Source organism: Paracoccus sp. (in: a-proteobacteria), assembly GCF_046289755.1.
Lineage (GTDB): Bacteria > Pseudomonadota > Alphaproteobacteria > Rhodobacterales > Rhodobacteraceae > Paracoccus.
In genome coordinates, this window is record NZ_JBKBVD010000008.1 from 1 (window position 1) to 55,386 (window position 55,386).

A 55,386-nucleotide genomic window follows, 5' to 3' on the forward strand; every position below is an offset into this window, starting at 1 on the left:
CCGGTCGCGGCCAAAGCCGATCGCGGCCTTGGCGGCATCCGAGGCGCCCGCATTCGAGGTCATGATCAGGATCACATTGCGGAAATCGACCTGGCGGCCGTTATGGTCGGTCAGGCGGCCCGCATCCATGATCTGCAGCAGGATGTTGTAGACATCGGGATGCGCCTTTTCGATCTCGTCCAGCAGCAGCACGCAATGCGGGTGCTGGTCGACGCCATCGGTCAGCAGCCCGCCCTGATCAAAGCCGACATAGCCCGGAGGCGCGCCGATCAGCCGGCTGACCGCGTGTTTCTCCATGTATTCCGACATGTCAAAGCGCAGCAGCTCGACCCCCAGCGTGGTCGCCAGCTGTTTGGCGACCTCGGTCTTGCCGACGCCGGTCGGGCCCGCGAACAGATAGTTGCCGATGGGCTTTTCCGGCTCGCGCAGACCCGCACGCGCCAGCTTGATGGCCGAGGACAGCGCGTCGATCGCATTGTCCTGACCGAACACCACCCGCTTGAGCGAGGCCTCAAGATCGCGCAGCACCTCGGCATCGTTCTTGCTGACATTCTTGGGCGGAATGCGGGCGATCTTGGCCACGACGGCCTCGATCTCCTTGGGGCTGATGGTCTTGCGGCGCTTGCTTTCGGCGACCAGATGCTGGGCCGCGCCCGCCTCGTCGATCACGTCGATGGCGCTGTCGGGCAGCTTGCGGTCGTTGATATAGCGGCTGGCCAGTTCCACCGCCGATTTGATCGCGTCATTGGTATAGCGCAGGTCGTGATGCGCCTCGAAATGCGGCTTCAGCCCCATCAGGATCTTGATCGTGTCGGGGACCGAAGGCTCGTTCACGTCGATCTTCTGGAACCGGCGCGACAAGGCGCGGTCCTTTTCGAAATGCTGGCGGTATTCCTTGTAGGTCGTGGACCCCATGCAGCGCAGCTTGCCACCCGCCAGCGCCGGTTTCAGCAGGTTGGAGGCATCCATCGCCCCGCCCGAGGTCGCGCCCGCGCCGATCACGGTGTGGATCTCGTCGATGAACATGATCGCGTCGGGATGGGCCTCAAGTTCCTTGACGACCGCCTTCAGCCGTTCCTCGAAATCGCCGCGATAGCGGGTGCCGGCCAGCAGCGCCCCCATATCCAGCGAAAAGATCGTCGCACCGGCCAGCACCTCGGGCGTCTCGCCCCGCGTGATCTTCAGCGCCAGACCTTCCGCGATGGCGGTCTTGCCCACGCCGGGATCGCCGACCAGCAGCGGGTTGTTCTTGCGGCGGCGGCACAGGACCTGGATCGCGCGCTCGACCTCGGATTCGCGGCCGATCAGCGGGTCGACATCGCCCTTGCGGGATTTCGCGTTCAGATCGACGCAATATTTGCCAAGCGCGGTTTCCTCTTTGGGCTCCTGCGCAGGCTCTGCCTGTTTCTGCTCGACCGGTTCCTCGGCGCCCACGACCTTGCGGGGCTCGTTGAAGGACGGGTTCTTGGCCACGCCATGGGCGATGTAATTCACCGCGTCATAGCGGGTCATGTCCATTTCCTGCAGGAAATAGGCCGCGTTCGATTCGCGTTCGGCAAAGATCGCGACCAGCACATTGGCGCCGGTCACCTCCTGCCGCCCCGAGCTCTGGACATGGATGGCTGCGCGCTGGATCACGCGCTGGAAGGCCGCCGTCGGCACCGCCTCCGAGCCTTCGACATCGGTGATCAGGGTGGACAGGTCATCTTCGATGAAATCGACCAGCGTGCTGCGCAGCTCATCCAGATCCACATTGCAGGCGCGCATGACCTTGACCGCCTCGGGTTCCTCGGTCAGCGCCAGCAGCAGATGCTCCAGCGTTGCAAGTTCGTGTCGATGTTCGTTCGCCAGCGCAAGCGCCTGGTGAATGGCCTGTTCCAGAGAGGTCGAGAAACTTGGCACGGTCGTCTCCTGTCAGTCGGCTGGCGGTATGGGCTGCGTGGACCCACCTGCCCAGACTGTCATGATGTCTTTAAGATTTGGTGGATTTCGTCCGGCATCAAGAGGGAATTGCCCTTGCACCGCCGTTTTTCCCACGGATGAGGCAGATGTGATGCGCAGGCGGGCGTCTTTCAACCCCCCGGCGGGGTGGGGGCGATTTCACTTGGCTCATCCCTGAAAGCTGTCCTTCATGGCGCGCAGCCGCGCAAACACCGTGCTGGCGGGCGCATCAGACAGCTCCAGCTGGTCGCGCAGCGCCTCGATGCGCAGGAACGGGTTGGTGGCGCGCTCGACAGCCAATGTGGCGGGGGCGCAGGGCTCGCGCGCCTCGGCGATCGCCTCCAGCCGGTCGCGCAGGGCGGCATTGTCCGGATCGACCGACAGGGCAAAGGCGCCGTTGGCGGTGCAATAGTCATGGCCCGAACAGATCAGCGTCTCGTCGGGCAGGGCGGTCAGCCGCGACAGGCTGCCCCACATCATCGCGGCGTCCCCCTCGAACAGGCGCCCGCAGCCCAAGGCCATCAGGCTGTCGGCGGTAAAGGCATAGCCCGATTGCGCAAAGTGATAGGCCAGATGGCCGATCGTGTGGCCGGGCACGTCGATGATGCCGACCGGCTCGCCCAGCACCTCCAGCGGCTCACCGGGCATGACGCGCAGGTCCAGCGGCGGCAGGCGGTGGGCATCCGCCGCAGCCCCGATCACCCGCGCGCCGAACGCCGCCACCAGGTCCGGCACGCCCGCGATGTGATCATCATGGTGATGGGTCAGCAGGATCGCGTCCAGCCCCCAGCCGCGCGCCTCCAGCTCGGTCTGGATCGGGGCGGCCTCGGGGGCGTCGATCAGCACCGTCCCCGCCGGTCCATGCAGCAGATAGGCGTAATTGTCGCGCAGACAGCGCAGCGTGACCAGCTCCAGAGGGCGCGCATCCGGCCCGGCATCCTGCTGCGGCGCATCCTGCTGCGGCCCCTCATGCACTGGCATTGGCAAATCCCTCTCCTTGTGGTCTCGTGACCCTGTCAAATACCGGGCCGGGGCGCAATGCATCACGATATCGACCAGCTTCGACGGTTCTACTACCAGCGCGCCCTTGGCCGCGTGGTCCAGCGCATCCTGCGCGACCGGCTGACGCAGCGTTGGGCGCCTGCGGGCTGCACCGGCATGACGGTGGCGGGGTTCGGCTTTGCCGCGCCGATGCTGCGGCCCTATCTGCCCCATGCGCGGCGGGTGACGGCGCTGATGCCGGGCCAGCAGGGGGTGATGTCCTGGCCTGCGGGCCTGCCCAACCACTCGGTCCTGTGCGACGAGACCGCCTGGCCCATCGAGACTGGCAGCATCGACCGTCTCATCATGCTGCACGGCATCGAGACCAGCGAGCATCCGCGCGAATTGCTGGCCGAGGCCTGGCGCTGTCTGGGTCCGGGGGGGCGGGCGATGGTGATGGTGCCCAACCGCGCGGGCCTCTGGGCCGCGTCCGAGCAGACGCCCTTCGGCTATGGCCGCGCCTATACGGCAGGCCAGATCGAGGCGCAGATGCGGCGCGAGGGGTTTCAGCCCGAATGGCATGGCTCGGCGGTCTATATCCCGCCCTCGGACCGCCGCTTCTGGCTGCGCAGCGCCCAGTTCTGGGAGCGCACGGGCCTGCGCATCAGCCGGGTGCTGATCGCGGGGGTGGTGCTGGTCGAGCTGTCCAAGCAGACCCGCGCGCCGGTGGGGCCTGCGGTCAAGATCCGCGTGCCCAGCCCGCTGGAGATCCTGGACGGCGTCACCCGCCCGCAACCGGGCCGCGCCGCCACCTCACGCTGTCGCAGCGAGCGGTGAGGGGCAGGGTGCGGGAGCGGGTGGGCGCGGAACGAAAGCTCTGGCGCGTCCGGGGTGGCAGGCGCGAAGAGCCCAAAGTTGCTTTATTCGGAAGGGTGTTTAAGTTGGCTGAATGACGCGTTGAGAACGAGAAGAGAGCCAAAGACTATGGAAATAGTACTGGGTTCTCTCATCGAATGGATAGAGAAACGCTTCAAGAAACATAAGATTTTGAAACACTGCTTGGTGTTGTTGGTTTTTTCATTTGGATGCTGGTTGGCCTACATTGAGTGGGTAGCTCGGTGACCCCATTTAACTGCAGCTTCGTCCGCAAAGCTGCCCCTCGGCACTGCCCGCCTGCCCGACAATAGCCCAAGCGAAAACGCCCTCAAATCTGCCCGTCCGGAAACGACAGACGCGCAATCATCGGTCACGCCGAAAGCAGGCGGACCGCCAGCCAGCCCCCACATCCAGCAGGCGCCCCGACACCCGCGATGAATCACCGCCCCGACTCGCCTCCATCCGCCCCCGGACGCCGCCGTCCGGCGCCCCCTGCGACAGCCTGTCGCAGGGCGGAACCGCCGCACCAAGCCCTTGTCCGGCGCTATCATCCGCAGCTTTGCGGCATCATTGCCGGGCAGGCACGACCTTTGGCGCAAACGCTCGCATCTGCGTGTGCATGACGGTTGCCGGGCGCGGAAACTGCTGCTAGAGACGCCCTGAATTCTGGACGGCCCTCCAAAAGCCGTGCGACCGCGACCCGCACCCCGCGACTGACCAGGCAGCAGCCCGGCCCGCCAGTGGGGTTTGCGCAAACCGTAAAGGATGACCGTGGCCAACTCTGTTTCCATGTCCCACAGCATCGCCGGGCGTTATGCGCAGGCCGTCTTTGATATCGCGAGGGAAGAGGGTCAGATCGACACGCTTGCCCGCGAGACCGACGAACTGGCCGCCGCGCTGGACGACAGCCCCGAGCTGCGCGAGCTGATCTCCAGCCCGAAATACGCCCGCGACGATCAGGCCCGTGCCATCGGCGCGATTGCCGCCAGGATGGGCCTGTCGCCGGTGATGGCGAACACGCTGCAGCTGATGGCCCGCAACCGCCGCCTGTTCGTGCTGCCGCAGCTGGCCGCGCGTCTGGCCGAACTGATCGCGGTCGAACGCGGCGAGGTCACCGCCGATGTCACCAGCGCCATCGCGCTGACCGACGAACAGCAGGACCGCCTGAAGACCACGCTGGCCGAGAAATCCGGCAAGACCGTCAAACTGAACACGCGCGTCGATGAAACCCTCATCGGCGGCATGATTGTCAAGCTGGGCTCGCAGATGATCGACAGTTCGGTCCGCTCGAAGCTCAGCTCCCTCCAGAATGTCATGAAAGAGGTCGGATAATGGGAATCCAGGCTGCCGAAATTTCGGCGATCCTCAAGGAGCAGATCAAGAACTTCGGCCAGGACGCCGAAGTTGCCGAAGTTGGTCAGGTCCTGTCCGTCGGTGACGGCATCGCCCGCGTCTATGGTCTGGACAAGGTGCAGGCCGGCGAGATGGTCGAATTCCCCGGCGGAATTCGCGGCATGGTGCTGAACCTCGAAACCGACAACGTCGGTATCGTGATCTTCGGCGACGACCGCTCGATCAAGGAAGGCGACACCGTCAAGCGCACGCGCTCGATCGTGGACGTTCCGGTGGGCAAGGCCCTGCTGGGCCGCGTCGTGGACGGTCTCGGCAATCCGATCGACGGCAAAGGCCCCATCGAGACGACCGAGCGTCGCATCGCCGACATGAAGGCCCCCGGCATCATGCCGCGCAAATCGGTGCACGAGCCGATGGCGACCGGCCTGAAATCCGTCGACGCCATGATCCCGGTTGGCCGTGGCCAGCGCGAACTGATCATCGGTGACCGTCAGACCGGCAAGACCGCCATCGCGATGGACACGATCCTGAACCAGATGAGCTATAACGGCCGCGAGGCCGAGGGCATGAAGACCCTGCACTGCATCTATGTCGCGGTGGGTCAGAAACGCTCGACCGTGGCGCAGCTGGTCAAGAAGCTGGAAGAGACCGGCGCCATGGCCTATACGACCATCGTCGCCGCGACCGCCTCGGACCCGGCACCGATGCAGTTCCTGGCACCCTATTCCGGCACCGCAATCGGCGAATATTTCCGCGACAACGGCATGGACGCGCTGATCATCTATGACGATCTGTCCAAACAGGCCGTGGCCTATCGCCAGATGTCGCTGCTGCTGCGCCGCCCGCCCGGCCGCGAAGCCTATCCGGGCGACGTGTTCTATCTGCACTCGCGCCTGCTGGAGCGTTCGGCCAAGCTGAACGAGGCCAATGGCTCGGGCTCGCTGACCGCGCTGCCGATCATCGAAACCCAGGCGGGCGACGTGTCGGCCTATATCCCGACCAACGTGATCTCGATCACCGACGGCCAGATCTTCCTTGAAACGGAACTGTTCTTCCAGGGCGTCCGCCCGGCCGTGAACACCGGCCTGTCGGTGTCGCGTGTGGGCTCGGCCGCTCAGACCAAGGCGATGAAATCCGTCGCCGGTCCGGTCAAGCTGGAACTGGCGCAGTATCGCGAGATGGCGGCCTTCGCCCAGTTCGGTTCCGATCTGGACGCCGCGACCCAGCGCCTGCTGAACCGCGGTGCCCGCCTGACCGAGCTGATGAAACAGCCGCAATACCGCCCGCTGACCAATGCCGAGATCGTCATCGTGATCTATGCCGGCACCAAGGGCTATATCGACAGCGTCCCGGTCAAAGAGATCGTGGCCTGGGAAGACGGTCTGATCCAGTTCCTGCGCAGCCAGAAGACCGATCTTCTGGACGACATGACCCGCAACGACCGCAAGGTCAGCGGCGATCTGGAAAATGCGATCAAGGCGGTGCTGGACGAATACAACCGCACCCGCGCCTGAGGGGGGAATAGATGCCCAGTCTCAAGGATCTCAAGAACCGGATCGGCAGCGTCAAGAACACGCGCAAGATCACCAAGGCGATGCAGATGGTCGCCGCCGCCAAACTGCGCCGTGCGCAGGAGGCGGCGGTTGCCGCGCGCCCCTATGCCGACCGCATGGCGGCCGTCATGGCCGGTCTGACCGCGAATGCGGCAGGCCAGTCGGGCGCGCCGCGCCTGCTGGCGGGCACGGGCGACGATCAGCGTCACCTGCTGGTCGTGATGACGGCGGAACGCGGTCTGGCGGGGGGCTTCAACAGCTCGATCGTCAAGCTGGCGCGCGTTCATGCCGAACGGCTGCGCGGGCAGGGCAAGCAGGTCGCGATCCTGACGGTCGGCAAGAAGGGCCGCGAGCAGCTGAAACGCGAATACAGCAGCCTGTTCGTCCACCATGTCGACCTGTCCGAGGTCAAGCGCATGGGCTATGACACCGCCCGCGCGATCACCGACGACGTTCTGGCCCGCTTCGATCAGGGCGATTTCGACGTGGCGACGATCTTCTACAACCGCTTTGAATCGGTGATCAGCCAGATCCCGACCGCGCGTCAGATCATCCCCGCCGAGGTGCCGCAGGACGCAGCGCCGGTGAACTCGCTCTATGAATACGAGCCGGGCGAAGAAGAACTGCTGGCCGAACTGCTGCCGCGCTCCGTCGCGACGCAGATCTTTGCGGCGCTTCTGGAAAATGCGGCGTCCGAACAGGGCGCACGGATGAGTGCCATGGACAACGCCACGCGCAATGCGGGCGATATGATCGACCGTCTGACCACGCAGTACAACCGCTCGCGTCAGGCTGCGATCACCACGGAACTGATCGAGATCATCGCAGGCGCGGAGGCTCTGTAGGTCATGGCGCGGGCCACGCAGGCTGACACCACCGCCGATCGTCTGCGGGTCCGGTTCCTGACCGGGCCCGCCGACAGCGACGTGCTGTTCACCTTCGTGACCCTCGTGGCGAAGCAGGATCGCTATGACCGGCTGCTGGCCTCTGCCGAGGCCAGCGGGTTCACCCCCGAAAACAGCCAGTTCCTGGCGCTCGACAATCGCGGCGCCAACCGTTTCGACGGGTTCGACGCGATCCGCCGCGCGCTGTGCGAGGCACGGGGCCGCTATGTCGTCTTCTCGCATGACGATGTCGAGTTCATCACCGATGGCGCGGCCCAGCTTGAGGCCCGCCTGGATGAGCTGGAGCAGCACGATCCTCTGTGGCTGCTGGCCGGAAATGCCGGGGGTCTGGGCGATCAGATCGTCGCGCGTCATCTGGTTGATCCCCATGACAGCGACACCCGCGTCGATGGCCCGGTTCTGGTCGAATCGCTGGACGAGAATTTTTTCGTCATGCGGCGCGACCGTCCGGTCCTGAATTCCTGCGATCTGACGGGCTTTCATTTCTACGCCGCCGATCTGTGCCGCATGGCCGAGATCATGGGGGGCCGCAGCTATGTGATCCCCTTCCTGCTGCGCCATCACAGCCCCGGCGGGATTGATGCCAGCTTTGCGCCGAACCGGACCCGGTTCGAGCAGAAATACCGTCGCTATTTTCCGGGGCGCAAGCTTCAGCTGACAGTGACCGAGTTCAATTTCGGCCTTCGCGGACTTCGCGAAGGCTGGCGCGAAACGCCCAAAAGCCGTTGGGACTTTCTCGTCGATCATGTATACGCCCGGTCGGATGACAAGGGTGTCGGGAAATAATGCGGGGCCACAGGGCCGCACGGCCCACCCGCAACGAAAGCCAAGGAGTTCATTAGATGGCAGAATCAAAGGGCAAAATCACGCAGGTGATCGGTGCCGTCGTTGACGTCCAGTTCGAAGACCAGCTTCCCGCGATTCTGAACGCGCTGGTCACCCATAACAACGGCAAGAAGCTGGTGCTGGAAGTGGCCCAGCATCTGGGCGAAAACACCGTGCGCACCATCGCCATGGACGCGACCGAAGGTCTGGTCCGCGGCGAGGCCGTGTCGGACACCGGCAGCCCGATCATGGTGCCCGTGGGTGACGTGACGCTTGGCCGCATCCTCAACGTCGTGGGCGAGCCCGTCGACGAAGGCGCCGCACTTGCCGCCAGCGAGACCCGCGCCATCCACCAGCCCGCCCCCGACTTTGCGTCGCAGGCGACCAGCTCGGAAATCCTTGTGACCGGCATCAAGGTCATCGACCTGCTGGCGCCCTATTCCAAGGGCGGCAAGATCGGCCTGTTCGGCGGCGCCGGTGTGGGCAAGACGGTTCTGATCATGGAACTGATCAACAACATCGCCAAGGTGCACTCGGGCTATTCCGTGTTCGCCGGTGTGGGTGAGCGGACGCGTGAGGGCAACGACCTCTATCACGAGATGGTTGAATCGGGCGTGATCGTCCCCGACAATCTGGTCGATTCCAAAGTGGCGCTGGTTTACGGCCAGATGAACGAGCCGCCGGGCGCCCGCATGCGCGTCGCTCTGACCGGCCTGACGCTGGCCGAGCAGTTCCGCGACGCCTCGGGCACCGACGTTCTGTTCTTCGTGGACAACATCTTCCGCTTCACGCAGGCAGGCTCCGAAGTCTCGGCACTGCTGGGCCGGATCCCCTCCGCCGTGGGCTATCAGCCGACGCTGGCCACCGATATGGGCCAGATGCAGGAACGCATCACCTCGACCAAGAACGGCTCGATCACCTCGATCCAGGCCGTCTACGTCCCGGCCGATGACCTCACCGACCCTGCACCTGCCACGACCTTTGCCCACCTCGACGCCACGACCGTTCTGTCGCGCGCGATCTCGGAACTGGGCATCTACCCGGCCGTGGACCCGCTGGACAGTAACTCGCGCATTCTGGACCCGGCGGTTGTCGGCGAAGAGCATTATCAGGTGGCGCGCGACGTGCAGGGCATCCTGCAGAAATACAAGTCGCTGCAGGACATCATCGCGATTCTGGGCATGGACGAGCTGTCCGAAGAGGACAAGCTGACCGTGACCCGCGCGCGCAAGATCCAGCGCTTCCTGTCGCAGCCCTTCGACGTGGCCAAGGTCTTCACCGGCTCGGACGGCATTCAGGTGCCGCTGGAGAAAACCATCGCCTCGTTCAAGGCGGTCGTTGCGGGTGAATACGACCACCTGCCGGAATCGGCCTTCTACATGGTCGGCGACATCGAGGACGTGAAGGCCAAGGCGCAGCGCCTTGCCGCCGAAGCCGCGTAAGGGGGCGATATGGCCGATACGATGCAGTTCGACCTCGTGTCGCCGGAACGGAGCCTCGCCTCCGTTCCCGTGCGCGAGGTGCGCCTGCCGGGCAGCGATGGCGATCTGACCGCCATGCCCGGCCATGCGCCCGCGATCGTCACGCTGCGGCCCGGCATGGTGGTTCTGGTCGGCGCCGACGGCGCCACCAGCGAATTCGCCGTGACCGGCGGCTTTGCCGAGATCAACGCCGATTCGGTCAGCCTGCTGGCCGAACGGGGCCATCCCCGCGCCGAGATCACGCAGGACGTCTATAACGACATGCTGGCCGAGGCCCGCCGCACCCATCGCCAGGCGGAATCGCGCCGCGAGCATGTCGGCGAAGAGGTCGTGACCGCCGCCGTCAAGCTGGTCGGCGACATGGTGGCGCTTGGCACCCATATCGGGCTGGACCCCAACCAGTCCACCGTTCCTGATTGAGCGTCTCGCTGCCGCACGAACCCAAACAGGAACAGCCCCGGACCCGTCCGGGGCTGTTCTTTTTGTGCAGGCCCGCGCCGACAGGCCCGGGGGAGAAGGATGAGTAAAATGTTCCGTTTCAGTTCCGGCGAGATCGGCGTCAGCCAGGGCGTCGTTCAGCTCGTGTCCGATTTCGATACCGGCGGCCCGCTCTGGACCGGCTCGGGCGAGCGCAGTGTCCGGCGCCATGTCCCCTTTCCCGAACGGTTCCTGACCTCGCCCGCGGTGCAGGTCGCCATGACCATGTGGGACATTGACGGCAGCACCAATCAGCGCGGCGATCTGTCGGTCGCCAATGTCACGCCGCTGGGATTCGATCTGGTCTTCAAGACCTGGGGCGACAGCCGGATCGCCCGGATGCGCGTCCAGTGGACCGCGATCGGCGCCGTGCCGGATGACGACGACTTCCTGCTCTGACCGCCGGGTTCAGGCCCGCTCCAGATTGACCCCGATCAGCCCGGCCACCTGACGCGGATGGGTCAGCGGCAGCATATGCGCCGCGCCCGGCACCGAGGCGCGCCCGACATCGGGCAGGCGCGCGGCCAGCACCTCGGCGATGGCGTGAATGACCGGCGGGCTGTTTGCCCCCGCAATCAGCAGCACCGGCGCATCCACCGCCTCCAGCCCGCCCTTGCGCAGGATATTGGCGTGATCCTCGCGCAGCGCGCCTGCGGTCGCCGCCACCAGCCCGATCTGGCGCCGCATCAGCGCCAGCGCTTCGGGGGACAGCCCCGCCACCCCGTCGCCGCCCCAGACCGACAGAAAGGCACGCACGGCCTCGTCCTCGCGGCCCTCTGCCAGCAGCGCCGCCAGCTGATCGTTCAGCACGTCCTGCAGGGTCGAGGGGGCGGCGGCGAACAGCACCGGCTCGATCAGGGTCAGGCTGCGGATCGCCTCGGGCGCGGCCACGGCAATGCGCAAGGCGACCGTCGCGCCGAAACTATGCCCGATCAGATCCACCGGCTGCGCGATCATCGCCGCCGCGATCCGGGTGACGGCGGTGTGGTAATCGGGGCTGTCCGGGCCGGGCTGCCAGTCGTCGCTGCGGCCATGCCCCGGCATGTCGAAGCCGCGCAGATCGACCGCCGCCTCGCCCGATGCCGCCAGCGCGCGGGCCACCGGCCCCCACGAGGCGCCGCTGCCCATCATGCAATGCAGCGCAAGGGCAGGGCGGTCGGGATCGCCCGGCCAGTGATGCAGGTGAATGCCGCTCACAGCTCGGCCAGATGCCGGTCCAGAAACTCCAGCCGGTCCTGTCCCCAGAACCGCTGCCCGCTCTCGCGCACGATATAGAAGGGCGTGCCAAAGACGCCCCCTGCCACCGCCTCTTCCAGATTGCGGCCATAGGTCTCGGCGCCGATGAACAGCCCCTTGTCGGCCAGCGCCGGGTCGAACCCATGCGCGCCCAGCAGATCGCGGATCACCGCATCCTCGCTGATGTCACGCTGTTCCGCCCAGACCGCACGCGTGATCGCGTGCACCAGCCCGCCCAGATCGCCGCCGCCCGCCTGTTGCGCGGCAATGATGGCATAGGACGAGGGCGCCATGTTCACCGGCCAATGCGCGGGCTTCAGGTTCAGGGCCATGCCCAGATGCGCGGCCCAACGCGGCAGCTCATGCGCGCGATACTCCATCCGGCTGGGATGGCGGTCCGCCGGGCGGGTGCCGCCTGTGCGGTCGAAAAGCTGCAGCACATCCAGCGGCTTGTAGGTCACAGTCGCGCCGTGGCGCTGCGCGATCGCTTCCAGCCGCGTGCCGGCCAGATAGCACCAGGGGCTGATCGTCGCCAGGTAATAGTCGATATGCGCCATGGGCTGTCCTTTCCGGGTTTGCCCCGAGGCTAGCGCGGTGCTAAGGCGACCGCAATCCGACGCAACCGCCAGAGGCCCACCCTGATGCCCGTCATGAGCGAACCCAAGCTGATCTCCGGTAATGCCAACCGACCGCTGGCCCAGGCCATCGCGCGCCGCATGTCCATGCATCGCGGCATGAATGTCAGCCTGCTGGACGCGCGGGTCGAGCGGTTCAACGATGCCGAGATCTTTGTCGAGGTCTACGAGAACGTCCGCGGCGAGGATATGTACATCATCCAGCCGACCTCGAACCCGGCCAATGACAACCTGATGGAACTGCTGATCATGGTCGATGCGCTGCGCCGGTCTTCGGCGGCGCGCATCACGGCGGTGATCCCCTATTTCGGCTATGCCCGTCAGGACCGCCGCGCCAAGGCCCGCACGCCGATCAGCGCCAAGCTGGTGGCGAACCTGCTGACCGAGGCGGGCGTGGACCGGGTGCTGACCATGGACCTGCATGCCGCGCAGATTCAGGGCTTTTTCGACATTCCGGTGGACAACCTCTATGCCGCGCCGATCTTTGGTCTGGATGTGCAGCACCATTTCAAGGGCCGGATGAACGATCTGATGGTGGTCTCGCCCGATGTCGGCGGCGTGGCGCGGGCGCGCGAACTGGCGACCCGGATCGGTGCGCCGCTGTCGATCGTGGACAAGCGCCGCGAGAAGGCGGGCGAGGTGGCCGAGATGACCGTCATCGGCGACGTCTCGGGCAAGACCTGCATTATCGTCGACGACATGTGCGACACGGCGGGTACGTTGTGCAAGGCGGCGCAGGTGCTGATGGACGAGGGCGCGACCGAGGTCCATGCCTATATCACCCATGGCGTGCTGTCCGGCCCCGCCGTCGAGCGGGTCAGCAAATCGGTGATGAAGTCGCTGGTCATCACCGATTCGATCCAGCCGACCGAGGCGGTGAAGAACGCGCCCAATATCCGCATCGTGCCGACCGCGCCGATGTTCGCGCAGGCGATCCTGAATATCTGGAACGGCACCTCGGTCAGCAGCCTGTTCGAGACGGATACCCTGCTGCCGATCTATGAGGGGCTCTATTCGACCGGCTGAGGTGCGGGCCGTGGGGGCGGATGCCTCCGGCGGGGATATTTGAGTGAAGAAGAAACAGGGGTGGGGTGCGGCGGTTTTTTCGTGGCACTTCAGGGCGGTGTACAGGCTGTGTACGCGCGGTGCACAGCCTGTGGCGGCCCGGTGCGGGCGGTTTTTACAGCGCCCGCCAGCCGATGTCGCGGCGGCAGAAGCCCTGCGGCCAGTCGATCGCATCGACCAGCGCATAGGCGCGCTGATGCGCCTCGGCCAGCGTCGCGCCGCGCCCGGTGCAGGCCAGAACACGACCGCCGGTGGCCAGGATGGCGCCGTCTTTCCTCGCGGTGCCGGCGTGGAAGGTCATCTGAGAACTTGTCTCAGGAAGATCTTTCAGGCCGTTGATGTGGCTGTATTTTTCGTAGGCGCCCGGATAGCCGTTTGCAGCCATCACGACGGTCAGCGCGTGGTCATCGGCCCAGGTGACGGCGGCCTCTGACAGCCGCCCTTCGGCGCAGGCCAGCAGCAGGTCCAGCGCCTGCGCCCCCAGCCGCATCATCAGCGCCTGACATTCCGGGTCACCGAAGCGGACATTGTATTCGACCAGCCGCGCCTCGCCGTTGTCGATCATCAGCCCGGCATATAGAACGCCTTGAAAAGGCATGTTTTTCCGAGCCATTTCCGCGATGGTGGGGCGCACGATCCGCGCCATCACCTGATCTTGCAGCGCAGGTGTCAGGACCGGGGCGGGGCTGTATGCGCCCATGCCGCCGGTGTTCGGCCCGGTGTCGCCGTCGCCCACCCGCTTGTGGTCCTGCGCGGTGCCGATCGCCAGACAATCGGTGCCGTCCGACAGGATGAAAAAGCTGGCCTCTTCGCCCGCCATGAACTCTTCGATCACGACCGACATCTCGCCGAATTCGCCGTCAAAAATTGCGTCGATGGCGGCATGGGCCTGCGCGATGGTCTCGGCCACGGTGACGCCTTTGCCAGCGGCCAGCCCGTCGGCCTTGACCACGATCGGGGCCCCCTGTGCGGTCACATGGTCGCGGGCCGGGGCCGCCTCGGTGAAGCGCGCCCAGGCGGCTGTCGGCGCCCCGCAGGCGTCGCAGATTTCCTTGGTGAAGGTCTTGGAGGCCTCCAGCTGGGCGGCGGCCTGGCTGGGGCCAAAGACCAGAAACCCCGCCTCCCGCAGCGCATCCGACACACCTGCAGCCAGCGGCGCCTCGGGGCCGACAATCACGAAATCTATGGCATTTTCCTGCGCGAATTCAAGCACATCTGCCCGTGACAGCACATCCAGATCGGCGCATTCGGCCAGGCCCGCGATGCCCGCATTGCCCGGCGCGACGATCAGCCGGTCGCATTTCGGGTTCTGCCGGACGGCCCACGCCAGCGCATGCTCGCGCCCTCCGCCACCCAGGATCAGGATATTCATCTGCCGCCCTTTCGCTTGGTCTTGCGGCGTTCTAGTCTGCCCCGCGAAAGGGAACAAGCCGCATGGACCTTCTGGACGACGCGCCCCAGCCGGGCAGCAACGCGCATGAATTCACCGTCTCCGAACTGTCGGGGGCGCTGAAGCGCAGCATCGAGGATCAGTTCGCCCGCGTCCGCGTGCGGGCCGAGATCGGACGCGTGTCGCGGCCCGGCTCGGGGCATCTCTATTTCGACCTCAAGGACGACCGCGCCGTGCTGGCCGCCGTGACCTGGAAGGGGCAGGCGGCCCGGCTGACCCAGCGCCCCGAAGAGGGGATGGAGGTCATCGCCACCGGGCGCCTGACGACCTTTCCGGGCCAGTCGAAATACCAGATGATCGTCGATCAGATCGAGCCTGCGGGGATCGGCGCGCTGATGGCGATGCTGGACAAGCGCCGCCGCGCGCTGGCCGCCGAGGGGCTGTTCGATGAGGCGCGCAAGCGTCCGCTGCCCTTTCTGCCGCGCGTGATCGGGGTGGTGACCTCGCCCTCGGGCGCGGTGATCCGCGACATCCTGCACCGGCTGCGCGACCGCTTTCCGGCCCGCGTGCTGATCTGGCCGGTGGCGGTGCAGGGTGCGGGCTGCGCGCCGCTGGTGGCCGCGGCGATCCGGGGCTTCAACGCGCTGCCCGAGGCGGGGGCGATCCCGCGCCCCGATCTGATCATCGTGGCGCGCGGCGGCGGCAGCCTGGAAGATATGTGGGGCTTCAACGAGGAAATCGTCGTGCGCGCCGCGGCGGACAGCGCCATCCCGCTGATCTCGGCCGTGGGCCACGAGACTGACACGACGCTGATCGACTTCGCCTCGGACCGCCGCGCCCCCACGCCGACCGCAGCCGCCGAGATGGCGGTCCCCGTGCGCGCCGATCTGATGGCCCGCCTGTCTGACACCGCCACAAGGATGGCGCGCGCCACCACGCAGACGGTCCAGCGCCCGCGCCAGCGGCTGCTGGATCTGGCCCGCGCGATGGGCCGCCCCACGGCGCTGACCGAAGGGCCGCGCCAGCGCCTCGATCTGTGGGGGGCACGGCTGGAACCGGCACTGCGGCAGGTGGTGGCCGCGCGGCGTCACCGGCTGGGCGCACGTCCGATCCCGGCGGCCACCCTGCGCCAGTTCACCCAAGGCAAACGCCACGGCCTCGACCGCGCCGCTGCACGGCTGGACAGCGCCTGTGCCCGCCGTCTGGACCGCCCGCGCGACCGGCTGACCCATCTGCAACAGCGCCTCGACAGCTCGCTGCGCCGCGTCACCACGACCACGCGCCGCGCCATCAGCCAGCAGCAGCTGCGGCTGACCGAGCTGAATGACCGGCTCGACGCCGCACTCCGCCGCGCTCAGGCGCAGCGGCACGAGGCGCTGATCCGGCTGGACCGCATGCGCCAGTCCCTCGGCCCCGATGAGACGCTCAAGCGCGGCTTTGTCATCCTGCGCGGGCCCGATGACAGCGTCATCACCACGCCGGAAGCCGCGGCCCGGTCGCCCCGGCTGGAGCTGCAATTCGCCGGCAACCGCCGACTTCCCGTCCGCCCGGACACCGCGCCTGAAAAACCAAGACGCCGCAAATCGCCCTCGCCCGAACAGAAAACCCTGATCTGAACCTGCTTTGGTCGCCAAATATCCCACGGGGCTGCCGAACGGGTCGCCACCGGTTCGAGAACCGTTCGGCGGCGGGGTGTGAAACCCCCGGTCCTCAGCCCTCTTTCGGGCGCATCACCAGCCAGATCAGCGCCCCGCCCGCCAGCACCAGAAACGGCAGCATCGCCAGATTGACCGCATTCCATCCGGCCTGAACCGAGCCCCCGGCGCAGTTCATCAGCCCGCCCGAGGACAGCGAGGCGACAAACACGCCGCCAAAGACGATGAAATCGTTCATCCCCTGCACGCGGCCCCGCTCTTCGGGGGCATGGGCGCGGGTCAGCATCGTGGTCGCGCCGATATAGCCGAAATTCCAGCCGATCCCCAGCAGCACCAGCGCCACGAAAAACTGCCCCAGCGCGACGCCTGACAGGGCCACGCCCCCGGCCAGCGCCAGAATCACCAGCCCCAGCCCGACGATGCGTTCAGGCCCAAAGCGCGCGATCAGATGGCCGGTCACAAAGCTGGGCGCGAACATGGCCAGCACATGCAGGCTGACGATATTGGCCGCGTCCGAGGGCGCATAGCCACAGCCCACCACCGCCAGCGGCGTCGAGGTCATGACCAGATTCATCAGCGCATAAGATACCATCCCGCAGATCACCGCGACAAGGATCGCGGGGGTTTTCAGGATCTCGGCCATGGGGCGGCCCTGCGCGCTGCCTGCGACCGGGCGCGGCGGGCGGGGAATGTCCAGAAAGGCAAACAGGAACGGCCCCAGCAGGTTCAGCCCGATCACCGCCATATAGGTGGCCAGAAACGGCACCGCCGTGATCCCGTCGGTGCCGCGCACGATGGCGGGGCCGATGATCGCGGCGGCCAGCCCGCCCGCCATGACCCAGCTGATCGCGCGGGGGGCATAGTCCTCGGGCGCGGTGTCGGTGGCGGCAAAGCGGTAGAACCCCTGCGAGGACATGTAGATGCCGGTCAGCAGCGACCCGGCCATGAACAGCCAGAACGAACCCTGCCACAGGCCGATGGCGGCCACCGCCGCCCCAAGCGCCCCCGCCGTCACCGCCAGCAGAAAGCCCGCCTGACGCCCGCGCGCCTGCATGAAGCGCGCCAGCGGTCGGGCGGTCAGGGCCGAGCCCAGGATGATCATCGACAGCGGCAGCGTCGCAAGGCAGGGGTTCGGGGCCAGCATCTTGCCCGCCAGCCCGCCGACGATGAACATGATCGACATCTGGGCGCCCAGGATCGCCTGCGCCAGAACCAGAATCACGACATTGCGGCGCGCGCGCGCCAGCGACGCCGCGTCTTCCATCGCCGGACCGCTCATGGTGTCAGCCGCGCGGCAGGGCCGCAGCCACCCGCGCGCGATCCTCGATCGCCTGCCAGTTGCCTGCGGCGACATCGGCATCGGTCACGATCCAGCTGCCGCCGACGCAGACCACATTGGGCAGCGACAGATAGCTGCCCGCGTTCTGGGGCGTCACGCCGCCGGTCGGGCAAAAGCTGATGCGCGGCAGCGGGCCTGCCAGCGATTTCAGCGCAGGCGCGCCGCCCACCGCCTCGGCGGGGAAGAACTTCAGCATGTCGAACCCGGCATCCGCCGCGCCCATGATCTCGGACGCCGTCACGACCCCCGGCAGCAGCGGCAGCTCCAGATCGGCGCAGGCGTCGATCAGCCGGTCGGTCAGCCCCGGCGAGACGGCAAAGCTGGCCCCCGCATCCTTGGCGCGTTTCGCATCGTCCGGCGTCAGCACCGTGCCCGCGCCGACATGGCCGCCCGGCACCCCGCTCATGGCGCGGATCGCGTCCAGCGCCGCGTCGGACCGCAGCGTGACCTCCAGCACCGGCAGCCCGCCGGTGACCAGCGCGCGGGCCAGATCGGCGGCGCGCGCGGCATCGCGGATCACGATCACCGGGATGACGGGCGCCAGCTGGCACAGGGTTCTGGTCTGTTGCGACTGCATCTGCGGGGTCATGGCGCACCTTCCAAGGGAAAAATTCGCCCCGAACCTGAACCCAAGCCCGTGGCGATGCAAGGGAAAGACGCGCGGCGCGTGCAAGCCTGTTACCGCTATCTGCACGATTGCCACAGCGATTGTGCTTGCATCCCGCCCGCGGCGGGGCTAATGCGCGCTCACTTCACAGGCAGGGGAGGGCCCTTGCGGGAGACATCCGCAAAAGGTCCACCGGTTGGGGCATTCGCCCTGAGACCCCCTGCCAAGGCGCAAACCGGAAAGGAAACACGCGATGGCGCTTCCCGAATTCACGCTGCGTCAGCTTTTGGAAGCTGGCGTTCACTATGGTCACCAGACCCAACGCTGGAACCCCCGCATGGGCGAGTTCATCTATGGTGACCGCAACGGCATTCACATCCTCGACCTGACGCAGACGCTGCCCATGCTGGACGCGGCGCTGCAGGTCATCCGCGACACCGTCGCCAAGGGCGGCCGCGTGCTGTTCGTCGGCACCAAGCGTCAGGCGCAGCGCGCCGTCGCCGAAGCCGCCGAGAAATCCGCGCAGTTCTACATGAACCACCGTTGGCTGGGCGGCACGCTGACCAACTGGAAGACCGTCAGCCAGTCGATCAACCGCCTGAAAGCCATCGACGAGACGATGGCCGGTGGCGCCGAGGGCCTGACCAAGAAAGAGCGCCTGCAGCTTGAGCGCGAGCAGACCAAACTGCAAGCCTCGTTGGGCGGCATCCGCGACATGGGCGGCCTTCCCGACCTGCTGTTCGTCATCGACGTGAACAAGGAAGATCTGGCCATTCTGGAAGCCAAGAAACTGGGCATTCCGGTCGTGGCTGTGGTCGACACCAACTGCTCGCCCGATGGCGTGGACTATATCATTCCGGGCAATGACGACGCCGCCCGCGCCATCGCGCTCTATTGCGATCTGGCCAGCCGTGCGGCCCTTGACGGGATGACCGCGCATATGGGTGCGTCGGGCGTCGATCTGGGCTCGCTGGCCGATGCGCCGGAAGAGTTGCTGGACGAAGAGCCCGCCGCCGAGCAGGCCGTCGAAGCCTGATCGCCTGCGAAAACTTCACGGAAATGTCGTCAGGCGGGGGTATGCCCCGCCTGACGCGTTGCACATAAGGAGACGGATATGGCAATCACCGCAGCGATGGTGAAAGAACTGCGCGAGATGACCGGCGCAGGCATGATGGACGCCAAGAAGGCCCTGACCGAGACCGAAGGCGACATGGACGCCGCCGTTGACTGGCTGCGCACCAAGGGCCTGTCGAAAGCCGCCAAGAAATCGGGCCGCGTGGCCGCCGAAGGTCTGGTTGCCGTCGCCGTCAAGGCGGGCAAGGGCGTCGCGGTCGAGGTGAACTCGGAGACCGATTTCGTCGGCAAGAACGAAGAATTCCAGGCGATGGTGCGCAAGATCGCGCAGGCCGCGCTTGAGGTCGATGATGTCGAGGCGCTGAAAGCCGCGCAGATCGACGGCAAGCCCGTGTCCGAGATCCTGACCGACGCGATCGCCAAGATCGGCGAGAACATGTCGCTGCGCCGCATGGTCGTCGTGACCGCGCCGACCGTTGTGCACTACGTCCACAATGCGGCGGCTGACGGCATGGGCAAGATCGGCGTGCTGGTCGGCCTCGACGGCGGCAATGACGAGATCGGTCGCCAGATCGCCATGCACGTGGCCGCGACCTCGCCCGCCTCGCTGGACGAGAAAGACCTCGACCCGGCGCTGGTCGATCGTGAAAAGCAGGTTCTGACCGAGCAGGCGCGTGAATCGGGCAAGCCCGAGGCCGTCATCGAGAAGATGATCGAAGGCCGGATGAAGAAGTTCTTTGAAGAGGTCACGCTGACCGGCCAGAAGTTCGTCATCAATCCCGACGTGACCGTCGCCGAAGCCGCCAAAGAGGCGGGCGCGACCATCGTGGGCTTTGCCCGCGTGGCCGTCGGTGAAGGCATCGAGAAGAAAGAGGAAGACTTTGCAGCCGAGGTTGCCAAGACCCTCAGCGGCGCCTGATCTTTCCGATCTTCGCGTGAACGCAATGCCAGCCCGCGGGCTGGCATTTTTCGTTTCGGACGTGAAAAAAAGTAAGCCCCGCAATGAGTTGCGGGGCTTACTTCATGTCATTTCGAGAGAGATCAGCGACGCTGCATGATCCGGCGCGTGCCTTCGATCAGCATCAAGGCCACGACCAGTTTGACCAGATCGCCCAGGATAAAGGGCGTGAAACCTGCGGCCAGCACCCGCTCGGACGGCACGAAATTGGTCAGCCAGATCAGGCCCGGCACATAGATCGTCGCCAGACCGGCCAGCATGGCCAGCCCGCGCCCGAGGATGCCCCGGCCCTGCGCCAGCGCGCCGGTCACGCCCATGGCCAGCAGGAATCCCAGCAGAAAGCCCGCCGTCGGCCCGGCCAGATAGGCCAGCCCCGCACCGGCGGTGGCAAAGACCGGCAGGCCCGCCAGACCGGCGGCCAGATAGCTGCCCATTGCGGCCAGCCCGAGGCGCGGCCCCAGAACCACCGCCAGACCCATCACGGCCATGGTCTGCAACGTCATCGGCACCGGCCAGAACGGCACCTGAACCTTGGCGCTGAGGGCGATCAGCGCAGCGGCGGCAAGGGTGATCCCCAGCTTGCCTGCCAGGCTGGTGCGGGAAATGTGGTCTTGAGCAAGCAACATGGCGGTTTCTTTCCTTCGGAATGCGATCAGATACGATTCGGTGCGGCAAACGTGCCGCAGGCTGGCGCTTATCATGTCCGAAGCCCCCCCGCAGAGGCAAGAGGGCGCCGAAAGGCGACAGGGCGCGGCACGCGCCCGCAGCGCGGAAGCTGCGACACGGCGTCGCATCACCGACGGGCGGGTCGCCGCGCCGCTGGCCCCGCGCTGCGGTGACACTTCTTTACAGGGCGCCCTTCCGGCGCCCGTGATACCGCCCCGGCCCTCGCGCCGATTTCGCAGGCAGCCGGTGCGATTTCGGGGCCGGGCGTCTGTTTTCCCGCAGAAAAGGGTGCTAATAGCCGCCGTCAACTGCATGCCGCGACAGGGGTTCGAGACATGGCTGATGACTATCCCAAGGTTGACCGGGTGATGGGGGGGCCGACTGGCTGGTTCTCGATCGCGTTCCCGGCGGTTCTGTTCGTGTATTTTCTGGGGCTCGCGCCGCAGATTGCCGAAGGGCCGCAGGTATGGGGCATCGAGTGGGTGCCCTCGCTTGGCATCGCGCTGTCGGTGCTGCTGGACGGTCTCAGCCTGACCTTCGCGCTGCTGATCACCGGGATCGGGGCGGCGGTGACGCTGTATTCCGCGCGCTATCTGGGTGATCATCCCGACTATAACCGCTTTGTCGCCTATCTGCTGATGTTCATGGTCGGCATGCTGGGGCTGGTGCTGGCGGGCAACCTGATCTCGCTGTTCGTGTTCTGGGAGGTGACGACGATCGCCTCCTATCTGCTGATCGGCTTCAATGCCGACAGCGTCAAGTCGCGCCGCTCGGCCTTGCAGGCGCTGCTGGTGACGGGGACGGGCGGGCTGATCCTGCTGGCCGGCCTGATCGTGCTGGGCTCGGTCGTGGGCAGTTTCGAGATGGTCGATATTCTGTCGCAGGGCGACATGATCCGAGACCATCCGTGGTATCTGGCGATCCTGCTGCTGTTTCTGGCGGGTGCCTTCACGAAATCGGCGCAGGTGCCGTTCCATTTCTGGCTGCCCAATGCGATGGCCGCGCCGACGCCGGTGTCGGCCTATCTGCACAGCGCCACGATGGTGAAGGGCGGCGTCTATCTGCTGGCGCGGATGAACCCGGCGCTTGGCGACACCTCGGTCTGGTTCTGGACGCTGATCCTGTTCGGCGGCGTCACGGCGGTCTTTGCCTCGGTCATGGCGCTGCGCCAGACCGACATCAAGCAGGTGCTGGCCTATACGACGCTGATGGCGCTTGGCACGCTGGTCATGTTCATCGGCGCGGGCACGCATTACGCGATCATGGCGGCGATGCTGTTTCTGGTCGTGCACTCGCTGTACAAGGCGGCGCTGTTCCTGATGATCGGGATTGTCGATCATTCGACCGGCACGCGCGAGGCGGGGGTGCTGGGCGGGCTGGCCAAGGCGATGCCGCTGACCGGGCTGGCCGCCGCGCTGGCCGCGATCAGCATGGCGGGCATTCCGCCGATGGTCGGCTTTATCGGCAAGGAATTCATGTACAAGGCGGGTCTTGGCCTTGGCGGTTTCGGCGCGGTCTGGGTGACGGTGATGATCTTTGCCGCCTCGGTGATGATGTTCACGGTCGGCGGGATTGTCGCGCTGCGCCCCTTCCGCGGCGACTTGCGCGAAACACCCACCACGCCGCATGAGGGGCCCTGGGCGATGCTGGCCGGGCCGCTGGTGCTGGGCGCGCTGTCGCTGATCTTCGGGCTGTTTCCGGGGCTGCTGGGCCATTACTTTGTCGGCCCCGCCACCCATGCCGTCTTTGGCGAGGTGCGCGAGGTGCATCTGTATCTGTGGGGCGGCGTCAATATGGCGCTGATCCTGTCGCTGCTGACCTTCCTTGCGGGCTGGCTGCTTTATCGGCGGCACGAGGCGCTGCGCGCGCGCCTGATCCGCATCGAGGCAGGCAGCCGGATCAATTTCGACGCGGGCTGGGACCGGGTGCTGGACGGGCTGAAGGCGCTGGCCGCGTGGCAGACACGCCTGATCCAGACCGGCAATCTGCAGACCTATATGGCGGTGATCTTCGGCACCTTCACGGTGCTGGTCGGCGCGACCTTCCTGCTGAAGGGCGGCATGGGCAGCGGCATCAACTATGACGCCGAGGGCGTGCATCCGGTGCAGTGGACGGTGCTGGCGCTGATCGCCATGGGCGCGATCCTGGCGACGATGACCTCCAGCCGGATGACGGCGGTGGCGGCGCTTGGGGTGGTGGGCATCGGCGTGGCGCTGATCTTCATCATGTTCAGCGCCCCCGACGTGGCCATCACCCAGCTGCTGGTCGAGGTTCTGGTCGTGGTGCTGGTCGCGCTGGTGATGCTGCGCCTGCCGCATCTGCCCTCGCGTGCCATGTCGGGTTTCCGGGCCGGGCATGCGGCGATTGCGGCGGGGTTCGGCCTGCTGACGACGGTGGTGATGATCGCGGTGCTGCAGACGCCCTTCAGCCGCCGCCTGACCGATTTCTTCGAGGTCGCGTCATATCCCGATGCGCATGGCCGCAATATCGTCAATGTCATTCTGGTGGATTTCCGCGCGACAGATACCTTTGGTGAGGTCGTGGTGGTCGTGATCGCCGCCGTGGCCGCCTATGCGCTGCTGCGCGGCGCGCCCGGCGCCAGCCCGACCCCCGCCAGCGATCCCGGCGCCAGAGGCGAGGAGGACAAGTAATGCAATCCCTCATCCTGACCACGGCGACCCGTCTGCTGGTCGCGCTGTTGCTGGTCTTTTCTGTCTATGCGCTGCTGCGGGGCCACAACCTGCCCGGCGGCGGCTTTATCGGCGGGCTGATCGGGGCCACCGGCTTTATCCTTTACGTCATCGCCACCTCGGTCGATGAGGCGCGCGGCGCGCTGCGGGCCGATCCCGCCAATATCGCCATGCTGGGCGTCGGCGTGGCGGCCCTGTCGGGGATCATGGCGGCCTTTGCGGGCGATGCCTTCCTGACCGGGCAATGGCTGTTCCTGTTTGCCGAAGACGGTGGCAAGGGGCTGCCGCTGTCCTCGGTGCTGGTCTTCGACATCGGTGTCTACATGGCCGTGTTCGGCGGCATCCTGACGCTGGTTTTTGCCATGGAAGAGGAGATCTGAGGGTGGAATTGCTGCTTGCCCTGACCATCGGCGTGCTGATGGCCTGTTCGGTCTATCTGATGCTGGACCGTAACGTGATCCGCTTTCTGTTCGGGCTGATCCTGTTGTCGAATGCCGCGAACCTTGTGATCTTTCTGTCGGGCCGCCTGACCGCAGGCGCGCCGCCCCTGATCGACGAGGGCGCCTCTGCGCCCACCGGGCTGGTCGCCAATGCGCTGCCGCAGGCGCTGGTGCTGACCGCGATCGTGATCGGCTTTGGCCTGCTGGCCTTCACGCTGGCGCTGGTCTATCGCACCTATCGCAGCCTCGGCACCGTCAACAGCGATGAGATGCGCGTGGCCGAACCGCGCGACGAGGGGCAGCCGACGCCGTCGCCCGACCCCTCCGCCGCGCCGGGCACCCCGCCCCGGACCGACCGCACGCTTGACACCACCACCGGCCCCACCGCCGGGGAGGCCCGCGCATGAGCTGGGTTCTTGTCAATCCGATCCTGATCCCGATCGTGACCGCAGTCATTGCCTATCTGTTCCGCACCAGCCCCGCCGGGCGCTGGATCTCGGTCGCGGGCACGATCGTTCTGATGTTCGCCAGCCTGATCCTGATGGGCGAGGTGCTGGAACATGGCGTGATAGCCGCCCAGATGTCGAACTGGCAGGCGCCTTTCGGCATCACGCTGGTGGCCGATTATCTGGGCGGGGTGATGGTCGTCATCACCGCCATCACCGGGCTGGCCACCGTCGTCTACAGCCTTGCCGAAATCCCCGAACGGCTGGAGCGTCTGGGCTTTCACGCCCTGTTGCAGGTGCTGATGGCAGCGGTCTGCGGCGCGTTCCTGACGGGTGACCTGTTCAACCTCTATGTCTGGTTCGAGGTCATGCTGATCTCCAGCTTTGGCCTTCTGGTTCTGGGCGGCAGCAAGGAGCAGCTGGACGGGGGCATCAAATATGTGACGCTGAACCTCGTCTCGACCATCATGTTCCTGTCGGGGATCGGGCTGCTTTACGGCATCACCGGCACGCTGAACATGGCCGACCTGCATCTGGCGGTGCGCGAGGTCGAGAATACCGGCCTGCTGACCACCATCGCGGTGATGTTCCTGGTGGCCTTTGGCGTCAAGGCGGCGCTGTTCCCGCTGTTCTTCTGGCTGCCCGCATCCTATCACACGCCGCCGGTGGCGGTCTCGGCGATCTTTGCCGGGCTGCTGACCAAGGTGGGCGTCTATGCGCTGATCCGCATGTTCACGCTGATCTTCGATCAGGATGTCGGCTATACGCACCAGATCCTGCTGTGGCTGGCGGTGGCGACCATGGTGACGGGCGTTCTGGGCGCGGCCGCGATGAATGATTTCCGCCGCATCCTGTCGTTCCACATCATCAGCCAGATCGGCTATATGGTGCTGGGGCTGGCGCTGTTCACGCCGATGGGTCTGGTCGGCGCGGTCTTTTATCTGGTTCACCATATCATCGTGAAGGCCAACCTGTTCTTTGTCGCGGGCGTGGCCAAGCGGATCGGCGGATCGACGGACCTGTCGCGGCTTGGCGGGCTTTATGCCCATGCGCCGCTGCTGGCCTTCCTGTTCCTGATCCCGGCGTTTTCGCTGGCGGGCTTTCCGCCGCTGTCGGGCTTCTGGGCCAAATATGTGGTCGTCAAGGCCGCGCTGGATCTGGAGATGTGGTTCGTGGCCGGTGTCGCGCTGGCCGTGGGTCTGCTGACGATCTATTCGATGACCAAGATCTGGGGCGCGGCCTTCTGGCCCGCCCATCCCGACGGGATCAAGCCGCGGCTTGGCGATCTGCCCGCAGGTGACCGGGTGGCGCTGATGCTGCCGATCATTGTGCTGGCGGCGCTGACCTGCATCATTGGCCTCTTCCCCGAGCCGTTCGTGCAGTTCGCGGAAACCTCGGCGGCGCAGCTGCTGGATTCGACAGCCTATGTGACAACCGTGTTGGGGGTGCAGCCATGAACCTGTTCGCGACCAATATGCTGCTGGCCTTCGCCTGGGTCGCGCTGACCGGCGATCTGTCGCTGCTGGGCCTGCTGACCGGGTTCTTCCTGGGGCTGGCCGCCATGTGGCTGGTCCGGCCGCTGTTTCCCACCACGGGCAGCTATTTCATGCGGCTGTATTACTGGCTGCGGCTGCTGGTCCTGTTTATCTATGAGCTGGTCGTCAGCTCTTACGCCGTGGTGGCTGATGTCATGACACCGGGCCAGCGTTCGGTGCCTGCGCTGATCGCGGTGCCGCTGAACGTGACGACCGATCTGCAGATCACGCTGCTGGCGAATTTCATCTCGCTGACGCCGGGCACGCTGAGCCTTGATGTCTCGGATGACCGCAAGACCCTGTATATCCATGCGATGTTCGGGGATGATGCCGATGCGATCCGCGCGCAGATCCGCGACCATTACGAGGTCTGGGTGCGCGAGGCGACGGAGTAGAGCCATGACACTTCTCGATTACGCAGTTCTGTTCGGGTTCACGCTGGTCATTCTGGGCGTGGCGCTGGCCTCGATCCGGCTGATCAAGGGACCGACGCTGGCCGACCGGATCGTCGCGCTGGACATGATGACGGTGCAGCTGGTGGCCTTTGGCGGGCTGTCGGCGCTGCAGGCGCGCAGCGCGGCCTTTCTGGATGTGGCCGTGGTGCTGGCGCTGGTGGGCTTTCTGGCCACCGTCTGTCTGGCCCGCTATCTGGAACGCCGCAATGCCATCAACCGGGAGGATCAGCAATGATGTCCGAGATTATCGTATCGGTGCTGGTGGTGGCGGGCGGGTTTTTCTGCTTTGCCGCCGGACTGGGCGTGCTGCGCCTGCCCGATCTGCTGATCCGCATGCATGCCTCGACCAAGGCGGGGACCTTGGGCTCGGGGCTGATCCTGACCGCCGTGGCCGTGGCCTTTGCCGAGGGCACCGTGGTCGCGCGGGCGGTGGCGGCGATCGTGTTCCTGCTGCTGACCGCGCCGGTCGCGGCGCATCTGATCGGGCGGGCCGCGTTCCGCACCGGCGTGCCGATGGACGACCGCACCCGCTGCGAGCCGGGCGTGGCCGAGGCGCTGCATCACCGCGAAGCGGAAACGCCGCCGCAATAAGCAGTCCGTGCCAGACGACAAGAGCCGCCGCGTCGGCCCTTTTCAATTTCGTGTCATCGGCGTAAACAATCCGGATCGGCGGACGAACCGCCCTTCCGAAAGAGCTGAATGAGCCACGACATCACAACGATCACCCGCACGGACGAGCTTGCGCTGTTCTGCGAGGCTGCGAAATCCGCCCCCTATGTCACCGTCGACACCGAGTTCCTGCGCGAGCGGACCTATTGGTCGAAGCTGTGCCTGATCCAGCTTGCGCTGCCGCCGATGGCGCCGGGCGATCCCGGTCAGGCCGTGCTGGTCGATCCGCTGGTCGAGGGGCTGTCGATGGCGCCGCTGTACGATCTGTTCCGCCACAAGGACACGGTCAAGGTCTTCCACGCCGCCCGGCAGGATCTGGAGATCTTCTTTCACGACGCCGAGGTGTTTCCCGAGCCGCTGTTTGACACGCAGGTCGCCGCCATGGTCTGCGGCTTTGGCGAGCAGGTCGGCTATGAGACGCTGGTGCGCAAGATCGCCCGCGCCAATCTGGACAAATCCTCGCGCTTTACCGACTGGTCGCGGCGCCCGCTGTCGGATGCGCAGGCGGCCTATGCGCTGGCCGATGTCACCCATCTGCGGGTGATCTATGAATTTCTGGCAGCCGAGCTGGTCAAGACCGGGCGCGAGGCCTGGCTGGCCGAGGAGCTGTCGGTCCTGACCGACCCCGAGACCTATATCACCCGCCCCGAAGAGGCCTGGCTGAAGGTGCGCACCCGCACCAACTCGCCGCGCTTTCTGGCGATCCTGCGCGAGTTGGCAAAGTTCCGCGAGGCCTATGCCCAGGCCCGCGACATCCCCCGCTCGCGCGTCTACAAGGACGATGCGATGATCGAGCTGGCCTCGACCAAGCCCCTGAACGAGGCCGATCTGGCCCGCTCGCGGCTGCTGCTGCGCGAGGCGCGCAAGGGCGAGATTGCGGCGGGAATTCTGGCCGCCGTCAAGGCGGGCAGCGAGACCCGCGACCTGCCGCAGCCCAAGGCCGAGGAACCGGGCCGCCCCGGCAATGCGGCGCTGTCGGACCTGCTGCGGGTGCTGCTGAAGGCCAAGGCCGATGCGGCGGGTGTAGCCCCCAAGCTGATCGCCTCGTCCACGGAACTGGACGCGATCGCCACGGGCGAACGGAATGTCCCCGCGCTTCACGGCTGGCGGGCCGAGGTGTTCGGACAGGACGCATTGCGGCTGGCCGGGGGCGAGATTGCACTGTCCGCGCAGGGGGGCGCGGTCAAGGTCGTCCCGGCGCGCTGAACCGATGACCCGTCCCTTGCGTCTGACCCGTCCATGGCCCGAAGACGCCCCCGCCATCGCCGCCGCGATGACGGATTGGGACACAGCGCGCTGGCTGACGGCGGTGCCCTGGCCCTATGCCGAAACCGATGCGCGTGACTTTGTGGCCGCCGCCTCGCTGGATGAATATGCGATCCGCTGCGGCGATGATCTGCTGGGTCTGGTCCGGGCGGGCAGCAACTTTGGCCTGTGGATCGCGCCGGGCGCGCAGGGGCGGGGGATCGGCAGACGCGCGGGCATCATGGCGCTGTCGCGGCTGTTTCTGTCGGGCGCGGACCGGGTTTCGGCGCATGTGCTGGACGGCAACAGCCGCTCGGCCCGTCTGCTGGACTGGCTGGGCTTTCGCGCCACCGGCACAGAGCAGTTGTATTCCGAACCGATGCAGCGCCACGTCCCGGCCACCGCCCTGCGCCTTGACCGCGACCGTTTCGAGGCCCTGCACCCCTTTGCCCTGATCACGCCGCGCCTGCAGATCGGGCCGGTGACCGAGGCGGATCTGCCCGACCTGCATGCCATCGCCACCCGCCCCGAGGTCGCGCGCATGATGCTGCGCTTCCGCCCCGATATGGGGCTGGACGAGGTGGCGGTCGTGCTGCGCGAATCGGCTTTGTGGCCGCCGCTGCGGCTGTCGGTGCGCCATGAGGGCCGGGTCGTGGGCGCGGTCGGGCTGTCGGGCGGGCAGCCGCCGCGACTGCATTATTTTCTTGACCCCGATCTGTCGGGGCTGGGGCTGGGGCAAGAGATGGTGGCCGCCGTTTTTGACGAACTGGTCGCCCGCTTTGCGTTCCCCGAAATTCTGGCAGATGTGTTCCTGGACAACCTCGCCTCGCGCAAGATCCTGAAGAACCTGGGCTTTCGTCGGATGGAGGATGTCGAGCTTCGCGCCGAGGGGCGGGACGCGCCTGCGGATGCCGCCCTGTATCGCTGGCGGCCCGGCCTGTTGTCCTGAGACGTGACGGCTCAGCCCTGATCGGTGCCGGGCGCGGTGGCCACGACGCGGAACAGGGCCCGGCGCTCTTCGGGTGTTTCATGTGATGGCGCAGCCGGGGCGGCGCTGTCGGAAGTCCTGGGCGGGGTGCGGTCGAAACTGGCGGGTTCTTCTGAAAAGCCGATGACCGACGGAGAGGGTTCCAGCGTCTTGCCCCCTTCGATCACCGGAATCATCGTATCGCTGATCAGTTCAAAGCGGCGCGGCGCGACACCCAGATCGCCGTCGGCGATCAGACATCCAAGCGCCCGCGTGACATCCCCCAGATCAGAACGCAGCGGCAGCAGCAGCATCTGCGCCTTCAGGGCCGGACGGGCATAGCCCCCCTTCGCATGCAGGTGCAGATGGGCGATCTGGGGCGCCTTGAAGACCGTTTCCAGCACATCGGACAGTCGCCCGCGCGACGGACCGACCAGAAACGAGCAGATCGGCATGCCGCGCACCTCCATCCCCATCAGGTCGATCAGGTGGCGCCCCGCCAGCCGGATGCGTGCCGCGCCCGGGGCGATGCGTTCCAGAATAAAGGCGTAATCCAGCGATCGTGCAATGCCACGCGGGCTGACATCCGACCGAGCGGGGACCGCCTTGCCGTTGCGCAGGCCGGACCAGTAGTCCCGCATCTCGCGTATGACGCGGTCGGCATGGGCCGGATCATGGGTCATCAGCGTCACGACCTGTCCATTCGGCGGCCTGAGTGCGGAACTGCCGGTCGGCTCGGAACCCTTGTCGTGATCGGACATGCCGGACCTCGTTAACCAAAACCACGTGGCAGCGTTCTGCGCCTTAACATATGTTGCGAGACTAGCGCCATCCGGGGTTCGATTCCTACTCCTAGATTAATAAATGGTTAAGAACTGGTGCGGGGTCGCGGCAGAGGTGGCAGCCGGAGGGTCCGCCGGGTGCGGCGAAAGGCTTGACCCGCACAGGCTTGCCGGGGCATCCCCTGCGCGTCCCGCAAGCGACATGGAAGGTCGACAGCCCGATGATGATGCGTACCGGCCTTATGGTCATTCTGTCCTCGCCCTCGGGGGCGGGGAAATCCACTCTGGCGCGCCGTCTGATGGACTGGGACGCCAGCCTGCGATTCTCGGTCTCGGCCACCACCCGCGCGCCGCGTCCGGGCGAGGTGGACGGGGTGGATTATCACTTCACCTCGGCTGACGACTTCCGCCGCATGGTCGAGGACGGGCAGATGCTGGAACATGCCGAAGTGTTCGGCAACTGTTATGGCAGCCCGCGCGGCCCGGTCGAGACCGCGATGAACGAGGGCCGCGACACGCTGTTCGATGTCGACTGGCAGGGCGGCCAGCAGATCCGCGCCTCGGCACTTGGCGGGCATGTCGTGTCGATCTTTGTGCTGCCCCCCTCGCTGCCGGAACTGGAGCGTCGGCTGCGCGCGCGCGGGCAGGACAGCACCGAGGTGATCGCGGGCCGGATGCTGAAAAGCCGGGCCGAGATCAGCCATTGGGCCGAATATGATTACGTGCTGGTCAATGACGATCTGGACGAGACTGAGGCGCGCCTGCGGGCCATCCTGACCGCCGAGCGCCTGCGCCGCGACCGTCAGGCGGGTCTTGGCGCTTTCGTGAAAAAGCTGATGGCCGAGGAGGAGGACGACAGATGATCTGGTCGCTGGGGGATGTGACGCCGCAGCTGGGCACGGATGCCTGGGTGGCGCCCGATGCGCAGCTGATGGGCAATGTCGTGCTGGAAGAGGGCGCCTCGGTCTGGTTCGGCGCCGTGCTGCGCGGCGACAATGAGGAAATCCGCCTGGGCCGGGGCAGCAATGTGCAGGATCTGTGTTGCCTGCATACCGATATCGGTTTTCCGCTGGTGATCGGCGCGGATTGCACCATCGGGCACCGGGCGATCCTGCATGGCTGCCGGATCGGTGAGGGGGCGCTGATCGGCATGGGCGCCACGATCCTGAACGGCGCCGTGATCGGGGCAGGGGCGCTGATCGGCGCCGGGGCGCTGATCCCCGAGGGCCGCGAGGTGCCGCCGGGCGCGCTGGTCATGGGCGCGCCGGGCAAGGTGGTGCGGATGCTGGACGCGACGGCGCTGGCCGGGCTGCGGGCCTCGGCTGCGCGCTATCGCGAGAATGCCGCGCGGTTCCGGGCCGGGCTGCGGGCGGCCGAGGGGAGCGTCTGATGGCGGCTGATCCGCGGCGGCGGGCACAGGCGCTGCTGGACGGGGTGCCGATCCCGATGCTGGCGGTGGATGGCCATGCCCGCATGATCGCCGCCAACCCCGCCGCGCGGGCGCTGTTTGGCGAGGATCTGCTGGACCGGCCCTTCGTGACGGTGCTGCGCCATCCCGGCGTGGTTCATGCCGTCGACTGGGTGCTGGCGCCTGACCGCCATCCGGAACCCGTCTCGGACGGCGATCTGCCGGTGGCCGAGGGGGGCGTGGCGCTGCGGGCGCAGTTCGCGGCGGATGGCCGCACGATTCTGGCCGAGATCACCGTGGCGCCGCTGGCGCCGCTGATCGGGCGCGGCGCGAGCATTGCGATCATGGACCGGTCCGTGACGGAAGAGGCCGAGCAGATGCGCCGCGATTTTGTGGCCAATGTCAGCCACGAGCTGAAGACGCCGCTGACCGCGATGATGGGCTTTATCGAGACGCTGCGCGGCCCCGCGCGCGAGGATGCGCGGGCCCGCGACCGCTTTCTGGACATCATGGAGCGCGAGGCGGGGCGGATGAACCGGCTGATCAGCGACCTTTTGTCGCTGAGCCGGGTGCAGGCCGAAGAGCGTCTGCGCCCCGCCCGGCAGGTCGATCTGCCCGGTCTTCTGCGCGCCGTGCTGGCCACGATGGCGCCTGCGGCCGAGGCTGCCGGGGTTCAGATGCGCATCGAAGGGCTGGAGCAGTCGGTGCGCGTGCCGGGCGATCCCGACCAGTTGACGCAGGTGTTTCAGAACCTGATCGAGAATGCGCTGAAATACGGTGCCTCGGGCGGGTATCTGGGGCTGGCGCTGCGCCATGTCGCGCATGAGCCGCAGCTGCGTGGCCCGGCCTGGGCGGTCGAGATCGAGGACCGGGGTGACGGCATCGACGAAATCCACCTGCCGCGCCTGACCGAGCGGTTCTACCGGGTGGACACGCATCGCTCGCGCGAGCAGGGCGGCACGGGTCTGGGGCTGGCGATCGTCAAGCATATCATTGCCCGCCACCGGGGCCGGTTGCGGATCGACAGCCGCAAGGGGGAAGGCAGCCGGTTCACCGTGGTGCTGCCCGAAGGGCTGCGGCGGCGCTGAGGTCTGGCCGGGCAGGGGGGCGCTCGCGCCCCCCGTCGCGTTCCGCGCCCCCCGTCGCGTTCCGCGCCTCCCCCCGAGGATATTTCGGGACCAAAGCAGGCCGGGAAAGGGGTTGCGCCTCTCGCGCTTTGGGTGCGGCTGGCCTATAAGCATCGCGGGTCCGGCACGAGGGCCGACAAGAGGGGAAATCGCCATGTCGCTTGTTTCGCAACCGGATCCGGCCAAGCTGGCCGCCGCACGTGCTGCTGTGGCGCTGGTCGGGGATGGGATGAGGCTGGGCCTCGGCACCGGCTCGACCGCCAGCGTGATGGTGCGGGAACTGGCGGCGCGGGTGGCCGCCGAGGGGTTGCGGCTGCGCTGTGCGGCGACCTCGAAGGCGACGGCGGATCTGGCGGAAAGCCTGGGGCTGCGGATCGAGACGCTGGACCAGATCGGCTGGCTGGACATGACCATCGACGGCGCCGATGAGCTGGACGGGCAATTGCATCTGATCAAGGGCGGCGGGGCCGCGCATCTGCGCGAAAAGGTCGTGGCCGCCGCCAGCGAGCGCATGATCGTGATTGCCGATCCGGGCAAGGTGGTCGAGGTTCTGGGCGCCTTTCCGCTGCCGGTCGAGGTGCTGGAATTCGGCTTTGAGACGACGCGCAAGCTGATCCGGCGGGCCCTGGACGATCTGGATCTGGGCGGGCGCGAGGTGTTGCAGCGGCTGCGCGGCAGCGACCCGGTCGTGACCGATGAGGGCAATCTGATCCTTGATCTGCATCTGGGCGAGATCCCTGATCCGGTGGCCCTGGCGCGGGCTTTGTCGGCTGTTCCGGGCGTGGTCGAGCATGGGCTGTTTCTGGGCATGTGCGATCTGGCCATCATCGGGCGCGCGGATGGCAGCGTGGTCGAACTGGCGCGTGACGGCGATATCGACGCCGATATGCTGGCGGGTGAGGGCGCGTGATGGAATTCGACTACGATCTGTTCGTGATCGGCGGCGGTTCGGGCGGGGTACGCGCGGCGCGGATCGCGGCGGGCGAGCATGGCGCGCGGGTCGGGCTGGCCGAGGAAAGCCGCATGGGCGGCACCTGTGTCATCCGTGGCTGCGTGCCCAAGAAGCTGATGATCTTTGCCTCGCAGGCCGGGCTGATGGCCGAGGAGATGCGCGGCTATGGCTGGTGCGGGGCACAGGCGGGCCGCTTTGACTGGCAGCTGTTCCGCGAAAAGCTGGACGCCGAACTGTCCCGGCTGGAGGTGATCTATCGTGCCGGGCTGGAACGCGCGGGCGTCGAGATCCATGACCAGCGCGCCACGATCGCCGGTCACCACACGGTCGAACTGGCGGACGGGACGCGCAGGACCGCGCGGCATATCCTGATCGCTGTGGGCGGGCGCCCGTCCAAGATCGGGGTGCCGGGCGAGGAACTGGCGCTGGTGTCGGACGATCTGTTTCTGATGGAGCGCCTGCCGGGGCGGGTGCTGCTGGTGGGCGGCGGGTTCATCGCCTGCGAATTCGCCACGATCCTGGCCGGGCTGGGGGTTCAGACCGTGCAGGTCTATCGCGGGGATGCCGTTCTGCGCGGCTTTGACCGCGAGGCGCGCGATCTGGCCACCCTGCAGCTGAGCCAGGTGGGTGTCGATCTGCGTCTTGGTCTGACGCCTGCGCGGCTGGAAAAGGCGGGTGACGGCATTGATGTCACCTTTGACGATGGCAGCCGCGATCAGTTCGACGCCGTGCTGTTTGCGACCGGGCGGGCGCCCTATACTGCCGGTCTGGGGCTGGAGAATACCGAGGTCCGGCTGAGGCCCAATGGCGCCATCGAGGTGGACGAATGGTCGCAGACCAGCGTGCCGTCGATCTTTGCCGTGGGGGATGTGACCGACCGCGTGAACCTGACCCCGGTGGCGATCCGCGAGGGGCATGCCTTTGCCGATACCGTCTTTGGCGCGCGGCCCCGGACGGTCGATCATTCGCTGGTGGCCAGCGCGGTCTATCTGCGCCCCCATGAGGTGGCCAGCGTCGGGCTGACCGAGGAACAGGCGCATGCCGCCGGGCCGGTCGATGTCTATTCGACCGTGTTCCGCCCCATGCGCTCGATGTTTGCGGGCAGCGATGCGAAGGTGATGATGAAGCTGCTGGTCGATCCCGCCAGCGACCGCGTTCTGGGCTGCCATATCTTTGGCCCCGAGGCCGGTGAGATGATCCAGCTGGCCGCGATTCCCATCGGGATGGGCGCGACCAAGGCCCAGTTCGATGCGACCATCGCGGTTCACCCGACCGCCGCCGAAGAACTGGTGACCATGCGCCACCCCTCGCGGCGGCTGGAGGGCCTTGGCGGGGACGCGGGCTGACAATCGTGCAAGCGCGGCCCTCTGCCGCATCTGACAGAGGGTTGTGCGGGCGCGCAAGGGTTGACATTCCGGCCTTGCGCCCCAGTTTTCAGACAACGGAATATCCAACGAAAGAAGGACGACGGATGGCAAATCAGGGCCCCTGGGGCGGAGGCGGCGGAGGAAATGGCGGCGGTCGTGATGGCGGGGATGGCGACAAGCGACCTCCGGCGGGGCGACCATGGGGGAACCAGCAGCCACCCGAAGGCCCGCGTCGTCCCGGCAAGGGCGGTGATCAGCAGATGCCCGAAATCGAAGAGCTGATGAAAAAGGGGCAAGAGCGTCTGCGCGTCCTGATGGGCGGGCGCGGCGGCGGAAATGGCCCGGTTGGCGGCGGTGGCGGGCGTGGACCCGGCGGCCCGAGCTTCGGGCTGAACCGCTCGACCGTGGCGGTTGTCGGGCTTGTCGCGCTTGGCGTCTGGGCCTTTGCCAGTTTTTACCGCGTGCAGACGAACGAACAGTCGGTCGAGTTTCTTTTTGGTCGCGCCGTTTCGGTCGGAACCGAGGGTCTGAACTTTGCCCCCTGGCCCGTCGTGCGGGCCGAGGTCGTGGCCGTCACCAACGAGCGTGTGACCGAGATCGGCACCGGGCGCGCGGGTCCGATGGATACCGGGCTGATGCTGACCCGCGACCAGAATATCGTCGACATGGAATATCAGGTCGTCTGGAACATCCGCGATCCGCAGATGTACCTGTTCAATCTGGCCGATCCGACCGACACGATGCGGGCAGTGTCCGAATCCGCCATGCGCGACATTATCGCGCGCAGCGAGCTGGCGCCGATCCTGAACCGCGACCGGGGTGCTGTGGCCACCGATCTGCGGCAGGCCGTGCAGCAGACGCTGGATGAATATCAGTCGGGCATCAATGTCGTGCGGGTCAACCTTGACCGCGCCGACCCGCCCGGCGAGGTGATCGACGCCTTCCGCGAGGTGCAGGCCGCCCAGCAGGAACGCGACCGGCTGGAAAATCAGGCCGATGCCTATGCCAACCGCGTTCTGGCGCAGGGCCGTGGTGACGCCGCCCAGATTCTGGAACAGGCCGAGGGCTATCGCGCTCAGGCCGTCAACACGGCTGCGGGTGAAGCCGCGCGCTTCAACTCGATCTACGAGGAATATGTCAAGGCGCCGGACGTGACCCGCCGCCGGATGTATCTGGAAACGATGGAGCAGGTTCTGGCCGACGTGCAGAAGATCATTCTGGGCGAGGGCGAGAATGGCAGCCAGAGCGTGGTGCCCTATCTGCCGCTGGACCAGCTGCGCGGCGGTGCCCCGTCGGCAAGCCGCAACCAGCCTGCCGGGGTGCCATCGGGCGCCGGCGCAACCGGCCTGCCCGCAGGTTCCACCACGACCACCGGAGGGACGAACTGATGGCCCGCAGAATCAAGCTGACCGCGCTGGCGCTGCCCGTGGTGTTCGTGGCCGCCGTGCTGGCGGGCTCGGCGATCTATATCGTGGACGAGCGTGAAAAGGCGCTGGTGCTGCGCCTTGGCCGGGTGGTCGATGTGCAGGAGACGCCGGGGCTGAACTTCAAGATGCCCTTCGTCGACAACGTCGTCAAATATGATGGCCGCATTCTGGGCCTGCCGACCAGCCCGCTGGAGGTGACGCCGCTGGATGACCGCCGTCTGGTCGTCGATGCCTTCGCGCGCTGGCGCATCACCGATCCGGTCCGCTTCCGTCAGGCCGTGGGCACCGGCGGCGTGCAGGCTGCACTGACCCGGCTGGAGCCGATCGTCAGCGCCGCCATCCGCGAGGTGCTGGGTTCGGTTCCCTCGACCGCCGTGCTGTCCGATGACCGGACCGCGCTGATGAACCAGATCCGGGGCGAGGCACGCAACAACTCGGCCGGGCTGGGGGTCGAGATCATCGACGTGCGTCTGACCCGCACCGATCTGCCCGAGCAGAACCTGAACGCCACCTATGGCCGGATGCGGGCGGAACGTGAACGCGAGGCCGCAGACGAAATCGCACGCGGTAACGAGGCGGCTCAGCGCGTCCGCGCCGCCGCCGACCGGACCGTGGTCGAGCTGACATCGGAAGCGCGGCGCCGGTCCGAGGTGGTCCGCGGTGAGGCTGACGCTCAGCGGAACGCGATCTATGCCGATGCCTTCGGTCGCGACCCCGAGTTCTTTGCCTTCACCCGCTCGATGACCGCCTATGAACGGTCGATGATCGGCACCAACACCTCGATGGTGCTGGCGCCCGAAGGTGAGTTCTTCACCTATCTGCGCGATGACGGTGCCGCCAACGCCAACCCGCCCTCCGAGCCGGTGCCCGCAGGCACCTCGGCGCAGGAGATGCAACAGTCCGAGGGTCCGCTGACCAGCGACGAGGATCTGGTCGAGCAGAACGTCACGGATCGCGAGGGCAATGTTCTGGGCGAATCGGCAGGGGTCCGGCTGACCCCGGTTCCGGAAAGCCTGACCACGCCGCCGCAGGAAGAGTCCGAGATCATGATGCCAGATAGCGGCGCGGCCCCTGCGACCGACGGCGCCGAACAACCGACGGACGCCCCGGCTGAGGCACCGGCGGCAGAGCCTGCCCCGGATGCGGGCGATCCGCAGGCGGCGCCGCCTGCAAACTGAGGATGACACAGCGGGCGGGGGATTTCCCCGCCCGCTTTGCAACAAAAGTCACGATCTGTTCACAGGCCGAGAGCGCGGTTTTATTGCAACGCGCCCCCAGATTGCTTTGATATGCACCATGGCAGCCGCCGCCACATTGGCCGCTGCCCCTGAATTCGAGAGGACATTCAGCATGAGATCGCTTTCGCCTCGCCATTTGCTGACGGTGTCGGTTCTGGCTCTTGGGCTTGGTCTGGGCCATGCAGGCGCACAGCAGGTCGTCGAGCCCGCCCCTGACGAGGTTTCGCCGCAGACCAGTCAGCAGGCGCAGGACGCCGCCGATGCAAACCAACCGCTTGGCGCAGATGTCGCTGCCGCCGCCGAATCGCAGGTCATGCCCGGCAGCTTTGCCGATCTGGCCGAGCGTGTTTCGCCTGCGGTGGTCAATATCACCACCACCTCGGTCGTGTCGCAGCCCACGGGCGGCCCCGGCGGCCCTCGTTTCCCCGAAGGCAGCCCGTTTTCTGACCTGTTCCGCGACTTTGGCATTCCGGGCTTTCCCGACGGACCCGAAGGCATGCCCCAGCGCCGCAGCCCGCAGCGGTCGAACGCGCTGGGTTCGGGATTTGTGATCTCGTCCGACGGGTTCATCGTGACGAACAACCACGTCATCGAAGGCGCCGATCAGATCGAGATCGAGTTCTACTCCGGCGCCCGCCTGCCCGCGACCGTGGTGGGCACCGACCCGTCGACCGATATTGCGCTGCTCAAGGTCGAAAGCGACGAGGCGATCCCCTTCGTCAAGTTCGGCGACAGCGACAGCGCGCGCGTCGGCGACTGGGTGCTGGCTCTTGGCAACCCGCTGGGGCAGGGCTTTTCCGCCTCGACCGGGATCGTTTCGGCACGGAACCGCGAATTGTCAGGGTCTTACGACGATTTCCTCCAGACCGACGCCGCGATCAACCGGGGCAATTCGGGCGGTCCGCTGTTCAACCTCAAGGGCGAGGTGATCGGGGTGAACACCGCGATCCTGTCGCCCAATGGTGGCTCGATCGGGATCGGGTTCTCGATGGCGTCGAATGTCGTCTCGCAGGTCGTCGATCAGCTGAACGAATTCGGCGAAACCCGGCGCGGCTGGCTGGGCGTGATGATCCAGGATGTCAGCGACGAGATGGCCGACGCGATGGGACTGGAGGCAGCTGCGGGTGCGATGATCACCGATGTCCCCGAAGGCCCGGCCCGCGAGGCAGGGCTGCGCGCGGGCGATGTGATCACCAGCTTTGACGGAACCGAGGTCGGCGACACCCGCGCCCTTGTGCGCCGTGTGGCCGAGGCACCTGCCGGTGAGACGGTCGAGGTCGTGGTGATGCGCGACGGCAGTGCCGAGACCTTGCAGGTGACGCTTGGCCTGCGCGAGGCGGCCACCGGCGCCACCACCGCCCCGACCGCAGAGGAAGAACCGGGCGAGACCGATCTTCTGGGCATGACCCTTGTGCCGCTGACGCCCGAAACGGCTGCCGAACTGGGCCTGCCGCGCGACGCGCAGGGCCTTGTGATCACGGCGATTGACCCTGACGGCCCTGCCGACGGCAAGGGTCTGGCCGCGGGCGATGTCATCACCGAGGCGGGCCAGCAAAGCGTCGCGTCGGTCGCGGATCTGCGCGCGCGGATTGATGAGGTGATCGAAGCCGGGCGGATCTCGATTCTCATCCTTGTGCGCCGCGATGGCGAGCCGCGCTTTCTGGGCCTGCCGGTCACGGAACCGGCAGAGTGATCTGCGTTTCCTGATTGTGACAGAAGGGGCGGCCTGCCGGGCTGCCCCTTTTCATTCGTCTGGTGATCGCCTAACCCGGCGGCACCAAGGGGATAAGCCAAGGGAACAGGCGAGCATGGCAAAGATCACTTACATCGAACATAACGGCACCCGCCACGAGATCGAGGTCCGCCCCGGCATGACCGTGATGGAGGGCGCGCGCGACAATGGCGTGCCCGGCATCGACGCCGATTGCGGCGGCGCCTGCGCCTGTTCGACCTGTCATGTCTATGTCGCGCCGGACTGGCTGGACAAGCTGCCCGCCCGCGACCCGATGGAAGAGGACATGCTGGATTTCGCTTACCAGCCCGACCCCGAACGCTCGCGGCTGACCTGCCAGATCAAGGTGACCGAGGCGCTGGACGGGCTGGTCGTGCAGCTGCCCGAACGCCAGATCTGATGCGCTGAAAGGGGGAGGGCGCGTCAGCCGACGCGCCGCCCCTGCACCCAGACGCCGCGCACGGCCCCGGTGTTGATGCCGGTGCTTGCGATCCGCGTGACGCGGATCAGATCGGCCCGTGCGCCGACAACCAGCCGCCCGCGATCATGCAGATCCACCGCATCGGCGGGCGCCGCCGTCACCGTCGCGATCCCGCGCGCCAGATCGCCCCACAGATCGCCCAGCATCAGCGCCGCCGACAGCAGCGCCGAGGGCACGTAATCAGACGACACAATATCCAGCAGACCGGCCTCGGCCAGCTCATGGGCTGCGATATTGCCGCTATGCGATCCGCCCCGGATCAGGTTTGGCGCGCCCATCATCACCTTGATGCCGTGATCGTGGCAGGCGCGGGCGGCCTCCAGCGTGGTGGGGAACTCTGCGAAATGGCAGCCATGCCCGGCGCTGACCGCGACCTGAGGCGCGGTCGTGTCGTCATGGCTGGCCAGCACTGCGCCATAGCGCCGCGCCTCGGCCACGGCGGTCGCCTCGTGCGCGGCGCCGACACGGGCGCGCAGGGCCTGCTGATCGGCGATGTGATCGGCGAATTCCTCCTCGGACAGGCCCTGCTTGCCGCAGACATATTCCTTCAGCTTGCTGACATCGCGGAACTGACGCTCGCCCGGCGTGTGATCCATCAGGCTGACGATGCCGATGCGGTCCAGCGGGCCGAACTTGGCCATTTCCTCGATCAGCGTCTGCGAGCAGATCTCGGCCCGCAGATGCAGGAAATGACTGATCCGCAGCGCCGCCTTGGCGCGCAGGTCAAGGATCTCGTCGGCCAGCGCGCGGGCGTATTCGCCAAAGCCCGCATTGTTGTTGGTGATGACCGATCCCACCCGCAGCGCATCGAAGACGGTCGTGATGCCCACGCTGCACAGTTCCGCGTCATGGGCGATGATGGCGGCCTGATGGGGCCAGTTCACGCGCGGACGCGGTTCGATATGGCGCTCCAGATTGTCGGTGTGCAGCTCGATCAGGCCGGGCATGACCAGATCGCCGTCGCAATCCAGCGCGCCATGGGGGATGTCGCGGCCTTTGCCGATGGCGGCGATGCGGCCTTCGCGCAGCACGACATGGCCGTGAAAGGTCTCATCGGGCAGCACCAGCAGGGCATTGGCAAGGATCGTATCGGTCATAGGGGCATTTCCGGTCTTGAGGCAAAGGGTCAAAGCGGGTGATCTGGCAGCATTCTGTCACAGGGGCGTGACAATCGGCGGTTATGGCGGGGCATGATGACGAATTTTAAACGATACGCGGTGTATTACGCGCCTGAACCCGGCGCCTTTGCCGATCGCATGGCCGCATGGCTTGGCTGGGACATTGCCGCCGGAGAGGCGCGGGCGCAACCCGATCTGCCGGGTCTGCCGCGGGATGCCGCCGATCTGACCCGCGCGCCCGGAAAATACGGCTTTCACGGCACAATCCGCGCGCCGTTCCGGCCGCTCTGCGACGAGGCCACTTTGATCGCCGCGCTGGACGCCTGCACCGCAGATCTGGCGCCGGTGCGCTGCGACGGGCTGGCGGTCCGCGATCTGCACGGCTTTCTGGCGCTGATGCCCGAGGGCTGCGACGCGGCCCTGCGCGCCCTGGGCGAGGCGGTGATGCGCGCCACCGATCCGCTGCGCGCGCCCCTGACCGAGGCCGAGATCGCGCGCCGCCGCCCCGAAACCCTGACCCCGCGCCAGCGCGAGCTGCTGGACCGCTGGGGCTATCCCTTTGTCATGGAACAGTTCCGCTTTCACCTGACCCTGACCGACCAGCTGCCCCAGCCTGACCGCGCCCCGGTCATGGCCGCTCTGTCGGCGCATCTGTCGCCGGTCCTGCCGCGCCCCTTCGTGATCGGTGATCTGTGCCTTGTGGCCGAGGATGCGGGCGGCCGGTTCCATCTGCGTCACCGCGCGGCGCTGGCAGGCTGAAGCGCCGCCAGCAGCCGCGCCGCACCCTCATCGGGCGTGCCGTCATTGATGACGGTGGTATAGGCGATCCCCGGCGGCATCTGAAAACCGGCGCGGTCCAGCCGGGCGGCGATGTCTTCGGCGGTTTCGCGCCCCCGCGCCGCCAGCCTTTGTGCCAGCAGGGAAACCGGCGCCGTGACCAGCACCACGCGCAGCCCCGGCAGCCGTGCCTGCGCCTGCGGCAGCGCCGCGCGGCTGCCGTTGAAGATCACCGGGCCGGGGGCGGCAAGCTGATCCTGCGGGATGCCATAGGCCAGCCCATGCGCGCGCCAGTCCAGCGCAAAGCGCCCCTCGGCCTGCATCCGGGCAAAGGCGTCTTCCGTCACGCCCTCGAAATCCTCGCCGCCCGCATCCGAGGGGCGGGTGATGACCCGCCGCACCAGCCGCAGACCGGGCCGCAAGGCCTGCGCGCCCGCGATCAGCAGATCCTTGCCCGCCCCGGACGGACCGACCACGGCGACGATCATGCGGGCCTCGTGGGTGTAAAGCCGGTCACATCGACCAGCCGGTCGCAGACGCGGGCGCGGGCGTCCTGATCGTGAAAGATCCCCAGAATGGCGGCGCCGCGCGCCTTGGCCTCAAGGATCAGCGCCAGCACCACCTCGCGGTTGGCAGCGTCAAGGCTGGCGGTCGGCTCGTCCAGCAGCAGCACCGGGAAGGGGTGGACAAAGCCGCGCGCGATGTTCACCCGCTGCTGTTCGCCACCCGAGAAGGTCGTGGGCGACAGCGACCACAGCCGGCGCGGGATATTCAGCCGCCACAGCAGGCATTCGGCGCGTTCGCGGGCGCGGGTCTCGGGCACCCCAAGCGCGCGCAGAGGCTCGGCCACCACATCCAGCGCGGGCACGCGCGGCAGCACGCGCAGGAACTGGCTGACATAGCCAAGCGTCTCGCGGCGCAACCGGATGACGCGGCGCGGCTCGGCACCGGCCAGTTCGGTGCCCGCGATGCGGATCGAGCCGCCGCCGGGCAGGTAATTGCCATGGATCATCCGCATCAGCGTGGACTTGCCTGCGCCTGACTGCCCCACCAGCCCCACGCATTCGCCGGGGCCGACATGCAGGTTTGCGCCCGCCATCACCGGGATGACCGCGCCACCCTGATTGTGCAGCGTGAACGATTTTGAAAGGTTTTCGACGCATATCATGGGCTCAGACCTGCAGAACAGAGGAGACGAGAAGCTGCGTATAGGCATGCTGCGGATCATCAAGCACCTGATCGGTCAGGCCCTGTTCCACCACGCGGCCCGATTTCATCACCATCAGCCGGTCCGCCAGAAGGCGCACGACGGCCAGATCATGGGTGACGATAATGACCGACAGCCCCATATCGCGCACCAGCCCGCGCAGCAGATCCAGCAGCCGGGCCTGAACGCTGACATCCAGCCCCCCGGTGGGTTCGTCCATGAACACCAGACGCGGGCCGGTGACAAGGTTGCGCGCGATCTGCAGGCGCTGCTGCATGCCGCCCGAAAAGGCGGTGGGGCGGTCGTCGATGCGGTCTTCGTCGATCTCGACCCGGCCCAGCCAGTCGGTGGCCGCCGCGCGGATCTGGCCGTAATGGCGATGCCCGGTCGCCATCAGCCGCTCGCCCACATTGGCGCCCGCGCTGACGCCCATGCGCAGCCCCTCGCGCGCGTGCTGGTGGACATAGGCCCATTCGGTGCGCGCCAGACGGCGGCGTTCGGTTTCCGGCATCGCCAGGACGTCGCGCCCGTCATAGGTGATGCGGCCCGCATCCGCGCGTTGCAGCCCGGCCAGACAGGACAGCAACGTCGATTTGCCCGAGCCGCTTTCGCCCACGATCCCCAGCACCTCGCCGGGGTAAAGCTGAAAGCTGACATCGGTGCAGCCGATCCGTGGCCCGTAATGTCGCGCCAGCCCCTCGACCGTCAGGATCGGGGCGGGGTCGGTATGGTCCTTCATGCGACCTCCGCGGCCAGACGGCCCTTGTGCCCCGCAGCCGAGCGGGTGGTGCAGAAATCGGTGTCGGAACAGACGAACATCCGCCCGCCCTGATCGTCGGTGATGACCTCGTCCAGATAGCTGTCGGTCGCGCCGCACAGATCGCAGGCATGGTCGGGCTTGCTGGCCTGAAACGGGTGGTCCTCGAAATCGAGGCTGACCACCTGCGTATAGGGCGGCAGGGCATAGATGCGCTGCTCGCGCCCGGCGCCGAACAGCTGGATCGCCGGGCAGTCCGACAGTTTGGGGTTGTCGAATTTCGGGATCGGCGAAGGGTCCATGACATAGCGCCCCTCGACGCGCACCGGATAGGCGTAAGAGGTCGCGATCCGGCCGTGGCGGGCGATGTCCTCATACAGTTTCACATGCATCAACCCGTATTCCTCCAGCTCGTGCATCTTGCGGGTCTCGGTCTCGCGCGGTTCCAGAAAGCGCAGGGGTTCGGGGATGGGGACCTGATAGACGAGGATCTGATCCTCGGTCAGTGCGGTCTCGGGGATGCGGTGGCGGGTCTGGATCAGCGTGGCCTCGATCGTGGCCTGCGTGACCGCGACGCCTGCGGTGCGCTGAAAGAACTTGCGGATGCTGACCGCGTTGGTGGTGTCATCGGCGCCCTGATCAATGACCTTCAGCCGGTCCTCGGGCGTCAGGCAGGCGGCGGTCAGCTGCACGCCCCCGGTGCCCCAGCCGTAAGGCATCGGCATCTCGCGGCTGGCAAAGGGCACCTGATAGCCGGGGATCGCCAGCGCCTTGAGGATCGCGCGGCGGATCATCCGCTTGGTCTGCTCATCCAGATAGGCGAAGTTGTATTCGCTCATAGCAGGCCCCGCGCGGTCAGATCCGCCTCAAGCGCTTCGGGCGTGGTGAAGTGATGCGCGGCCATCCCCGCCGCCTGTGCGCCTGCTACATTTTTGGGGCTGTCGTCGATGAACAGGCAATCTGCGGCCGCCACGCCCGCGCGCGCGCATAGCAGGTCAAAGATGCGGGGGTCGGGCTTGATGATGCCTTCCATACCCGAGACGATCGTGGTGCCGAAGGCGCGGCCAAGGCGGGGATGCGTGGCCAGCCCGATCGGCCATGTCTCGGCCGACCAGTTGGTGATGGCGTGGATGGGATGGCCCCGCGCGCGCAACCGCTCCATCAGCGCCCAGGTGTCCTCGATCGGCTCGGCAATCGAGGCTGCATGACCCGGCAGATAGGTCAGAAAGATGGCGCGGTCCTGCGGGTCGTCGATTTCCAGGGCCAGCGCCGCGAAGGTCTCGCCCCCATCGGCGCGCAGGTTCAGCGCCGGAAAATCCACACGGGCCAGAAACTCCAGCACCCGCGCGCGATCGCCCAGCAGCGGCAGAAAGGCAGCAACCGGGTCCCAGCGGACCAGCACATTGCCGATGTCGAATACGATGGCGGTCATTCGGCGGCCTCCTTGAATGCCCCGGCGCGCAGGTCGCGCACCAGCTCCAGTTCCGCCTGAAAATCGACGTAATGGGGCAGTTTGATATGTTCCAGAAAGCCGGTCGCCTGAATGTTGTCGCAATGGGACAGCACAAACTCGGCGTCCTGCGCGGGCGCGCCGCTGGCATCCTCGCCCAGCTCCTGCCAGCGCAGGGCGCGGTCGACCAGCGACACGGCGATGGCCTTGCGCTCGGACTGGCCCAGAACCAGACCGTAACCACGGGTGAATTGCGCGGGTTCCGTGCGCGAGCCCTTGAACTGGTTCACGGTTTCGCATTCGGTCAGCTCGATCTCGCCGATCTCGATGGCGAAGCCCAGCTCGGGGATCTCCATCTCTACGGCCACGCGGCCGATGCGCAATTCCCCGACAAAGGCATGGGTGCGCCCGTATCCGCGCTGGGTCGAATAGGCCAGCGACAGCAGGAACCCCTCGTCGCCGCGCGCCAGGGCCTGCAGGCGCAGGGCGCGGCAGGCGGGCAGTTCCAGCGGCTGCCGCGTCAGGTCGGGGGCGGGGCTGTCATCGGGCGCGACAGGCTCGATCAACCCGGCGCGGTCGAGGATCTGCGTCACATGCGGCATGGGCGCAGGGTCGGGCGTGCCCAGAGGTGCGGGATCGACGGCGGCGGCCTCGGTAAAGTCCAGCAGGCGGTGGGTATAGTCGAAGGTCGGCCCCAGCACCTGCCCGCCGGGCAGATCCTTGAACGTGGCCGAGATGCGCCGGTCCACCGCCATCGCGCCCGTATCGACCGGAACCGAGGCGCCAAGCCGGGGCAGGGTGGTGCGATAGGCGCGGATCAGGAACACGGCCTCGATCAGGTCACCCCGCGCCTGCCGGATCGCCAAAGCGGCCAGATCGGGGTCATACAGCGAGCCCTCGGCCATCACCCGGTTCACCGCCAGCGTCATCTGGCTGCGGATCTGGGCCACCGACATCAGCGGCAGATCGGGATCGCCGCGCCGTTCCTCGGCCAGCCAGGCGTGGGCGTTGTCGATGGCGCGCTCGCCCCCTTTGACGGCGACATACATCAGACGTCCTCCACGACGGTGCTGCGCGGCAGGCAGGCCAGCCGGTCGCCGCAAGTGAAGATGAAATCCAGCCCCATCGGGAACAGCGCCCGGTTGGCGCCAACGGGCGCGGTGCCGGGCAGCGACAGGCGGGCGTGATCGCGGATGCCCGGCCCGGTCAGGCGCGCGCCGTCGGCCTCAAGCCTTTCCAGCTCTACGATCAGCGTGGCCGAGCGGTCGGGATAGTCGGGCAGGCCGATGTCGAAGCGGTCCAGCGGCAAAAGGTCGCGCCAGCGGCCAAGGGCAAGCTGCGCCCTGGCCGCCGGGGTCAGCGCTGCGCCGGTGTGAAAGCGGATCCAGTCACGGACGGGCGCGTGGTCGGCGGGACCGGCCAGATGCAGCGCGGTCGAGGGATCCGCCAGCAGCAGCAGGACCGAGGCTTGCGCCGCCCCGAGGGGCGCGGGCGGATCGACCAGCCGCAGATCATGCAGCGTGCCGGGCCGTGCCATCGCCTGCATCAGGATGCGAAAGCCGCGGGCGCTGTCGGTTGCGGGACTGGCGAGACCAGCGATCATGCGTCTTCTCCGCGTTGCAGGGTGAAGAACTCGACGCGGGTGGCCGCGGCCTTGGCAGCGCGCGTCGTGCGGGCGGCGTGGGTCTCGGCGCGCAGGCCCTCCAGCAGGGGGGCCAGACGCGCGGCCTCGGGCGTTTGCATCAGCGCGTCAATGGCTGCGGCGCGGCCTGCATGGGCGTGCGAACGTCCCTGCACATGTCCGTGCCCCACCGTCCCGCAGGGCAGGCGCAGGGCGCAGCGTGTCACGGTCACCTCGCCGATATTGAACGGCGCGCCGGTCGCATTGATGCGGCCCTGCACCATGACCGTGCCGGTCTCGGGCGCGCGCAGGACCTCGTGCGGGGGCAGATCGGGCAGGATGGTGGCCAGCCGTTCAGGTGCCGTGCGCGCCATCAGCGACAGCCAGCCGCGACGATCCGGATCAGAGGCCACGAGGGGGCGGGTGGGCGAGGGAGCAGACATCTTGCGGATTTGTCCAGATACCTATACAACTAGACAAGTCTTAGCGTGGGTGGTGGCCCGGCTCAACCGGAAGTGTGTGAATTTTCCATGACGGACAGGGTTCCGACTGACAGGGTGCGTCTGTGGCAGGCCATCGCCGCCACGCTGCGCGCCGAGCTTGAGACCGGGCATTACCGCCCCGGCTGTCGGCTGCCGACCGAGGCGCAGCTGTCGGCGCGGTTCGGCGTCAACCGCCACACGGTGCGTCACGCGCTGGCCGATCTGGCCGAGGCGGGGCTGGTCAATGCGCGGCGCGGAGCGGGGGTGTTCGTGACGGCACGGCCCACGGAATATGCGCTGGGGCGCCGGGTCCGGTTCTCGCAGAATCTGGCGGCGACGGGACGTGCCGGCTCGCACCGCTTTACCCGGCTTGAGACGCGTCCCTGCGATGCGGTCGAGGCGGCGGCGCTGGCGCTGTCCCCCGGCGATCTGGTCCATGTGATCGAGGGGCTGTCGCTGGCGGATGGGCAACCGCTGGCGCTGTTCCGGTCGGTGCTGCCGGGGTGGCTGCGGGGGCTGCTGGCGCAGGCCGAGGCGCATCAGTCGATCACCGCCGCGCTGGCCGCCTGCGGGGTGGGCGACTACACCCGCGCGAGCACGCAGATCACCGCCAAACTGGCCACAGCCACGCAGGCGGTGGCGCTGCAAGTTCCGCAAAAGGCGCCGATCCTGCGCTCGGTCGCGGTGAATGTCGATGCCGGGGGGCGGCCGGTGGAATATGGGCGCACCTGGTTTGCGGGCGACCGGGTGTCGCTGGTTCTGCAGGATCGCGGTTAGGCGCAGTGGTCGGTCAGGGCCGGGGCATGACTGGCTCAGGCTGGGGCCGAGCAGCCCGTTCTGCCGGGACTTCATCCGCGCGCATCGGATGCTGTCATAGGGAGACGGGCTGATTTTCGTGCTGCCCTGATCCGCTCAGCTGTGTCACCTGGTGATCCACAGGCGCGCGCTGTCGGGTGCAATGATGCGCAGCTGCCCCCCGCCCGGACCGATGGCAAACGAGCCCCGGCGGCTGATCTGTTCCTCATCGCAGTCGGAATGGCGCGCGCCAAGGCACAGCGTCTGTGTCGCGTCCGTGCAGGGGGCCTCGGGTGTCGGCGTACAGAGATGGATCACCCGCGCGGGGCCTGACCGGTCGTCCAACGTCAGTGTCAGGAGACGCTGCGCGCGGTCGGGATCAGCGGGGATCACGCCCGCGATCTCGCCCCCGCCCGCCGCGAAGGTGAATTCATCGCGGCCATCGCCGAGCGCGGTCACCCGTGGCGCAAGGCGCATCGCGGCACGCCCCATCGTCTGTGTCCAGCCCGGAGGCCGGAGCCCCCCGCCACCGGGCGCGGTCAGCATCACCGCGGTGAAGACCGCGCCAATGACGACGAGCCCGATCAGCAGCCAGCGCATGGTGCGGGCGTCGGGGCCAGGGGGACAGAGCAGGTCATCTAGGGTCGTATATTCCAGTTGAATCCTGGGTTTTCACGCCTGATCTGGTCCATGAGGTCGACCAGATCAGGTGTGACTCTCGGCCTGATGATCGGGTCAAAGATGCAGAACGGCGGGCAGCGAACGTTTTGCGAAGGCGGTTGCTGCGGCTGGCGCAGGCTGGCCAGCCGCACCTCATCCAGCACGATGGTATTGCCATTGCGCGACAAGGCCGGTGCAAAACGCACGTCAAAACCGGTGTCGCCCAGCTTGAGCAGCACATCGGCGGGGAAATCGGCATTCGGGAACTGACAGATCAGCGATGTGCAGGCCCCGGTTGGTGCCTTGACGGTCAGTTGGGCCGTCGTGCCGGAGGCCAGGGTCCGACCCTCTGCAGGGACATGCGACAGCACCGTCATGGGCGCGCCGTCCCCGGCCCCGTCCAGCGAAAAGCGCACGGGGTTGCCAAAGCTGGCCACGATGATGGCGGCGGCGGCAGGATCCTGCCCCACAAAAATGGGCATCGGCACACCTTCTTCAACCGGCCGCAACACGAACCACGCCCCTGCGCCGACCACCGCCAGCACCATCACGGCAGCCACGGCGATGGCCCAACGCGGGATGCGCATACGCCCTTTCTTCGGGGGCGCGGCGGGTTCGGGCAGGGTGAAGGCCACGACCGGACCAAGGGTCACGTCGACATCGGGGTCGTCCACTGCCACCACGCGCAGGCGAAAGCCGTGGCTGCCCGCGGCCACACCGGCGGGCGGGTGGATGAGGGCCTCGACCTCATGCGTCCCGCCATATTCGAAATCACGCTCGATCTCGGCGGGCGAGGTGGCGGGGGCGCCGCCAAGTGCCAGCCAAGCGGGATCGGCGCCGTTCGCGGGTTCGATCCGGATGCGACCGGACTGCGCGCGCGGGCCCATGTTGCGCACGGTGAACCGGACCTTGCCCTGCGGCATCCGGCCATCCGGGCCGGGGGGCTGCAGTTCCAGCCGCACCGGAGCGTCACTGATCTGAAAGCTGGTCATGGCGGGTCTCCTCGGGGGCTGGCGGCAGGATATGGGTCTCAAAGGTGGTGAAGGCGGGCTTTTCCGCCGCCACGATGCGCAGGATCAGGCCGGTGCGGGCGGCGGCAGCGGCGGGGATGCCAAGGCGGAAATGAAAGGGCGTGCCGGGATCCTCGTCGACCGCAAAGCCTGCGATGCCGGTTGCGGCGGTCAGAAAGCGGATCAGACTGTCCGCCGTGCCGCGATTGCGGCCAAGGGATGCAGCGATGGCGGTCAATTCGCGCAGATCGCCGGGATGGGGGGCGTTCGCGCCGCCCTCGGCCATGGGGCGCAGATAGCGGCCAAGGCCCACCCAACCGGCCAGCACCGGCACCAGCCGGTCGGGGGCGCGGCGCGGATCGGTCAGCGCGGACGGATCGTCGATCGCGGCCTCGACCGAACCATGCAGCGCCGCCATCACCCCGACCAGCGCCTGCGTGACCGAACCTTCGGTCATGTGGCGCTGCCAGATGCGGGGCAGCATCAGGGCGATGTCGTCACTCTTCATCGGTGCGCGCCCTGTCCTGGAGGTCGGAAAAGACCTGTATGTCATGGTCGCTGGCGCAGAACAGCCAGCGGGCGGGCAGGGGCACCTGATCGGCAAACCGGCGCCCCCCGGCGGGCTGAAAGTTCAGCCCCGCCGCATCGCCCGCAAACAGCCCCCGCGGCCCGCCCGCGATCAGCCGCTGCTCGCCACCCCGGCCAATCGCCACGGCGCGCAGCGGCAGCAGCCGTTCGCGCGTATCGTCGATGGGCAGCCCGGAACTGAGCGTGGGCGCGCGCCAGACCGCATCGCGGGTCAGATCGTCGATGACCAGAGCGCCGCCGTCGCGGGTGGCCGCTGCCACGCGGTGTCCGTCCAGATCGAAATCGAGGCAGGACCCGCCGCGCCAGCCCTGCCCGATCTCCTCCCATCCGGCGGGGTCCAGCCCGCCGTCGCGGATGCCGATGCGCATCAGCCCCTGTCCGGTCGCCCCCGCCTCGGCCAGCATCGCGGCCCACAGCCACAGCTGCCCGCCGCTGCGATGAAAGCGCAGACGGCGGATGTCGCGCCCCTGCGAGCCGGGCAGCAAGCGGAAGCCGCCCTCGGATGACAGCCAGACGCCGCCCTTCTGGCGGGCGGCGACGGCGGCGAATTGCTGGCCCGCCGCCGTGGTGCCCGAGGCTGCGGCGTAATACCCCTCATGTGTCGTGTCGGCGCCGGTGGTGACGGGCTGCAGCCCGCGCGCGCCGTCGCGGTCGGTGCGAAAGACGCCCTTGTCGGTCGCCAGCAGGATCCAGTGACGGTTGTCGCGGCGTACCATCGCCAGATCGTTGACGGGATGTTCGACCAGCTCCAGATCGGTCCAGCTTTCGCCACAATCGCGCGAGATCCACAGCCGCGACCGCTGATCCGCCGCGCGTCCGATCAGCGCCAGAAAGCCCGGCACCTCGGGGTCGGTGGCGATGGCTGTGGGGGGGTAGGCGTCGCTGTCCAGCACCCGTTCCCAACTGGCGGCATTGTCCAGCGAGCGGTAAAGCCCGTCCTCCAGCAGCGCATAGATGCAGCGTGGCTGGTGAGGATCGCCCGCCAGTGCCGCGACCGGCCCCTCGGCCCCTTCGGATGCGGTCAGCACGATGCGTTCGGCATAGCGGACGCCGGGCTCTTCCAGGATCGTCTCGTACACGTCCGACACCCTGAGGGCGCGCCCGAAACGCCAGCCCGACGCCGGTTGCAGCAGACGGTTCAGGCGGCGGATGATGCGCGCCTGCATCGCGGCCGCGTCCTCGGACGGTGCAATCGCGACGCGGCCCGAGACGCCGACGGCGAGGCAGCGGCCCCATCTGACATCGGTGCGCACGCCGATGGGGCGATGGGTGTCCAGCGCGCCCGATATGCGCTGACGCAGCAGCGGGGTGCGATGGGCCGCGATGGCCCCGGCGGTCACCGCGCCGGTGGCGGGGTCGGGCTCGACCGAGGGCAGGGCCAGCACCTCGACCAGACCGGGGGTGCCGAACACCCAGCGGTCGCGCTGCGCGGCGGCGGCGGCGCGGGCCACGCCGCCCGCCGTCAGCGCCACCTGTTCGAAATCGGACGCGGTGACGGCGCAGTCCAGCGTGCGGATATCGCCGCGTGCGCGCGCCAGAAAGGCGGCCTGTGTCTCGGCATCCTCGCCGCCCGAGGCGCGGTCGGGATTGCGGATCAGGATGCCGGGCAGCGGTTTGCGCAGGCTGGTCAGCACATCGGCGGCGACATTGCCCGCCCGCCCGCCGCCGGTCAGATACCACGCACGGATCTGCGCACCCTCGGGCGGCACGGCAGCCCCTGCGGCCCGGCCCGAGCCTGTGCCATCGCCAAAGGTCACCCGCCCCGTCACCCGGTCCAGCACATAGACCTGTGCGTCCTGCCGGGCCGAAAACCCCGCCACCTCGGACCACAGCACAAAGATGCGGCCGTCGGTGGTGATGGTCGGCGCATCGCCCGTCGCCTGACCGGCGGTGATCTCGACGCCGATGCGCAGCACCTCGGTCTCTCCCATCGCGCGCAGCAGGGGCGCGCGGCGCAGGGTGAAGGACTGGCCGCGATCGCCATTGCCATGCCCGATCAGCTCTGCCGCGACATGATCGGCGTGGATCGCGGTGACCTCGGCCATGGCCTCGCCCGCGGTCAGCGTCACCGGCGCCACGGTCGCAAACACCACCGTGCCTGCGCTGTCCGAGACCTGGGTGCCCGCAGGCAGGGTCAGCGGCGTCAGCGGCATGTCGGGCGCCCGCGTGATCTGCAACCGGACCTGAGCGGCGGCGGGCGGCAGCGGCGTCACACCCAGCAGTTTCAGCAATTCGACATGCAGCCGGGCGGGCAGGCGGTTCAGCCGGTAGAGCATGGTTTCCGTCAGCCAGGCATAGACCTCGATCAGGGTCATGCCGGGATCGCCCGGCGTCAGGTCGGTCCAGTCGGGGCAGCTGCGGCGGATCAGGGCGGTCGCCTCGTCGACCAGATCGGCAAAGCTGCGGCGGTCCAGCGCGTCATCGTCACGTTTCATCGCGGCCCCCGGTCTGTGGCGTGGCATCAGGTGGCGGGCCGTCGAGGTCCAGGGACAGGGCAAGACGGTCATCGGTCTGCGCGGCGCGGATGCGGTAATCCAGCCAGATCCACAGCCGCGCGGGCGGCCCCGAGGGATCGCGCCCCGCATCAAGGCGGATGATCTGCACCTCGGGCAGCCAGCGCTGGACGGACTGGCGCACATAATGGATCGCCAGCCCGGCGGTGGTGTCGTCATTGGGCGCAAACATCAGCCGGTCCAGCGGGCAGCCGTATCCGGGGCGCATCACCCGCTCTCCCGGCACCGTCGCCAGCAGCAGCATCAGCCCCTGACGGACCCGCGCCGGGCCGCCCACCATCGCGATCCCGCCCGAAAGTGTCAGCGCCGGGCCGCCCGAAAGGCCGCCGGGCACATCATCAAAGAACCGCCATCCGGTCGCTGCGCGCATCTAGTCCCCGATCCCGATCCAGTCCTGCCGGGGGTCGCGCACCAGAAACGGCACCACGCCCAGCTTGCTCCAGTTCGTGCGCCCCACGGCGCTGTCCTTGCAGACCGCCCGCCCCTCGATGGTGACGAACGAGGAATAGGTCGGACCGCGGCTGACCCCCACCGTCTGCGTGCAGGGCGGGGTCATCGGCGTCGCATGGGGGCAGGCGCGGATCGGGCGATCCTCAAGATCAGGCTCGACCAGCACCGGCTGCCCCTCGATCCGCACCAGATCCTGCGAGGGCGCCAGCGTGACGCGGCCGCCATGCGTGCAGTAGACAGTCGAGAGGTCGGTCAGCACCTGCGGCATGGTCTAGCCCTTTTCGAAATTGATGGCGGCGGCGCGGATGGTCAGGGTGCGGCCCGGCGCCTCGATCAGCAGATCGCCGGCGGCCGCCATCCGCATCCGACCCGGCGAAAGATCCAGAACGCTGCCCTCGCGGTTGGACAGGTGCAGCCGCCCGCCCTTGCCCGACAGATGCACCGACTGCCCGTCGCCGCTGCGCAGGACGATGCCGCGCGGCGTGTCGGTGGCCCGCTGGGGCAGGGCCTGTTCGCCGTAAAGCCCGCCGATCACCAGCCCGAATGACGGATCGCCCTGCGGCAGCAGGACCAGAACCTGATCGCCCGGATCGGGCAGCGCGGCCACACCCCGGCGCGGCCCGGCCCCGGCGGCGACGACATGCATCCACACGCCCTCGGCCAGACCCAGATCGGCAAGCTGCACCTGACAGCGACCCAGCCGGGCGGGGTCATCGACCGCCAGCACCTGCCCGATGCTTGTCGTCGTCGCAGCCGGGCTGGCCGGGCGCTGCGGCGGTTCGGTCGAGAATTCGGTGACATAGCCCTGAGCCGCAGTCAGGCGGTGGGTGGTGCGGGTCAGCACATATTGCCCGCCAAGCCCGGCATCCACCCCCTCCAGCCGGATGATCCGGCCGGGGATCAGCCGCGCGTCGCCCTCGGCCAGCCCTTCGGCCACGACGGTCCGGGCCAGCGCGCGTTCCAGACTGGCCGCCGCCAGCGCCTCGGCCCCCGCGTCGCTGTCGGTCGCATGGTTCAGCAGGTGGCGCGGACTGTGGCCGGTGACCGGGCCGGGGTCGCGCATCTCGACCTGGTCCTGCCGCGCGGTCGCGACCTGCGCCTGCCGGTTCTGCAGGGTCAGCCGGTCGCGCCCGGCGATCCGGACCGAGGGCAGCCACTGCCCGGCACGCGAGGTGACGCGCAGCGCGTGCAGCCCTTCGTCGGGACGCAGGGCGACCGCATCATCGCTGTCGCCCGCCAGCGACATCAGCACCAATGTGCCCCCTCTCAGAACCGGGTAAAGCCCCGCGCCCGCCGCCACATCGGCCAGCAGGTCCAGATCGGTCTGCTGCTGTTGCAGGATCAGGCCGTGAACCGGCGCGTCCTCGGGGCAATGGCTGTCCAGCCCCAGTTCCCCGGCCAGATGCGCGGCCAGATCCGCCGCCGACATATCGCGCAGCGCCAGCATCGACTGGCGGCAGGCCAGCGCCTGCATCCCGTCACGCGCGGTGATCGTGGCCACAGGCGGGCCGCCCGCGCTGTAGCTGAGCGCGATGTCGGTCACCTCGCCGGAAAACAGCGGCTCGGGCGCGCCCCGGACCGACAGGCCGATCTGCACGCCCGCGCGCAGGGCCTGGGGCAGATCGGGGCGGTGGAACGCCAGCTCAATCTCCAGCGCGGCAGGGGCGCCGAGGGACTGGTGCAGGCTCAGTCCGCTCAGCGCACTGACCAGCGGCGCAGGGAACGGCGCCCCGTCCAGCGTCAGGATCATCGGGCGGGTCATGGCGCGGCCCCCGTGACCGGTGGCACCGTCAGGACCGTGCCGGGAGGAATGTTCAGCGGATCGTCGATCTGGCTGGCCGCCGCGATGACCGGCCAGAAGGCGGGCGAGCCAAGCATCTGATCGGCAAGCAGATAAAGCGGTGTCGCACTGTTGCCCCCGGCATCCGAGACCGCCTGCACGAACTGGGCACCTTCGGTCAGCTGCGGGTCCGCATCCGG

General features: G+C 67.4%; 58 protein-coding genes (1 of these 58 only partly in view). 32 read left to right on the forward strand and 26 right to left on the reverse strand.

From position 1 onward, the window contains the following. Window positions 1-1,902 (reverse strand): AAA family ATPase (locus ACK41U_RS04435; RefSeq protein WP_409676559.1); only part of this gene is annotated, 1,902 nt, incomplete at its 3' end. A gap of 207 nt (window positions 1,903-2,109) precedes the next feature. Further along, window positions 2,110-2,922, reverse strand: coding sequence for a hydroxyacylglutathione hydrolase (gene gloB / locus ACK41U_RS04440; protein ID WP_409676562.1), 813 nt, complete (start codon window positions 2,920-2,922; stop codon window positions 2,110-2,112). 57 nt (window positions 2,923-2,979) lie between these two features. Here gloB and ACK41U_RS04445 point away from each other — a divergent pair, with 57 nt between their 5' ends. The 8 genes from ACK41U_RS04445 to ACK41U_RS04480 all read left to right on the forward strand — a co-directional run bounded on the left by ACK41U_RS04445 (window position 2,980) and on the right by ACK41U_RS04480 (window position 10,791). Further along, window positions 2,980-3,759, forward strand: coding sequence for a class I SAM-dependent methyltransferase (locus ACK41U_RS04445; protein ID WP_409676565.1), 780 nt, complete (start codon window positions 2,980-2,982; stop codon window positions 3,757-3,759). 804 nt (window positions 3,760-4,563) lie between these two features. After that, entirely contained in the window at window positions 4,564-5,130 is a 567-nt protein-coding gene (locus ACK41U_RS04450; RefSeq protein ID WP_409676568.1) for a F0F1 ATP synthase subunit delta, read from the forward strand. Next, window positions 5,130-6,665 (forward strand): F0F1 ATP synthase subunit alpha, encoded by a 1,536-nt coding sequence (gene atpA / locus ACK41U_RS04455; protein WP_409676571.1) that lies wholly within the window; start codon window positions 5,130-5,132, stop codon window positions 6,663-6,665. The genes ACK41U_RS04450 and atpA overlap by 1 nt, the downstream gene beginning before the upstream one ends. 11 nt (window positions 6,666-6,676) lie before the next feature. Beyond that, entirely contained in the window at window positions 6,677-7,549 is an 873-nt protein-coding gene (locus tag ACK41U_RS04460) for a F0F1 ATP synthase subunit gamma (protein WP_409676573.1), read from the forward strand. Between the two features lie 3 nt (window positions 7,550-7,552). Further along, window positions 7,553-8,395: a hypothetical protein gene (locus ACK41U_RS04465; protein WP_409676576.1), complete on the forward strand. Its 843-nt coding sequence runs from the start codon at window positions 7,553-7,555 to the stop codon at window positions 8,393-8,395. 56 nt (window positions 8,396-8,451) lie between these two features. Beyond that, the gene (atpD, locus tag ACK41U_RS04470; protein ID WP_409676579.1) at window positions 8,452-9,876 is read left to right on the forward strand and encodes a F0F1 ATP synthase subunit beta; all 1,425 of its coding nucleotides are present in this window, start codon (window positions 8,452-8,454) and stop codon (window positions 9,874-9,876) included. Window positions 9,877-9,885: 9 nt separating this feature from the next. Next, the gene (locus ACK41U_RS04475; protein ID WP_409676582.1) at window positions 9,886-10,335 is read left to right on the forward strand and encodes a F0F1 ATP synthase subunit epsilon; all 450 of its coding nucleotides are present in this window, start codon (window positions 9,886-9,888) and stop codon (window positions 10,333-10,335) included. A 108-nt stretch (window positions 10,336-10,443) separates the two neighbouring features. Next, entirely contained in the window at window positions 10,444-10,791 is a 348-nt protein-coding gene (locus ACK41U_RS04480; RefSeq protein WP_409676585.1) for an H-type lectin domain-containing protein, read from the forward strand. A gap of 9 nt (window positions 10,792-10,800) precedes the next feature. On the opposite strand, the gene ACK41U_RS04485 is transcribed toward ACK41U_RS04480, so the two are convergent. Both ACK41U_RS04485 and ACK41U_RS04490 read right to left on the reverse strand, forming a co-directional pair. After that, complete coding sequence (locus ACK41U_RS04485; RefSeq protein WP_409676588.1) at window positions 10,801-11,589, reverse strand: alpha/beta fold hydrolase; 789 nt, start codon at window positions 11,587-11,589, stop codon at window positions 10,801-10,803. Further along, window positions 11,586-12,185, reverse strand: coding sequence for a 2-hydroxychromene-2-carboxylate isomerase (locus ACK41U_RS04490; RefSeq protein WP_409676591.1), 600 nt, complete (start codon window positions 12,183-12,185; stop codon window positions 11,586-11,588). Before ACK41U_RS04490 ends, ACK41U_RS04485 begins: the two co-directional genes overlap by 4 nt. Window positions 12,186-12,269: 84 nt before the next feature. Between ACK41U_RS04490 and ACK41U_RS04495 the strand changes: the two genes are divergently transcribed. Beyond that, a complete protein-coding gene (locus ACK41U_RS04495; protein ID WP_409676593.1) occupies window positions 12,270-13,289 on the forward strand; it encodes a ribose-phosphate pyrophosphokinase in 1,020 nt (339 codons plus the stop codon). A 154-nt stretch (window positions 13,290-13,443) separates the two neighbouring features. Here ACK41U_RS04495 and purD read toward each other — a convergent pair whose 3' ends face one another. Beyond that, complete coding sequence (gene purD, locus ACK41U_RS04500) at window positions 13,444-14,700, reverse strand: phosphoribosylamine--glycine ligase (protein WP_409676596.1); 1,257 nt, start codon at window positions 14,698-14,700, stop codon at window positions 13,444-13,446. A 62-nt stretch (window positions 14,701-14,762) separates the two neighbouring features. On the opposite strand from purD, the gene xseA reads away from it, so the two are divergent. Next, entirely contained in the window at window positions 14,763-16,334 is a 1,572-nt protein-coding gene (gene xseA, locus ACK41U_RS04505; protein WP_409676599.1) for an exodeoxyribonuclease VII large subunit, read from the forward strand. A 94-nt stretch (window positions 16,335-16,428) separates the two neighbouring features. Here xseA and ACK41U_RS04510 read toward each other — a convergent pair whose 3' ends face one another. Together ACK41U_RS04510 and eda are read right to left on the reverse strand one after the other, a co-directional pair. Then, window positions 16,429-17,637, reverse strand: a complete 1,209-nt coding sequence (locus ACK41U_RS04510) for an MFS transporter (protein WP_409676837.1) — start codon at window positions 17,635-17,637, stop codon at window positions 16,429-16,431. 19 nt (window positions 17,638-17,656) lie between these two features. Then, window positions 17,657-18,301, reverse strand: coding sequence for a bifunctional 4-hydroxy-2-oxoglutarate aldolase/2-dehydro-3-deoxy-phosphogluconate aldolase (gene eda, locus ACK41U_RS04515; RefSeq protein ID WP_409676602.1), 645 nt, complete (start codon window positions 18,299-18,301; stop codon window positions 17,657-17,659). 271 nt (window positions 18,302-18,572) lie between these two features. On the opposite strand from eda, the gene rpsB reads away from it, so the two are divergent. Together rpsB and tsf are read left to right on the forward strand one after the other, a co-directional pair. Next, window positions 18,573-19,355, forward strand: coding sequence for a 30S ribosomal protein S2 (gene rpsB / locus ACK41U_RS04520; RefSeq protein ID WP_409676605.1), 783 nt, complete (start codon window positions 18,573-18,575; stop codon window positions 19,353-19,355). Window positions 19,356-19,433: 78 nt separating this feature from the next. Continuing rightward, on the forward strand, window positions 19,434-20,312 hold the full coding sequence (gene tsf, locus ACK41U_RS04525) for a translation elongation factor Ts (protein WP_409676608.1): 879 nt from the start codon (window positions 19,434-19,436) through the stop codon (window positions 20,310-20,312). 122 nt (window positions 20,313-20,434) lie between these two features. Here tsf and ACK41U_RS04530 read toward each other — a convergent pair whose 3' ends face one another. Continuing rightward, window positions 20,435-20,977, reverse strand: a complete 543-nt coding sequence (locus ACK41U_RS04530; protein ID WP_409676611.1) for a biotin transporter BioY — start codon at window positions 20,975-20,977, stop codon at window positions 20,435-20,437. 375 nt (window positions 20,978-21,352) lie between these two features. On the opposite strand from ACK41U_RS04530, the gene ACK41U_RS04535 reads away from it, so the two are divergent. The 9 genes from ACK41U_RS04535 (at window position 21,353) to ACK41U_RS04575 (ending at window position 29,446) form a co-directional block, all read left to right on the forward strand. Further along, complete coding sequence (locus ACK41U_RS04535; RefSeq protein ID WP_409676614.1) at window positions 21,353-23,668, forward strand: putative monovalent cation/H+ antiporter subunit A; 2,316 nt, start codon at window positions 21,353-21,355, stop codon at window positions 23,666-23,668. After that, a complete protein-coding gene (locus ACK41U_RS04540; RefSeq protein WP_409676617.1) occupies window positions 23,668-24,087 on the forward strand; it encodes an MnhB domain-containing protein in 420 nt (139 codons plus the stop codon). Before ACK41U_RS04535 ends, ACK41U_RS04540 begins: the two co-directional genes overlap by 1 nt. Window positions 24,088-24,089: 2 nt before the next feature. Then, window positions 24,090-24,554, forward strand: a complete 465-nt coding sequence (locus ACK41U_RS04545) for a Na+/H+ antiporter subunit C (protein WP_409676620.1) — start codon at window positions 24,090-24,092, stop codon at window positions 24,552-24,554. Continuing rightward, window positions 24,551-26,050 carry a Na+/H+ antiporter subunit D gene (locus tag ACK41U_RS04550; protein ID WP_409676623.1) on the forward strand — a complete coding sequence of 500 codons (1,500 nt, stop codon included), beginning with the start codon at window positions 24,551-24,553 and terminating at the stop codon, window positions 26,048-26,050. Before ACK41U_RS04545 ends, ACK41U_RS04550 begins: the two co-directional genes overlap by 4 nt. Continuing rightward, a complete protein-coding gene (locus ACK41U_RS04555; RefSeq protein ID WP_409676625.1) occupies window positions 26,047-26,523 on the forward strand; it encodes a Na+/H+ antiporter subunit E in 477 nt (158 codons plus the stop codon). The genes ACK41U_RS04550 and ACK41U_RS04555 overlap by 4 nt, the downstream gene beginning before the upstream one ends. 4 nt (window positions 26,524-26,527) lie before the next feature. Continuing rightward, the gene (locus tag ACK41U_RS04560; RefSeq protein WP_409676628.1) at window positions 26,528-26,818 is read left to right on the forward strand and encodes a cation:proton antiporter; all 291 of its coding nucleotides are present in this window, start codon (window positions 26,528-26,530) and stop codon (window positions 26,816-26,818) included. Continuing rightward, on the forward strand, window positions 26,818-27,174 hold the full coding sequence (gene mnhG / locus ACK41U_RS04565) for a monovalent cation/H(+) antiporter subunit G (protein WP_409676631.1): 357 nt from the start codon (window positions 26,818-26,820) through the stop codon (window positions 27,172-27,174). The genes ACK41U_RS04560 and mnhG overlap by 1 nt, the downstream gene beginning before the upstream one ends. Before the next feature lie 120 nt (window positions 27,175-27,294). Further along, window positions 27,295-28,458 carry a ribonuclease D gene (gene rnd / locus ACK41U_RS04570; protein WP_409676839.1) on the forward strand — a complete coding sequence of 388 codons (1,164 nt, stop codon included), beginning with the start codon at window positions 27,295-27,297 and terminating at the stop codon, window positions 28,456-28,458. A gap of 16 nt (window positions 28,459-28,474) precedes the next feature. Further along, complete coding sequence (locus tag ACK41U_RS04575) at window positions 28,475-29,446, forward strand: GNAT family N-acetyltransferase (RefSeq protein ID WP_409676634.1); 972 nt, start codon at window positions 28,475-28,477, stop codon at window positions 29,444-29,446. An 11-nt stretch (window positions 29,447-29,457) separates the two neighbouring features. On the opposite strand, the gene ACK41U_RS04580 is transcribed toward ACK41U_RS04575, so the two are convergent. Next, complete coding sequence (locus ACK41U_RS04580; protein ID WP_409676637.1) at window positions 29,458-30,225, reverse strand: PAS domain-containing protein; 768 nt, start codon at window positions 30,223-30,225, stop codon at window positions 29,458-29,460. Between the two features lie 245 nt (window positions 30,226-30,470). On the opposite strand from ACK41U_RS04580, the gene gmk reads away from it, so the two are divergent. The 9 genes from gmk (at window position 30,471) to ACK41U_RS04625 (ending at window position 39,897) form a co-directional block, all read left to right on the forward strand. Next, the gene (gene gmk, locus ACK41U_RS04585) at window positions 30,471-31,109 is read left to right on the forward strand and encodes a guanylate kinase (RefSeq protein ID WP_409676841.1); all 639 of its coding nucleotides are present in this window, start codon (window positions 30,471-30,473) and stop codon (window positions 31,107-31,109) included. Next, window positions 31,106-31,636: a gamma carbonic anhydrase family protein gene (locus ACK41U_RS04590; protein WP_409676640.1), complete on the forward strand. Its 531-nt coding sequence runs from the start codon at window positions 31,106-31,108 to the stop codon at window positions 31,634-31,636. Before gmk ends, ACK41U_RS04590 begins: the two co-directional genes overlap by 4 nt. Continuing rightward, window positions 31,636-32,742 carry a sensor histidine kinase gene (locus ACK41U_RS04595; protein ID WP_409676643.1) on the forward strand — a complete coding sequence of 369 codons (1,107 nt, stop codon included), beginning with the start codon at window positions 31,636-31,638 and terminating at the stop codon, window positions 32,740-32,742. The genes ACK41U_RS04590 and ACK41U_RS04595 overlap by 1 nt, the downstream gene beginning before the upstream one ends. A gap of 193 nt (window positions 32,743-32,935) precedes the next feature. Beyond that, complete coding sequence (rpiA, locus tag ACK41U_RS04600; RefSeq protein ID WP_409676646.1) at window positions 32,936-33,691, forward strand: ribose-5-phosphate isomerase RpiA; 756 nt, start codon at window positions 32,936-32,938, stop codon at window positions 33,689-33,691. Continuing rightward, entirely contained in the window at window positions 33,691-35,079 is a 1,389-nt protein-coding gene (gene gorA / locus ACK41U_RS04605; RefSeq protein ID WP_409676649.1) for a glutathione-disulfide reductase, read from the forward strand. The genes rpiA and gorA overlap by 1 nt, the downstream gene beginning before the upstream one ends. Before the next feature lie 125 nt (window positions 35,080-35,204). Beyond that, entirely contained in the window at window positions 35,205-36,488 is a 1,284-nt protein-coding gene (gene hflK / locus ACK41U_RS04610) for an FtsH protease activity modulator HflK (RefSeq protein ID WP_409676652.1), read from the forward strand. An 11-nt stretch (window positions 36,489-36,499) separates the two neighbouring features. Next, entirely contained in the window at window positions 36,500-37,705 is a 1,206-nt protein-coding gene (gene hflC, locus ACK41U_RS04615) for a protease modulator HflC (RefSeq protein WP_409676843.1), read from the forward strand. A 172-nt stretch (window positions 37,706-37,877) separates the two neighbouring features. Next, window positions 37,878-39,458: a Do family serine endopeptidase gene (locus ACK41U_RS04620; protein WP_409676655.1), complete on the forward strand. Its 1,581-nt coding sequence runs from the start codon at window positions 37,878-37,880 to the stop codon at window positions 39,456-39,458. Between the two features lie 115 nt (window positions 39,459-39,573). Continuing rightward, entirely contained in the window at window positions 39,574-39,897 is a 324-nt protein-coding gene (locus tag ACK41U_RS04625) for a 2Fe-2S iron-sulfur cluster-binding protein (RefSeq protein WP_409676658.1), read from the forward strand. Between the two features lie 23 nt (window positions 39,898-39,920). Here ACK41U_RS04625 and ACK41U_RS04630 read toward each other — a convergent pair whose 3' ends face one another. Then, on the reverse strand, window positions 39,921-41,075 hold the full coding sequence (locus tag ACK41U_RS04630) for an alpha-D-ribose 1-methylphosphonate 5-triphosphate diphosphatase (RefSeq protein WP_409676661.1): 1,155 nt from the start codon (window positions 41,073-41,075) through the stop codon (window positions 39,921-39,923). Between the two features lie 96 nt (window positions 41,076-41,171). On the opposite strand from ACK41U_RS04630, the gene ACK41U_RS04635 reads away from it, so the two are divergent. Next, window positions 41,172-41,855 carry a DUF1045 domain-containing protein gene (locus ACK41U_RS04635; protein ID WP_409676664.1) on the forward strand — a complete coding sequence of 228 codons (684 nt, stop codon included), beginning with the start codon at window positions 41,172-41,174 and terminating at the stop codon, window positions 41,853-41,855. Here the strand turns inward: ACK41U_RS04635 and phnN are convergent. From phnN to phnG, 8 genes are read right to left on the reverse strand one after another with little or no spacing between them, the layout of a single operon-like run. After that, window positions 41,831-42,361, reverse strand: a complete 531-nt coding sequence (phnN, locus tag ACK41U_RS04640) for a phosphonate metabolism protein/1,5-bisphosphokinase (PRPP-forming) PhnN (protein ID WP_409676667.1) — start codon at window positions 42,359-42,361, stop codon at window positions 41,831-41,833. The two genes, ACK41U_RS04635 and phnN, sit on opposite strands and share 25 nt — an antisense overlap. Then, window positions 42,358-43,041, reverse strand: coding sequence for a phosphonate C-P lyase system protein PhnL (phnL, locus tag ACK41U_RS04645; RefSeq protein WP_409676670.1), 684 nt, complete (start codon window positions 43,039-43,041; stop codon window positions 42,358-42,360). Before phnL ends, phnN begins: the two co-directional genes overlap by 4 nt. A 4-nt stretch (window positions 43,042-43,045) precedes the next feature. Then, a complete protein-coding gene (gene phnK / locus ACK41U_RS04650; protein ID WP_409676673.1) occupies window positions 43,046-43,819 on the reverse strand; it encodes a phosphonate C-P lyase system protein PhnK in 774 nt (257 codons plus the stop codon). After that, entirely contained in the window at window positions 43,816-44,676 is an 861-nt protein-coding gene (locus ACK41U_RS04655; RefSeq protein WP_409676676.1) for an alpha-D-ribose 1-methylphosphonate 5-phosphate C-P-lyase PhnJ, read from the reverse strand. The genes phnK and ACK41U_RS04655 overlap by 4 nt, the downstream gene beginning before the upstream one ends. Then, on the reverse strand, window positions 44,673-45,269 hold the full coding sequence (locus tag ACK41U_RS04660) for an HAD-IA family hydrolase (protein WP_409676679.1): 597 nt from the start codon (window positions 45,267-45,269) through the stop codon (window positions 44,673-44,675). Before ACK41U_RS04660 ends, ACK41U_RS04655 begins: the two co-directional genes overlap by 4 nt. Then, complete coding sequence (locus ACK41U_RS04665; protein ID WP_409676681.1) at window positions 45,266-46,336, reverse strand: carbon-phosphorus lyase complex subunit PhnI; 1,071 nt, start codon at window positions 46,334-46,336, stop codon at window positions 45,266-45,268. The genes ACK41U_RS04660 and ACK41U_RS04665 overlap by 4 nt, the downstream gene beginning before the upstream one ends. Continuing rightward, on the reverse strand, window positions 46,336-46,890 hold the full coding sequence (gene phnH, locus ACK41U_RS04670) for a phosphonate C-P lyase system protein PhnH (RefSeq protein WP_409676684.1): 555 nt from the start codon (window positions 46,888-46,890) through the stop codon (window positions 46,336-46,338). Before phnH ends, ACK41U_RS04665 begins: the two co-directional genes overlap by 1 nt. Beyond that, the gene (gene phnG, locus ACK41U_RS04675) at window positions 46,887-47,351 is read right to left on the reverse strand and encodes a phosphonate C-P lyase system protein PhnG (protein ID WP_409676687.1); all 465 of its coding nucleotides are present in this window, start codon (window positions 47,349-47,351) and stop codon (window positions 46,887-46,889) included. The genes phnH and phnG overlap by 4 nt, the downstream gene beginning before the upstream one ends. An 87-nt stretch (window positions 47,352-47,438) precedes the next feature. Between phnG and phnF the strand changes: the two genes are divergently transcribed. Next, entirely contained in the window at window positions 47,439-48,167 is a 729-nt protein-coding gene (gene phnF / locus ACK41U_RS04680) for a phosphonate metabolism transcriptional regulator PhnF (protein ID WP_409676690.1), read from the forward strand. A gap of 144 nt (window positions 48,168-48,311) precedes the next feature. Here the strand turns inward: phnF and ACK41U_RS04685 are convergent, their stop codons facing one another. The 8 genes in view from ACK41U_RS04685 to ACK41U_RS04720 are tightly spaced (at most 38 nt apart) and all read right to left on the reverse strand, a layout consistent with a single transcriptional unit that may run on beyond the window. Further along, window positions 48,312-48,785 (reverse strand): hypothetical protein, encoded by a 474-nt coding sequence (locus tag ACK41U_RS04685; RefSeq protein ID WP_409676692.1) that lies wholly within the window; start codon window positions 48,783-48,785, stop codon window positions 48,312-48,314. Between the two features lie 38 nt (window positions 48,786-48,823). Beyond that, the gene (locus tag ACK41U_RS04690) at window positions 48,824-49,837 is read right to left on the reverse strand and encodes a hypothetical protein (protein WP_409676695.1); all 1,014 of its coding nucleotides are present in this window, start codon (window positions 49,835-49,837) and stop codon (window positions 48,824-48,826) included. Beyond that, the gene (locus tag ACK41U_RS04695) at window positions 49,815-50,363 is read right to left on the reverse strand and encodes a phage tail protein (RefSeq protein ID WP_409676698.1); all 549 of its coding nucleotides are present in this window, start codon (window positions 50,361-50,363) and stop codon (window positions 49,815-49,817) included. Before ACK41U_RS04695 ends, ACK41U_RS04690 begins: the two co-directional genes overlap by 23 nt. Next, the gene (locus ACK41U_RS04700) at window positions 50,353-52,878 is read right to left on the reverse strand and encodes a putative baseplate assembly protein (protein WP_409676701.1); all 2,526 of its coding nucleotides are present in this window, start codon (window positions 52,876-52,878) and stop codon (window positions 50,353-50,355) included. The genes ACK41U_RS04695 and ACK41U_RS04700 overlap by 11 nt, the downstream gene beginning before the upstream one ends. Beyond that, a complete protein-coding gene (locus ACK41U_RS04705) occupies window positions 52,868-53,326 on the reverse strand; it encodes a GPW/gp25 family protein (RefSeq protein WP_409676704.1) in 459 nt (152 codons plus the stop codon). Before ACK41U_RS04705 ends, ACK41U_RS04700 begins: the two co-directional genes overlap by 11 nt. Further along, entirely contained in the window at window positions 53,327-53,674 is a 348-nt protein-coding gene (locus ACK41U_RS04710) for a hypothetical protein (RefSeq protein WP_409676707.1), read from the reverse strand. Between the two features lie 3 nt (window positions 53,675-53,677). Next, on the reverse strand, window positions 53,678-55,168 hold the full coding sequence (locus ACK41U_RS04715) for a phage baseplate assembly protein V (protein WP_409676710.1): 1,491 nt from the start codon (window positions 55,166-55,168) through the stop codon (window positions 53,678-53,680). Beyond that, window positions 55,165-55,386: the end of a hypothetical protein gene (locus ACK41U_RS04720; protein WP_409676713.1), read on the reverse strand. It continues 576 nt past the right edge of the window; 222 of the gene's 798 nt are visible here — the last part of the coding sequence; the start codon falls outside the window, past its right edge — the gene reads right to left on this strand; the stop codon is at window positions 55,165-55,167. The genes ACK41U_RS04715 and ACK41U_RS04720 overlap by 4 nt, the downstream gene beginning before the upstream one ends.

Coding starts and splice junctions, on each gene's coding strand:
- ACK41U_RS04510 (WP_409676837.1), bottom strand. CDS start 17,637: ATGGAAGACGCGGCGTCGCTGGCGCGCGCGCGCCGCAATGTCGTGATT.
- hflK (WP_409676652.1), top strand. CDS start 35,205: ATGGCAAATCAGGGCCCCTGGGGCGGAGGCGGCGGAGGAAATGGCGGC.
- ACK41U_RS04465 (WP_409676576.1), top strand. CDS start 7,553: ATGGCGCGGGCCACGCAGGCTGACACCACCGCCGATCGTCTGCGGGTC.
- ACK41U_RS04550 (WP_409676623.1), top strand. CDS start 24,551: ATGAGCTGGGTTCTTGTCAATCCGATCCTGATCCCGATCGTGACCGCA.
- purD (WP_409676596.1), bottom strand. CDS start 14,700: ATGAATATCCTGATCCTGGGTGGCGGAGGGCGCGAGCATGCGCTGGCG.
- ACK41U_RS04560 (WP_409676628.1), top strand. CDS start 26,528: ATGACACTTCTCGATTACGCAGTTCTGTTCGGGTTCACGCTGGTCATT.
- phnL (WP_409676670.1), bottom strand. CDS start 43,041: ATGATATGCGTCGAAAACCTTTCAAAATCGTTCACGCTGCACAATCAG.
- ACK41U_RS04685 (WP_409676692.1), bottom strand. CDS start 48,785: ATGCGCTGGCTGCTGATCGGGCTCGTCGTCATTGGCGCGGTCTTCACC.
- phnH (WP_409676684.1), bottom strand. CDS start 46,890: ATGATCGCTGGTCTCGCCAGTCCCGCAACCGACAGCGCCCGCGGCTTT.
- eda (WP_409676602.1), bottom strand. CDS start 18,301: ATGACCCCGCAGATGCAGTCGCAACAGACCAGAACCCTGTGCCAGCTG.
- ACK41U_RS04530 (WP_409676611.1), bottom strand. CDS start 20,977: ATGTTGCTTGCTCAAGACCACATTTCCCGCACCAGCCTGGCAGGCAAG.
- ACK41U_RS04655 (WP_409676676.1), bottom strand. CDS start 44,676: ATGAGCGAATACAACTTCGCCTATCTGGATGAGCAGACCAAGCGGATG.
- xseA (WP_409676599.1), top strand. CDS start 14,763: ATGGACCTTCTGGACGACGCGCCCCAGCCGGGCAGCAACGCGCATGAA.
- rpiA (WP_409676646.1), top strand. CDS start 32,936: ATGTCGCTTGTTTCGCAACCGGATCCGGCCAAGCTGGCCGCCGCACGT.
- phnG (WP_409676687.1), bottom strand. CDS start 47,351: ATGTCTGCTCCCTCGCCCACCCGCCCCCTCGTGGCCTCTGATCCGGAT.
- atpD (WP_409676579.1), top strand. CDS start 8,452: ATGGCAGAATCAAAGGGCAAAATCACGCAGGTGATCGGTGCCGTCGTT.
- mnhG (WP_409676631.1), top strand. CDS start 26,818: ATGTCCGAGATTATCGTATCGGTGCTGGTGGTGGCGGGCGGGTTTTTC.
- ACK41U_RS04555 (WP_409676625.1), top strand. CDS start 26,047: ATGAACCTGTTCGCGACCAATATGCTGCTGGCCTTCGCCTGGGTCGCG.
- gmk (WP_409676841.1), top strand. CDS start 30,471: ATGATGCGTACCGGCCTTATGGTCATTCTGTCCTCGCCCTCGGGGGCG.
- ACK41U_RS04445 (WP_409676565.1), top strand. CDS start 2,980: ATGCATCACGATATCGACCAGCTTCGACGGTTCTACTACCAGCGCGCC.
- ACK41U_RS04480 (WP_409676585.1), top strand. CDS start 10,444: ATGTTCCGTTTCAGTTCCGGCGAGATCGGCGTCAGCCAGGGCGTCGTT.
- phnN (WP_409676667.1), bottom strand. CDS start 42,361: ATGATCGTCGCCGTGGTCGGTCCGTCCGGGGCGGGCAAGGATCTGCTG.
- ACK41U_RS04620 (WP_409676655.1), top strand. CDS start 37,878: ATGAGATCGCTTTCGCCTCGCCATTTGCTGACGGTGTCGGTTCTGGCT.
- gorA (WP_409676649.1), top strand. CDS start 33,691: ATGGAATTCGACTACGATCTGTTCGTGATCGGCGGCGGTTCGGGCGGG.
- ACK41U_RS04540 (WP_409676617.1), top strand. CDS start 23,668: ATGCAATCCCTCATCCTGACCACGGCGACCCGTCTGCTGGTCGCGCTG.
- ACK41U_RS04635 (WP_409676664.1), top strand. CDS start 41,172: ATGACGAATTTTAAACGATACGCGGTGTATTACGCGCCTGAACCCGGC.
- ACK41U_RS04460 (WP_409676573.1), top strand. CDS start 6,677: ATGCCCAGTCTCAAGGATCTCAAGAACCGGATCGGCAGCGTCAAGAAC.
- ACK41U_RS04705 (WP_409676704.1), bottom strand. CDS start 53,326: ATGCGCGCAGCGACCGGATGGCGGTTCTTTGATGATGTGCCCGGCGGC.
- tsf (WP_409676608.1), top strand. CDS start 19,434: ATGGCAATCACCGCAGCGATGGTGAAAGAACTGCGCGAGATGACCGGC.
- rpsB (WP_409676605.1), top strand. CDS start 18,573: ATGGCGCTTCCCGAATTCACGCTGCGTCAGCTTTTGGAAGCTGGCGTT.
- ACK41U_RS04695 (WP_409676698.1), bottom strand. CDS start 50,363: ATGAAGAGTGACGACATCGCCCTGATGCTGCCCCGCATCTGGCAGCGC.
- ACK41U_RS04660 (WP_409676679.1), bottom strand. CDS start 45,269: ATGACCGCCATCGTATTCGACATCGGCAATGTGCTGGTCCGCTGGGAC.
- ACK41U_RS04595 (WP_409676643.1), top strand. CDS start 31,636: ATGGCGGCTGATCCGCGGCGGCGGGCACAGGCGCTGCTGGACGGGGTG.
- ACK41U_RS04700 (WP_409676701.1), bottom strand. CDS start 52,878: ATGAAACGTGACGATGACGCGCTGGACCGCCGCAGCTTTGCCGATCTG.
- ACK41U_RS04710 (WP_409676707.1), bottom strand. CDS start 53,674: ATGCCGCAGGTGCTGACCGACCTCTCGACTGTCTACTGCACGCATGGC.
- ACK41U_RS04475 (WP_409676582.1), top strand. CDS start 9,886: ATGGCCGATACGATGCAGTTCGACCTCGTGTCGCCGGAACGGAGCCTC.
- ACK41U_RS04590 (WP_409676640.1), top strand. CDS start 31,106: ATGATCTGGTCGCTGGGGGATGTGACGCCGCAGCTGGGCACGGATGCC.
- phnK (WP_409676673.1), bottom strand. CDS start 43,819: ATGAAGGACCATACCGACCCCGCCCCGATCCTGACGGTCGAGGGGCTG.
- ACK41U_RS04690 (WP_409676695.1), bottom strand. CDS start 49,837: ATGACCAGCTTTCAGATCAGTGACGCTCCGGTGCGGCTGGAACTGCAG.
- ACK41U_RS04495 (WP_409676593.1), top strand. CDS start 12,270: ATGCCCGTCATGAGCGAACCCAAGCTGATCTCCGGTAATGCCAACCGA.
- ACK41U_RS04490 (WP_409676591.1), bottom strand. CDS start 12,185: ATGGCGCATATCGACTATTACCTGGCGACGATCAGCCCCTGGTGCTAT.
- ACK41U_RS04450 (WP_409676568.1), top strand. CDS start 4,564: ATGACCGTGGCCAACTCTGTTTCCATGTCCCACAGCATCGCCGGGCGT.
- ACK41U_RS04625 (WP_409676658.1), top strand. CDS start 39,574: ATGGCAAAGATCACTTACATCGAACATAACGGCACCCGCCACGAGATC.
- ACK41U_RS04715 (WP_409676710.1), bottom strand. CDS start 55,168: ATGACCCGCCCGATGATCCTGACGCTGGACGGGGCGCCGTTCCCTGCG.
- ACK41U_RS04580 (WP_409676637.1), bottom strand. CDS start 30,225: ATGTCCGATCACGACAAGGGTTCCGAGCCGACCGGCAGTTCCGCACTC.
- atpA (WP_409676571.1), top strand. CDS start 5,130: ATGGGAATCCAGGCTGCCGAAATTTCGGCGATCCTCAAGGAGCAGATC.
- ACK41U_RS04630 (WP_409676661.1), bottom strand. CDS start 41,075: ATGACCGATACGATCCTTGCCAATGCCCTGCTGGTGCTGCCCGATGAG.
- phnF (WP_409676690.1), top strand. CDS start 47,439: ATGACGGACAGGGTTCCGACTGACAGGGTGCGTCTGTGGCAGGCCATC.
- ACK41U_RS04535 (WP_409676614.1), top strand. CDS start 21,353: ATGGCTGATGACTATCCCAAGGTTGACCGGGTGATGGGGGGGCCGACT.
- ACK41U_RS04665 (WP_409676681.1), bottom strand. CDS start 46,336: ATGTATGTCGCCGTCAAAGGGGGCGAGCGCGCCATCGACAACGCCCAC.
- gloB (WP_409676562.1), bottom strand. CDS start 2,922: ATGCCAGTGCATGAGGGGCCGCAGCAGGATGCGCCGCAGCAGGATGCC.